Raw genomic sequence first — 49,719 nt, forward strand, 5'->3', positions numbered from 1 at the left:
ATGGCACCATCCCAATTACGAATTGCTGACCAAATCTATCAATATGAAAAAGAAGAGCAAATAGATTCAGAGATGGATGTAGCTTTTATTGATGAGAACGAAGAAAGTATTGTGTTAGATAAAGTTCAAAAGCTTTTCCGTTTTCGACCTCAATTACAAAGAAATGAGCACCAAATTATAGAATAGGTCACCTTGTAAAAATAGGTAACTTAAGTTCCGTTAAATCTTAGATGATTCTTGGATAGAAAGGGGTAATGAGCGTGGGAGAGGCAATAGTTGTAACTAGCGGAAAAGGTGGGGTAGGTAAGACGACTACTTCTGCTAACATCGGTACGGCTCTTTCGCTTGCTGGTAAAAAGGTTTGTTTAATTGATACTGATATTGGCTTAAGAAATCTTGACGTGGTTATGGGTCTTGAAAATCGAATTATTTATGATTTAGTCGATGTTGTTGAGGGCATTTGTAAAGTGAATCAAGCCTTGATAAAAGACAAGCGTTTTGATCATTTGTTTCTTTTGCCAGCAGCACAAACGAAAGATAAATCGGCGGTAGAACCTGAGCAAATGAAAGTATTAATTGAAGAATTAAAACAAGATTTTGATTATATCGTAATCGATTGTCCTGCCGGAATTGAGCAAGGTTTTAAAAATGCGATTGCCGGTGCTGATCAAGCAATTGTTGTCACAACACCGGAAGTATCTGCTGTGCGTGATGCCGATCGAATTATCGGGTTATTAGAGAAGCAGGAGCATATTTCGCCACCTCGATTAATTGTTAACCGAATTCGTGGTCATATGATGAAGAATGGTGAAATGTTAGATGTTGATGAAATTGTTTCGATTTTAGGCATTGATTTATTAGGAATTGTTGTTGATGATGATGAGGTTATCAAATGTGCAAATGTTGGTGAACCAATTGCCTTACATAGTACGAGTAAAGCATCGATTGCTTACCGGAATATTTCTAGAAGAATTTTAGGTGAAAGTGTACCGCTTATGTCTCTAAATGAAAAAGCAGGTATGTTCACAAAAATTAAAGAGTTTTTTAAGGTGCGATAATAATAGATAAAAGACAGGCAATCACATGAGGTGATGTCTGTCTTTTTTTTGTATATGTTAAAAAATGCTTCTTTTCCTGGTTTTTATGTTTAATCGTAAAAATGTAAGGGAAGAGTACAAATAAGTTCAGTTAAAGGAGTGTTTTGAAATGGCAAAAGTAGCAGTCGTTGTAACCAATTTATTTGAGGACTCAGAATATACGGAGCCTGTCAATGCTTTTAAAGAGGCTGGGCATGAGATTGTGAATATAGAAAAAGAAGCAGGTACAGTTGTTGAAGGAAAAAGTGAAGGAGAAAAGGTGACTATTGATAAAGGAATTGATGAAATTGCGTCAAAAGACTTTGATGCTTTACTCATTCCGGGAGGATTTTCACCAGATATCTTGCGAGGAGACGAGCGGTTTGTCGCATTTACGAAAGAATTTATGGATGATAAAAAACCAGTGATGGCGATTTGTCACGGACCACAGCTATTAATTACAGCAGAAGTATTAAAGGATCGTGATGTTACGGGTTATAAATCGATTCATGTTGATATCAAAAACGCAGGTGCTAAATTGCATGATAAAGAAGTAGTTGTTTGCGGTGGACAACTTGTAACGAGTAGAACACCAGATGACATTCCAGCGTTCATTCGCGAGTCATTACAATTATTGAAATAAAGATAGAAAGCGGTCGAGGTTGGAATTTCCATCTTGACCGCTTTTTTAATTCGAGCGATATTTACGCTTTTAATACAGTTAAAAACTTTTTGAAGCTAATTAAATCTTTAAAAACACCGGCATCCTCAAGAATTCTAACAAATCGACTGCCTAGCTCGGTTTGAAGGATCATACTTACTTGCTCTTTACTTGAAATCTCTCCGTATTTTGTCTTTAACTCATGGGCCCATTCGACATGGTGTGGATCTATGCTTGTCGTTTCGTCTAATAAATATAATCGAATTTTTTCTAATTCATCTTTTAAACGAGGGGGAAGAACGGCTAATCCCATAACTTCAATAAGCCCGATATTCTCTTTTTTTATATGATGGACGTCTTCATGCGGATGAAAAATCCCGTATGGAAATTCATCCGTTGTCCGGTTATTCCTTAAGACAAGGTCTAACTCATACTTGCCATCTCGGTATCGGCTAATCGGTGTAATCGTATTGTGAGGGATACCATTTGTTTTTGCGTAAATATGAATCGCCGGATCGCTATATGTTTTCCACTCGTTCAAAATAAACTCAGCGCAAGCGACTAGTTCGTCGATGTTCTCCGCTTTCATTCGAATGACAGATAATGGCCAATGCAAGATAGCCGCATCAACATTTGGATAACTCGTGATGTTAAATGTATAGGTTGATTTTGCATCTGTCATCGCAAATTGATAATTACCTGCTTGATAATGATCGTGACTTAAAATCGAACCACCTACAATCGGTAAATCGGCATTAGAACCGATAAAGTAATGTGGAAACTGTTCTACGAAACGAAGCAACCGTAAAAAGGTATTTCGATCAATCTTCATGTCACGATGTTCTCCTGAAAGGAGGATGCTGTGTTCTTGATAATAAAGATACGGTGAATATTGGAAAAACCACTGCTCATCCTTTAATGAAATCGGGATGATGCGATGATTCGAGCGGGCCGGGTGTCCGATTCGTCCTGCATACCCTTCATTTTCTTTACATAATAAGCATTTTGGATAACCATTCTTGGTTTGTAATAATCGTTCACGCTTAATTTGCTCTGGGTCTTTTTCAGGTTTTGATAAATTAATGGTGATATCCATTTCACCATAAGGAGTGGCTGCTTTAAATTCAATATTTTGTTTGAGTCTTTGAGTCTGAATATAATTGCTATTTTTACTAAATTGATAAAAATAGTCCGTAGCTTGACGTGGCGATTGGGCATATTTTTGGACAAATGCTGCTCGGACGACAGAAGGTTTATCGGTAAATATATCCATCAATCGACCTGCAAAAACCTCTTTTTCATCCAGTACTTGTTCAATGACGCCACGATTCACTGCTTCTTCTGTAATAGACTCAACTAAATGAGGAATTGAATGATCGCTAGGTTGAATGTGCTCATCTGGAAGCCTATCTAACTGAAGTAGAAATAAAGTTTGATTTAACGCATAAATACGGTCTGCCTCAGTTATTAATTGGAGCTGAATCGCTTTTTGAACTAACCCTAAAATATCGTTATAAATCATAAGTGGCTACAACCTTTCATTACTTGTTTGAGGAGTAACGTCATTGATTTCTTTAGCACCATCACCGATTGTAGGCGTATAAAAGGTAGGTTCATAGCCTATTTTTTCTGTATATGTGTGATGGATCTTTTGCTTAAAGTTGTTAACTTGCTCGTTTGCCACAAGAGCAAGAGCACAGCCTCCAAAACCAGCACCAGTCATTCTGGCACCAATTACACCTTGGATGTTCCATGCCTCTTCTACAATCGTATCAAGCTCTAGGCAACTGACCTCATAATCATCTCGTAAAGATTGATGAGATTCGTTCATTAATTGACCAAAACCAATTAAATCATACTGTTGTAGCTTTTCTAAAGCTATTTGTGTACGAGCGTTCTCATAGATAACGTGCTTGGCCCGTTTCTTATTAATTGAGTTCGTAATTAAGTGCTCGTATTTCTCAAAGAGCTGAGGTGATAATTCACATAAAAATTGAATGGACATATCTTTTTGTAAATCTACAAGGGCTGACTCACATTCGTGTCGTCTTTCATTATATTTCGAACCAGCTAATGTTCTTTGTTTATTCGTATCAATAATGATTAATGTATAATCCTGCAATTGGAAAGGGCTATAACTGAATTCAAGTGTTTCACAGTTTAGTAAGATTGCGTGGTTTTCCTTACCCATACCGACTGCAAATTGGTCCATAATTCCACTGTTAACACCTATAAAATCATTCTCTACTTTTTGACCGATTTTGACTAATTCGAGCTTTTCAATGTCTAAATCGTATAGAGCTTTGGCCATGACACCTGTAACGATTTCAATGGAGGCAGAAGAAGATAGTCCCGCTCCGTTAGGAATATTTCCATAGAATAAAAGGTCAATCCCATGATTGATTGAATAGCCAGCTTTTTGTAAGAAGAGCAGGACACCTTTTGGATAATCCGTCCAATCGTGTGAGCGTTGACTAAGATCGCGGATATCAAATTCAATAAAAGCGTCTGTAGGAAAATTAACTGAATAGAGTCGTAGCTTTTTGTCTTCTCGCTTCCCTGCTAGAGCATAGGTTCCATAAGAGATCGAGGCGGGAAATACATGGCCGCCGTTATAGTCGGTGTGTTCACCGATCAGATTAATTCTACCTGGTGCAAAAAACAATTGCGGGTATGTATTCGTTTCGAAAACTGACTGAAATTGACTAACTAAATGTTCAAAGTTATTCATAGGTATGCTCCAATCATTATTTTTATATGGAAGTTGGTGCGAACATAGTGCTCTACTCGTCGCTACCGAAAATTATGCTCCGCGTCCTGCGGGTGGCGCTGAGCTAATCGGCTACGCCGCTGGATCTCAGCCTGCCACTATGCCCCGCGGGAGTCTCCGCATATTTTCGTCCGCTGGGAACTGCTAATTCTCAGGTTCAAAAAACATTCTTACAACATTCTAAAAAACAAAACTAAATTGAATGAAAAGTAGCAAGATAAAAGTAAACTCTACTTTCATCTTTGTTGGTGGCGAAGTGAATTGAATGGGGCTTCGCGTATGTGTTTTGTGTATAAGTTACTTAAGAGCGAATTAGCTGGTCATTGCTTCTATGTGTGCGACTGTTCGTGGTGATTTTGAGCTAGCAAGCCCGCGAATTAGTGTTTGCCCGGGGAACCTGCCTCTTTTCCAGCTCGTAACCGCGTGATTCCGTTTTTGATTTGATAATGTTTATGACGCCTCGTTGTAGGTTTGAACTGTGGTGAATTTAAATCTGGACCCACTATGGGTTAAACATAGATTCATAGCGAACTAGACTGACTTTATTAATTAATTAAATTAAGTTTAATCGAAGTGTACACCGGATACTTGATAAATGCAAGTATTAGGGAGAAAACTCCTTGAACTGCTATCTTGTTGTTATAGCAGGAATCATTAAAGTGAATAATAAATTTGTATACATTTCGAATCATTTATATTTATGGTATTCTTAGTTTGGATAGTTAACTATACATATGTTGGTAGAGAATTAATCAGTACGGTATTTGTAAAGCTTATATCCGTCAGGGAATATCAAGCTCATGAAGACTCGGAATGTTAATAACATGAATAATGGAGTGAATGAGAAAGATTCTAGATGTTATTATCGACGCTATCCATGGAGCGAAGTGGGAGGTGAATGGCGCAAATGGCAAAGATTAAAGACATTGCCGAACAGTCGGGGTTTTCAATTTCGACAATATCACGTGTTCTTAATAATGATGCAAGCTTATCGGTCTCTGATGAAACACGTGAGACTATTTATGAGATTGCCGACAAGTTAAATTATCGAAAGAAGATGGTAAGACCACGTGTTAAAAATATTGCCTTGTTGTATTGGTTATCGGATATTGAAGAATTAGAAGATGTCTATTTTAAAACGATGCGACTTGAAGTGGAAGAGTTGGCCAAACAGTTTAATGTGGAATTAAGTATTTATAAAAAAACAGGCGGTATCGAGCAAATTCCTTCAACGATTGAAGGGTTTATTGCCATTGGAACATTCTCTAATGATGAAGTTGAGGTTTTAAGAAGTATAACGTTAAAAGGCGTTTTTATTGACGCGATTGAAGAAGTGCGGGGATATGACTTTGTAAGAGCAGACCTTGAACAAATTACGATACAAGCCGTTGATTATTTTTTAGAACAAGGTCATCGCTCTATTGGATTTATAGGGGGTACCTACTATAATCCGAATAATAAGAGGGATGAAATGGACATTCGTGAAAAGGCCTTTAGACGGTATTTGAAGGAAAAAGAGATTCTTGATGAGAACATGATTTACCAAAATCGTGGCTTCTCCGTCTCGAATGGCTATCAGCTAATGCTAAATGCGATTGAGCAATTAGGGGAGCAATTACCAAGTGCCTTTTTTATTGCAGCTGACCCGATTGCGGTTGGATGTTTACAAGCCCTTAATGAAAAAGGCGTGCAAATTCCAAATAGAGTGAGCATTATCAGTGTCAATAATATCAGTGTTTCAAAATATGTATCGCCACCATTATCGACATTTCATATTGACTTAAAAGAAATTTGTAGAAATGCATTAGAGATGCTTTTAGAGCAATTGCTAAACAAGCGTCAAATCACCAAAAAAGTATATATCGGTTCAGAATTAATTAAAAGAAGAAGTACTACGTAATTAAATCGGGAAAAAGACTTGGAAAGCGTCGCTTTTCAAGTCTTTTTTAGTTTAATGAAGGTAAAAAAATAATATAATAAAGGAAAAAAATTTACTCTTTTAAGTAAAATTGTTGTTTACAATTGAAATTATCATGCGCTATATTGGTTTTATTAAAACGCTTTCAGGTTTTGGAGGCATTTAAATAAAAGGGGGAGAGCAATATAATGGAAAAATCAATCAAGTGGTTAAGTTTCGCTAGTAGTGCCATTTTAGCCTTTACACTGGTAGCTTGTGGACCTCAGGAAAGTAGTAATGATGGAACGGAAGGTTCAAACAGTGATAGTTCTAGAGAATTATTAATATGGGAGGACCAAGACAAGGCTGAAGGTATAGCAGCTGCCGTTTCTGAATTTGAAGAACTTCATGATGTAACGATTACGGTCGTCGAAAAAACATACGCACAGCAAATTGAAGACCTACGTCTCGATGGGCCTGCTGGTACTGGCCCTGACGTTTTTACGATGCCAGCTGATCAAATAGGAACGGCTGTAACCGAAGGATTGTTAAAAGATTTGGACGTTGCTGAAGATTTGCAAGCACAATACACAGATGCAGCCATGCTGTCTCAAATCGTTGATGGTAAAGTGTATGGTTTACCTAAAGCTGTTGAAACGACATTACTTTATTACAATAAAGATTTAATAAATGAAGAAGAGTTGCCGCAAACATTAGATGAGTGGTATGAGTATTCAAAAGAAGTGACGGGTGACGGTAACTTTGGGTTTTTAGCTCTATTTGATCAAATTTATTATGCTCAGAGCGTATTAGGTGGTCATGGTGCTTACGTATTTGGGCAAGACGAAAATGGAAACTATGACGCGAGTGATATCGGCTTAGCGACAGATGAGGCATTTGAAGGTGCCAAGCAAATACAACGTTTTTATGAAGAAGGCTTATTTCCGTCAGGGATTATTGGAGAGCAAGGAATTAGTGTATTAGATTCTCTGTTTTCTGAAGGGAAAGCGGCAGCGGTTATCTCTGGGCCTTGGAATCTAGAGCCATTCTCAAGAGCAGGAATAGATTATGGTGTTAAGAAATTACCTGAACTCAATGATGGGGAAAATATGAGTGCTTTTATGGGGGTAAAAAGCTATAACGTCAGTTCTTATTCTAAAAATACAGAATTGGCTGAGGAGTTAGTGAAGTTCCTGGCGAATGAAGAAAATTCAAGGACAAGATATGAAGAAACACTTGAAGTTCCTGCTGTTCAGAGCTTAGCCTCAGACCCAGTAGTGACAGAAAGCGAAGCGGCAAAAGCAGTTGCAGAACAATCTCAATTTTCGGAATTAACACCTAATATTCCAGAAATGAATGAAGTATGGGAACCTATTGATGCAGCTCTTCAAACAATTGCAACGGGAAGAGCTAGCCCAGAGGATGCATTAACACAAGCGGTTGAGACGATTCAAAGACAAATCGAAGCAAATCATAGTCGCTAATAAAACATGATGGTGTTGAATGAACGTGTTCAGCACCATTCCTGTTTATTTTGAATATGGTTGTTTGGGAACTAAAGAGGTGAAAAGTGTGCAACATCGTAAAGTCGCATTATTGCTGTCTATCATTCCAGGAGTAGGTCAATTTTATAATCAACAATGGGTAAAGGGTATCATTTACCTCGCTTTAGGGATTTCCTTTTTCTTCGTCTTTGGAGATTTATTAAATATGGGCTTTTGGGGCATTTTTACTTTAGGAACAGAAGTTCCAAGGGATCATTCTATCTTTTTGCTTGCAGAAGGTATTCTCGCCATCATTGTCACTTTTTTTGGGTTCATTATATATTACCTAAATTTAAAAGATGCATATAAAACGGGACAATTACGTGATGAGAGTAAGAGAATGTACTCATTAAGGGACCAATATCGAAATTTAATAGAGCAGGGTTATCCATATGTAGTGGCTGGGCCATCTTTATTTATCTTAATTTTTGCTGTGATTTTTCCGATTTTATTCAGTTTTGCGTTAGCTTTTACTAATTATAATTTATATACTTCACCACCTGCTAATCTAGTAGATTGGGTGGGGTTAGATACTTTTAAATCTATTTTTACTGTAGATATATGGCGTTCAACGTTTTTTGATGTATTATCATGGACGATAATTTGGACATTGTTGGCGTCCACTTTACAGGTTAGCTTAGGGATTTTTATGGCTGTACTAGTCAACCAGAAGGAAATTAAGTTTAAGCGGTTTTTTAGAACAATTTTAATATTACCATGGGCAGTACCAGGCTTTGTAACGATTTTAATTTTTGCCGGTTTGTTTAATGATAGCTTTGGGGCGATAAATAATGATATTTTGGCATTCTTTGGTATTGATGCAGTTCCTTGGATGACAGACCCGACTTATACGAGAGTGGCGTTAATACTCATTCAAGGCTGGTTAGGTTTTCCTTATATTTTCCTAGTAACAACAGGAATTTTGCAGTCAATTCCAAATGATCTGTATGAAGCAGCTACCGTTGATGGGGCCTCGATTTTTGCTAAATTCAGACATATTACATTGCCAATGATATTAATTGCAATGGCTCCTATTATTATTACTCAATTTACATTTAACTTTAATAACTTTAATATTATCTATTTATTTAATGGTGGAGGTCCTGCTGTTCCTGGTTCGAATGCAGGTGGTACGGATATTTTAGTTTCTTGGATTTATAAACTAACGATGCAATCAAGTCAATATGCTTTAGCTGCTGCATTAACAATTCTACTATCTGTTTTTGTTATAGGCATTGCATTATGGCAATTTAGAAGAACGAAATCGTTTAAGGAGGAGTGATCAAGATGCAATCAAATATAAAGCAGGAAAAATGGATACGTTTGTTTGTATCTTATCTGATATTGGTGTCGATGGTCATTATAATCGTTTATCCTCTTCTTTGGACAATTGGTGCTAGTTTTAATCCGGGTAATAGTTTAATAAGTACTTCGATTATTCCGCAAAACCCTACTTTGGATCATTATCGGAATCTATTTGCTGGAAGTTCAAGTTTGCATTACACGCAATGGTATGCGAATTCGATAAAAATTAGTATTTTAACGATGATCGGTACAGTTGTTTCGGTATCTTTTACCGCGTATGCTTTTTCTAGATTTCGTTTTAAAGGTAGGAAGCGTGGTTTAACTTTGTTTTTGCTATTGCAAATGATCCCACAATTCTCCGCGTTAATCGCCCTTTTTGTCTTAGCTCAAATGTTAGGAATGATGAATAGCCATGGTCTTTTAATCCTTCTTTATATTGGTGGATTAATTCCAATGAATACCTATTTAATGAAAGGTTATATGGATTCTATTCCGAGAGAGCTCGATGAGAGTGCAAAGATTGATGGAGCGAGCAATACGCGTATATTTATACAAATTATTATGCCGCTGTCCAAGCCGATGTTAGCTGTCGTAGCCATTAATGGCTTTGTGGGTCCTCTTGGCGATTTTATTTTAGCGTCGATGATTTTACGTAGCCCTGATGCCTATACGCTTCCAATCGGTTTATATAATCTTGTGAATGATGTGATGGGGGCTAGTTATACAACGTTTGCAGCTGGTGCGATTTTAATTAGTATTCCGGTTGCCCTTATATTTGTATTTTTACAGAAGAATTTTGTTTCGGGTTTAACAGCTGGAGGAACAAAAGGATAAGTTTGAGTGAGCCTATAATAAGTAGGCTGAATCGATAACTCACAAAGGTTTAAAAGAGGAGAATGATTAGAGTAATGAATAAAAAAACGCAAGTAACAAGTGCTAATTTTATGCTTCATGGTGGTGATTATAACCCTGATCAATGGTTAGATTATCCGGAGATTTTAGCTGATGATATCCGCTTAATGAAGGTAGCGAACACCAATACATTTTCAATTGGAATCTTTGCTTGGAGTGCTTTAGAACCGACAGAAGGTCATTATCAGTTCGAATGGTTGGATCAAATCTTTGAAAATATAACAAGTATTGGTGGCAGAGTTATTTTAGCAACCCCAAGTGGGGCACGACCTGCTTGGATGTCAGAGAAATACCCGGAAGTGTTAAGGGTCGATGCTTATAGACGCAAGCAATTACATGGTGGACGACATAATCATTGTTTCAGTTCAGCCATCTACCGTGAAAAAACACAACAAATGAACCGACTGTTAGTAGAGCGTTATGGGAATCATCCGTCGCTATTGATGTGGCATATTTCCAATGAATATGGAGGGGAATGTCATTGTGACCATTGTCAAGAGGCATTTCGTGAATGGCTAAGAGTCAAATATCTAGATAATTTGAAAGCTTTAAATCATGCTTGGTGGGGCCCCTTTTGGAGTCATACGATTAGTGATTGGTCACAAATTGAATCTCCTTCACCAATTGGAGAAAGTATGGTGCATGGTCTTAACTTAGATTGGCGTCGTTTTGTGACGGATCAGACGATAGGTTTCTATGAAAATGAGATTGTTCCACTGAGGGAATTAACGCCAGATATTCCGATAACTACGAACTTTATGGCAGATACCTTTGATTTAATTCCATTTCAAAGCTTAGACTATAGTAAATTTTCTAAACATCTAGATGTCATTAGCTGGGATGCTTATCCTGCCTGGCATAATGATTGGGAAAGTACAGCAAATCTTGCAATGAAAGTCGGTTTTATCAACGACTTATACCGTAGTTTGAAGCAACAACCGTTTTTATTAATGGAATCGACACCAAGTGGTGTGAATTGGCATCCTGTTAACAAAGCAAAACGTCCTGGTATGCATCTACTTTCTGCGATGCAAATGGTTGCACATGGTTCAGATAGTATTTTATATTTCCAGTGGAGAAAATCACGTGGTTCTTCGGAAAAGTTTCATGGTGCTGTTGTTGATCATGATAATAACTCTAATAATCGTGTATTCCAAGATGTGGCACGGGTTGGAGATACATTAGAAAATCTCTCAGAGGTTGTAGGGACAAACCGTCAAGCAGATGTTGCGATTTTATATGATTGGGAAAGTAACTGGGCGCTAAATGATGCACAAGGGTTTGGCATGGAGACAAAGCAGTATCCGCAAACGCTTCAAGAGCATTATCGTTATTTTTGGGAGCAGGATATTCCTGTCGATGTGATTACAAAGGAAGAAAAATTTGATTCATATCGATTGTTGATTGTGCCGATGCTTTATTTAATGAGTGAAGAAACGATAGAGCGCTTGAAGTCATATGTAGCAAATGGCGGTCATTTGGTTATGAGTTATTTGAGTGGAATTGTTAATGAACATGATTTAACGTATTTAGGTGGTTGGCATCAATCATTACAAGATATTTTCGGATTAGAGCCAAAGGAAACCGATACATACTATCCGACTGACGAAAATGTCGTGATATTTCAAGGACATGCTTATACAGTAAAAGACTATGCAACGGTTATTTCTGCAAAAGGCGCCAAGGTGGAAGCGATTTATCAAAAGGATTTTTATGCAGAAACAGCCGCAGTAACAAGTCACTCTTATCAAGAAGGAAAAGCTTATTACATTGGTGCTAGGATAGAGGCGTCGTTTCAACGTGACTTTTATAGCCAACTGGTGAGTGACCTTCAATTAGAGCCTGTATGGAAAGTGAAACATGAAGAAGGGGTCTCTGTTCAAGCGAGAGAAGATTTAACGAATTATTATATGTTTGTGATGAATTTCACCGAACAAAAGCAATCAATTGAGTTTGAAAGCACGGTCTATGATATGAAGTCAAATGAAGAACTGAATCGTCAACAAGAATTGACACCATATGAAGTATTGATTGTCAGGCGGCCTAAATAAAATAAGCGAATGAGAAGACACCCTAGAATGAAGAAGGAACCGAGGTGTCTTCTCTTTTAAATGATAAGGGGTATGAAAATGAATCAAAGGAAATTTAATAAATGTGTCATGTTTCTCTTTCCAATGTTAACTCTTTTTATCGGTGGTTTTTATTTTAGTCAAGTTATATCGGCCGCAGAAGAAACGAATGATGAGGAAGATACGTTACCTGATCCTATTCAATCAGATATATTCGTCGAGAGAGTGGACGGTTTGTCGGAAGATTTTATTCGTGGTGTAGATATTTCAAGTATCGTTGCTTTGGAGAATAGTGGTGTTACTTTCTATAATGAAGCGGGTGAAGAACAAGATATTTTTCAAACCTTAAGTGAAGCGGGTGTCAATTATATCCGTGCCCGTATTTGGAATGATCCCTTTGATTTGGATGGAAATGGATATGGTGGCGGTAACAATGATTTAGAGACGGCCATTGAGATTGGCCAAAGAGCGACTGAACATGGTATGTCATTGTTGGTGAACTTTCATTATTCAGATTTTTGGGCAGATCCAGCTAAGCAAGATCCACCGAAAGCATGGGAGCAGCTCGATTTTAATGAAAAGAAAACGGCTGTCTATCATTTTACAAAAGATAGCTTAGTAGCCTTACGTGACGAAGGAATTCACGTTGGTATGGTACAAGTAGGAAATGAAACGACAGGTGCATTTATTGGTGAACATGATTGGGGAAGGATGAGTACATTATTTAATGAAGGCAGTCAGGCTGTGCGTGACGTGGACCCTAGTATATTAGTGGCCCTTCATTTTACAAACCCAGAAACAGCTGGTAGGTATGAAACGATCGCTCGTACATTAGCTGAACATCATGTAGACTATGATGTGTTTGCGAGTTCTTATTATCCATTTTGGCATGGGACGTTAGAAAATTTAACTCATGTATTATCAGAGGTAGCGACTACTTATGATAAAGAAGTACTCGTTGTAGAGACCTCATATACATACACGGAGGCAGATGGTGATGGGCATGCCAATACAGCCCCACAAGAAACGGGACAAGTCTTAAACTATCCAATCACCGTTCAAGGTCAAGCAAATGCTATTCGAGATGTGATTGAGGCTATAGCAAATATTGGAGAAAAGGGGATAGGTATATTTTATTGGGAGCCTGCATGGTTACCGGTAGGACCACCTGAGCAACTTGAACAAAATAAGCAATTATGGGAGCGCTTTGGCTCAGGCTGGGCATCGAGTTATGCAAGTAGTTATGATCCGGAGGATGCTGGTGCTTGGTATGGTGGGAGTGCTGTTGATAATCAAGCCTTATTTGATTTTAATGGTTACCCTTTATCGTCCTTACAAGTATTCAACTATGTATATACAGGTGCAGTGGCAGTAAAAAAAATAGATGAAGTGGAACGGATCAACGTAATTGTCAATGTCGGAATGGATATTAGCCTGCCGATGGATGTGTTAGTTACGTATAATGATGGAAGTTCGGAAAGAGTTCCTGTTTCTTGGAAAGAAGATATGATAACTGAAGCATTAGAAGGTGGACTAGGACGTTATGTCATTGATGGTCATCTTGAAGCGGGCCAAATGATTCAAGCATCTGTTAATATTGTCCCAGAGAATCTCATTCTAAATCCGAGCTTTGAGTATGATGAGCGCTCTATGTGGGCGGTGAGGTATCCTCAAAATGTACGTGCACATACGCAGTTTTTGTATAACCGTGCCGATGCAAGGACTGGTGACTATTCTTTGCATTTTTATTCGGAAAATTTAATTGATTTTGAAGTGTACCAAACACTAACGGGGATCGAACCAGGCTATTATCATTACTCGGCATTTTTTCAGGGGGGAGATGCGAAAAATAGCGACATGACTCTATTTTTGGAAACGGGTGGTGAAAGGTTTTCTGAAGAAATGGAGGTTCACGGATGGAATAATTGGCAAAATCCAACGCTTGAGCGAATTCTTATCTTAGATGGAACAGTAACAGTAGGAGCAAAAGTTCAAGCAGAAGGTGGAGCTTGGGGAACGCTAGACGATTTCCAACTTTATTTAATTGAAAGTGTGGAAGTGGATGATGAAACGGAAGAGCTACCTCCAACCAAGGAAGAAGAAGAAGAATTTTCGGGTCCGGACGTGAGCGAAGATAACGAAGAAGAATTACCAAAAGAGGAATCTATAGAATCGGATCATACGGATTCTTCCTCAGGGCATGATGACGACAAATCTAGTAAAAGTGATAAGACTCAGCAGCTTCCAAACACAGCAACGAATGCCTATAACTTTTTATTATTAGCCTTGCTATTTATCGGAATAGCAGCTGTGCTGTATCGAATAAAACAACTACGATGAAAGATAAAACTATAGTTTTCCGCCTCCACATAAACATATAATAAACTTGGTTATACGGTGGCTTTTCATTCAATTCGCTTTGCTCTTTGAATTGTGATATTTGTTTTTAATTGGATTTAGCTTGTTTATTAGACTGCTCTTGATTACTTTTTATTTATTTTATATGAAAGTTAGTGTGAACATAGAGCGTTCTCGTTGCTACAGAAATGCTCGCTCCGCGTCTTGCGGGGTGGCTCCGAACTAACCGGCTTCGCCGGTGGATTTCGGCTCTGCCACTATTTCCCGCGAGAGTCTCCGCGGCATTTCTTCCGCTGGGTATTGGTGCGTCTTATACACTTTCATTCTTGTTTGTCGGAGCTAAAATCAGCTCCGACACTAACAAAAATGAAAGTCATCTATCGCCACCATAAGATATCAAGGATTTGTGCAGATACTGAGGCAAAACCTTGGAGTATAAATGAAAGTGAGGATTAGTCCTTTCCAACTCAGCTCTTGATTCAATTTGGTTTTGCTTCTTTATCTATTGGTAGTACATTATTGTTTAAATCATTTTTTTGTATGAGAAGATCACTAACCAAGAAGCCTGCATCAACCGGAGCGATCTTCGAAGAAGAGCACATCGCTTCTAGGGTAACTTTCATACAAAACGCCCATGTCGGAGCAAAAATGACTCCGACACCAACAAAGATGAAAGTGGTGTCTGGCTCTTTAACTGGTGGAACTTCATTTAATTTGATTTTGTCTTTTTCATTTAAAAGAATGGTGTTAGATTTTTTTATTTGAGATTTAGCAGTAAACCAGCGGGCGAGTCATGCGGAGACTCCCGTGAGACGTAGTGGCAGAGCTGAGATCCAGCGGAGTAGCCGATTAGCTCCGCACCACTTGATTGTTCTCGGAGCATGATTTTCGGTAGCGATGAGCAACGCTTCGTGTTCGCACTAACTTCCATACAAAACCCACATGGCGAAGCCCCAGTCACTTCGCCACCAACAAAGATGAAAGTAGTGGCGACTTTTTAAACATTTGGCACGTTTACAACTCGATCACCATCAGGAGTTAGCCGCACAAACAGGGAGCACTGTCCTGCTAAGGTCATCTATCGCGAGATGGATGACGAGCTAACTTCACGGCACAAACTATCGTCCCTAAGTGCACTTTCATACAAAAAGCTGCCCCATCTATAAATGAGGCAGCTTTTCCAATAAAAACTCAGAAGTCTAATGTGCTGAGCTTAGAAGTAAACCCGATTCAAAAATCGGTTCCAAACAATCCCGAAATTCCTGAATCGTAAATGGCTTATGAATAAAAATAAGCTGATGAACATCCGAATGATAAGCAGGCTGATGTTCTGTCGTCATGATGACAATCACTTTTCTCTCGTCTATTTTATCTATCTCTGTTAAGACGTCTGTGATAGGGATATCATCTAATTGGTCACTTATCATGTAAACATCACTTTCCAAAGAAGAAACTGTATGTAGAAAAGAATGACCACCGTCAAATGCATGAACATGAATCCCCATCTTATGTAAGTGGTACTCAATCAATGTTGCATGAGCTGGTTCACTTTCAAGTAAAGCTATAACATGATGACTCATGAAGCTCCTCCACCCCTAATAATGATTTCTATACTTCTATCTTAAAAGCTATACTCGTACAATTCAATGATTAATTTTATCCTTTAATTGGCTAAATATAATAGGACTTTTTACCGTTTATATTCCCCGCTTTTGCCCCCCGTTTTTCTGGATAAAAAGGTTTGTCCAATGATCATCCCTTTATCGATTGCTTTACACATATCATAAATCGTTAAGGCTGTTGCACTAGCTGCGGTTAAAGCTTCCATCTCTACACCTGTTTTGCCTTCGGTTTTAACCTCAACCGTTATATGAAGGATGGATTCTGATTGATGATTTTCCCATTCGAATTCAATATTAACCCCATTAAGCGAGAGGGGATGACACATTGGTATCCACTGTGATGTATTTTTGGCGGCCATCACACCAGCAATTTGCGCTACCGCCAATACATCGCCTTTACCAATCTTTCCTTGTTCCATTTTTTCATAAATCTCGTTCGAAACTTGAATGCTTGATTTTGCAATGGCTGTTCGTACGGTTACATCTTTGCTCGAAATATCGACCATTTTTGCTCTACCTTGTTCATTAAAATGTGTAAGTTTATCCATCATTTTTCCTCCAGATCTTATCGTCTTGGTTTAGTATAAGCTAAATGCTTAGATTTTGAAAATAAGAATGGAAGTTTCGAGCCCGCTCCGTGACAGGGTGAAATATCTGAATAATACTACTCTTTTTAAGAAAGTCTGAACTTGTGCTAAAATAAGCATACAATGAATCGTGAAGAAAGGGGTTTTGGCTATGTCAGTTTCTGAGCATAAAGCAGCCGCAAAGCAAGCTATTCGCTGTACGGTCATAACCGTTTCAGATACAAGAACAGAAGAAACAGACTCAGGCGGTGCTCTATTAATGCAAATGTTAAAAGACGCTGGTCATATCGTTGAACATTATTTCATTATTCAAGATGAAACGTTGATGATTCAAGAAAAGATAAAAACCATTGCGTCATTAAAGAGTTCAGATGCCATTTTATTAACGGGTGGTACAGGTATAGCAAAAAGAGACCATACATATGAAGCGGTACAAGTATTGTTAAATAAAGAAATGACGGGGTTTGGTGAGTTATTTCGTTATTTAAGTTTTGTGGAGGACATCGGTTCCGCCGCCATATTAAGCCGAGCTGTTGCCGGTGTTTATCAAGATACGGCAGTGTTTTCTATGCCTGGGTCTAGGGGAGCTATTAGGCTTGCGATGCAGCGTTTAATTTTACCAGAACTCGGACATGTCGTTCGTGAAATAAAAAAAGATTTATAATGGATGTAGGGAAGGTGATTGTATGGTGGAAAAAAGAAAACCAATTCAAGTTGCAGAGGCTGTCTCAGCTGTTTTAGAATTTGCCAAAACGAGTGAAACAGAACTTGTCTCTATTGATGATTGCGATGGACGTTATTTAGCATCTGATTTGGTAGCTGATCATGATGTACCGCCTTTTGACCGTTCACCACTTGATGGTTTTGCGATTAGAGCTACAGATACAGAAGGGGTATCAGAATCAGAACCGAAAAAGTTTAAAGTCATTGAGGAAATTGGAGCAGGGAGTGTGGCAACACAGATTCCGGGTGCAGGTGAAGCCATTCGTATTATGACAGGTGCTCAAATCCCTCAAGGAACAGATACGATTGTGATGTTTGAATTAGTTTCTGAATATAAAGAAGATGAACAAGCTTTCTTTACTCTAAAACAGAGCTTTCAACCGGGTGATAACATTTCTTTTCAAGGTGAGGATGTAAAAAAGGGGCAAAGCCTGACACCGAGAGGTACAAAAATAACACCGGGTATTAAAGCGTTACTTGCGACATTTGGTTATGCAAAGGTGGTTGTTTTTAAAAAGCCTCGAATAGGTATTATTGCAACAGGCAGTGAGCTGCTTGGTGTCGATGAACAGCTTCAGCCTGGGAAAATTCGAAATAGTAATGCCTACATGGTCGCTTCTCAAATTAAGAAGGCAGGAGCTGTGCCGGTTTATCTTGGACAACTTGTTGATGATCTCGAAGAAAGCTTTTGTAAAATAGATACAGAACTACAAAATGTTGATATGCTTATTACAACTGGTGGCGTATCAGTCGGGGATTTTGATTTATTACCAGCCATATATCAGCGTTTAGGTGCGAACGTATTATTTAATAAAATTGCGATGAGACCAGGAAGTGTAACGACGGTGGCAGAAGTAGAGGGTAAGCTATTATTCGGGCTATCAGGAAATCCGTCCGCTTGTTTTGTCGGGTTTGAATTACTTGTCCGTCCGATTATCTTAACAAGTTTTCTTTCTACAAAACCGCATTTACAAAAAGTAAAAGCGACATTAACGGTCGGGCAATCAAAAGCAAATCCCTTCACTCGTTTTATACGAAGCTCTGCCGAGTTTAAAGAAGGTCAGTTAGAGGTAAAGCCTACAGGACTAGATAAATCAGGAGTAGTTGGCTCGTTAGCCAATGCCAATGCTTTGACAATGCTACCTGGAGGAACCGATCCTTTTCCACAGCACTCAACGGTGGATGTTTTATTATTAGAAGGAGAAGGAAGCGAATGGCCATGGTAGTTGAGCCAATCATTTGGCAAATAAGTGGTTATAGTAATCGAGGTAAAACAACTCTCGTAGAAGCACTTATAAAAAAAATAACAGCTCATTCATTAAAAGTAGCGACCATTAAACATCACGGACACGGGAAAAAATTGGCTGCTTTAGATACGGGTAAGGATTCGTGGAAGCACAGACAGGCTGGAGCAATGGGCAGCGCAGTTTTTGCAGCCGAAACTTTGCAAATTCAATTAATGAATGACGTTGAGTGGGAGCTTGAGGATTTACTACCTTTATACAAAAAAGCTCGATTAGATATTATCCTGATTGAAGGATTCAAAAATAAACATTATCCCAAGTTAGTGATTATTAAAGAGGAATCGGATTGGGTGTTATTGCAGGAATTACATAACATTGAAGCCGTGCTTGTTTGGGATAAGCAGCTCATAAAAAATAGACAAGAAACGATACCATATTTTTTGATTGATGATATTGACCAAATCAGCAAATGGTTATTTGGAAAATGGGGAGTGTAAGATGGAAACTAAACAGTTCTTACTAACAGATAGCGAGATTCATATCCAAGATGTTGTAGCGAAGGTCGAGGATCGCAATGCGGGTGCCATTAATTGTTTCATTGGTACGGTGCGTGAATTAACACACGGGAAGAAAACGTTGTATTTAGCTTATGAGGCGTATATCCCAATGGCCGAGAAAAAGCTTGCTCAGATTGGTTCTGAAATTCAGGAGCGTTGGCAGAATACGAAGGTAGCGATTACTCATCGGATTGGTGAATTACAAATTAGTGATGTTGCCGTTGTTATCGCAGTTTCGACTCCTCACCGGAACGATTCATATGAAGCAAGTCGATATGCGATTGAACGAATTAAAGAGATTGTACCTATTTGGAAAAAAGAGCACTGGGAAGATGGTCAAAAGTGGATTGGTGACCAATTAGAGAAAAAGGCATACCCGGAAGGGGCCCCAGGAACGGAGGATTTAAATGATTAAAGTATTATTATTTGCAGAACTTAGTGAGCAAGCAAATGCATCTGAGCTAGAGTTAGATGTTGTAGGTCAAACCATTGCTCAGCTCAAGGAGATTTTAGCTCATGATTTTCCAAACATGTCTATTTCAAATGGAACGATGATAGCTGTAAATGAAGAGTATGCTTTAGATGAGCAGGTAATTAATAAAGGTGATGTCATCGCATTAATTCCCCCTGTAAGTGGTGGTTAACGGTTGAACACACGTTGTATGTATTCTGAATAAGCTATCTATATAAGAAGTTATGGTGGTGAGGACATGGAGGGCAAATACGGTGATTAGCAGGAGCGTGGGTTCAAGCATTAGGAAACTTATATGCAGCACTGGGTTCATCTTTGCCTGAAAGTCAGGAAGTACGATCACATCAATTGAATGTTTATGGAAATGAACTTCAAGCTTTTGGTGGAGGGGTTCAATATGTTAGTGCCTTACAAGTTCAGAGAGAAGATGAGATAAGTGGTAAGACAGAAGACGAGCAGCAGGGCCATCGCTCAGCTGCTTTAACTTTGTTTTTTGGCCCTTTTGGATTTCCTGATGTCGGGCGGGTGGATGGATGGGAAGATGCTGGAGGTATCATTGGTGTTTCAGGGAATATATTCTCGTTATTTGGTTTAACGGATATTGTCACATCGGTTAAAGCAGAGCAAGAGATATTGGGGGTTGGTGGTAATTTCCTACAATCTTTAGGAGCGTTTATTTCTACCCTCGCTTCAAGTGACGAGCCTTATACTTTAGCTTATCTTGGTGGAGTGTGGCAGTTTGTAGGAGCTGGCTTACAAGGAATTGCCGGATTAATAAAAGGGGTAGATTGGTTGAATATATTTGGGTCATGGGTCCAGTTTCTTGGTGCTCTTTTTGTCGCTATTGCTATCATGGTAGAATTAGAAATAGAAGTCACTCAAAGTAGGGGAGCTTATGAAGGATTTTTTAATCAAATATGTTGATAATGGTGGTTTTATACTAGCGTTGTGGGTAGCTACTGGTATCGGGGCATCGGTTATACGTTGGAACACTTTAGGTTTAGATGGCTTTCATTTAGCTGTAATCGATCGGTTCCATGATAATCAAATTCTTTTCTCACCGATTATTATGGCTTTGTTTATTTTAATGGGTGCTTTTTTTATTCATATTGCTAGTGAAGGTTTACATGCATTGAGGAACTATCGGGGGAGATGGAAGATACCTCTAGTTATTGTCACTTTTGTCACCTTGCTGATTGTTGTTTATTTACTCGTTTCTTCAATGGTGGGACAAGCAATGGCAGGCTTTTACTTATCTGCTGGTCAAACCGTCATTTTACTTGTATATATAGGCTTTCAATATGGATTCCATCATCATAAAGTAGTTGCCAAATCAATTCGTCCTTATGTATCTAGATTTTTAGAGAATAAGGAGAACTAATCGATAAAATGGCTTTAAAAAGACATGGTCCTTTGGGTTGTGTTTTTTTGTTGTTTTGTTAGTTTTCGCTAGTTGTGCAGTGAATTGAACCATTCCGTTTCATGATGAATAAGCTACTGTATGATTGATTCGTACGGTGGTGAAGAGTATGTTCGATGCAATAATGGCGGAGCGAATTGGAGCTTGGGTTCAGACTATTGGTGCTTTTTTTACTTCATTAGCAGTCAGTTTACCTGAGGATGGAAGCAAAGAAGCTATAAGGAACACCAGTATGTATGGGAATCTTTTACAAGCTTTCGGTGTAGGTCTAGAAGCACTTGGTGTGGAAGAAGAGGAATTAGAGGCTAATGGTCAATCACCATTGTTCCCCAATCAATTGTGGAACAATTCAACTATTAATAATGAGGTGGCTGAGGAGTTTATTGATGGCGGAATCATTGAGATGGCGGGGCTTGTATTCATTGCATTTAGTCTAGATGAGACTTTGTCTGATGATGAGGACTTTAATAACTCTTTAGCTGTTGGAGGAGGTGTCCTTCAAGCGATTGGAGCCTATTTAACCTTGATTGCGGCAGAAGAAGAGCCATATGAAATGATTATGATTGGACGATTTCTTCTTTTTATAGGAGCCTCAGCATCGGCTGTAGGCGGTTTATTGGGTGACGTGAGGGCTTTAGACATATGGGGAGAATATCTTCAATTTATAGGAGCTTTACTTGTCGCAATTGCCCTCTCACCTCCATTTGATGAGAGGTTCGTGTAAAGGTACAGGAGTGAGTTAAAGGCTGAGGTATTATTGGTGAATATTGATGTAAGGAAAGACTTATCTAAATCGTAGGTTATTTATTATAGCGTTAATAGATATATTTATGGTTCTTTAATACGATTTCATTCATTTTGGAAGAGTATAGGTTTATGGATATATCAAAAATATAAGCGAGGAAATAACAACACAACAGCACTATAATCTCTGTTGTGTTGTGAGTCCCCCTCCAAAATGTAGACCGCTAGACTAGAGTAAACTTGTAAGTGGCTCCATTCCAAGGCGTCTCATTATAAAAAATCATTCAGTTATGAGACAGGGTAGAACTCTAAGTAGTCTAATAAAAAGACAATGCCACAAACGAATAAGGCGGCAAGGATGAACGTAAAGATAGTCGTTTTAAAGCTACGAGAACTTACCGCCACAAATGCTGTACATATTAGAACGAAGATGAGACCAAAAAATAATGAAGCTTCTGGACTAGTAGGTGTAATAAAGTCATGCCAACTTAAAAAATCCATGTGCTTTTCTCCTCTCATGGTTATCAAATCAAAGTGCCTTGCTGCTTAAATGTCATTGAATTATTTGAAACGAAATGATTCTTTCACTCGGTCGTGCCGCCATTCTTTTAAACTCGCAGATAAGGTCTTCTCTTCCTGTAACACTCGTATACGCCAATAAAGAGGTGGGTGTGGCATAAATTGAAATTCTAAAAATCGCCAGAGCCAGCCGGGGCGCTCTAAGGAAGGATAGGGAGTTGTCTCGGCTTCTTTTTTTCTTTTTTCATCAGCTTCCTCTAAATAGTCTAATGACTGCTCGATTGCTTCATCTTGAGCTTTACCTAAAGTTTCTAAACTAAGAGCCATTTGTATATGTTGATTTGGCATAATGTTACTAGCTAGTCGATCAGCTCGTACTTCCATCCATTGAGAGTAAAACGACTGGTAGATAGGGAAGAGCCAAATAATCATGAAAATTCCAATGGTAATGGGGATTGGGTACTCCTTTGCCCAATTTGTCCATTCAACGACGGGGTAAACAATGGCGATAATTAATAAAATATAAGGAATTCGTAACAATTGCCCCCAGAGCACATCTCTTTTTTTGACATGTATCGCTTCATGAGCGAGGATGCCTATGATCACATCATAAGGAAGCTTAAGTGTTTCAGATGTCAACGTAATCATGGAACGACCAATGCCCATACCAGAAGCAAAGCCATTATACGTTTTGGTGTCTGTGACATATAATTTTATAGAAGGTAAGTTCAATCGTTGGAATAATACATCAGCTTGGTCTAGAAGCTTTTGATCGTCCATTTCCTCAGCATCTGTCGCTACTTTTAAAATCAGGTCAGAGAAATATAGATTAAACACCCAAACGAGTAGAATAACAGCAACGATGATAGCTGAATGAATCTCAAGGAAAAATAATCCTACAAATATAGCCATATAAACAGATATCCCTTTTATTGCACCAGCAAAATAGAGCTTACCAATAAGTCGTTTCAGGTTACGAGGATGATAGAAAGGGAGAACTTCACTCTCGCTGATTCCATTTCCTTGTTCGAAAGGTGGGATATAAGCTCTCATTTTTTCAAGGGTAAACCTGTTGATATAAAGTGATTCCCCAGGGAAGTCTAAGCGAGCGACAGGCCCGCTAGCGGTGATAAAATCAGTTCCTTTCGTAAATAAAGTGAATAAAGGGTGGAGCTTTAATAAATCAACACCACTAAACGTCGAGATCGTTTCTATTTTGGAAAGTGGGTACTTACGTGCATCAAATGTAGCAATCATATAAAGCTCCTGCTCATCAGTGATATAAAAACGAGAACTCATTGTGACACTTAGAGCTTTAATGGTTTCAACGATACTATGAATAATGAGTAGTAGTGCTAAGAAAGAAAGTGTTCCGATTTCTGGACCAAACCAATATAAGATAATCGCTCCACTCATGACAATGATCGTGAGAATCGTTTCATATGCGAATTTTCGGTAATTACGTTCGATGCTACATTCTTGATAGTTTTTACTTCTAAGCTCCTTGGTCCATTTGCGTGCTTTCCTTTGACCTTCAAAAATGGTTGAAAGGCTCGAATAAGAGACGGCGGCAACAGCAAAAGGAATAAAAACATCAGGGAAACCTAAGTCGATATACAAAACGACAATCAAAGCAAGGGCCGCCATTCCAAGAAAGATATTGGCCCCCTTGTTACTTTTTTCACGAATTAAAGCCTCTATTAAAGCGATAAGAATCGTTAGGCCAAGGTAAGTCAGAATAGTAGTAGTTGTAGGTAACATGTTGGGATCACTCTTTCTGTAAATTGTTTAGAATAAAATCGTTTTCTAACTTGATTAAATCGTCCGTGCTAACGTAGGGGTTCATCGAAACTAAGGAATAACGTAAATCATTCTCATCCCAGGTTATACTTTGAAACTGCTCTGAGGAAAAATGAGCGGCCACTGTATGACGGAATTCAATCGTTTCTTCATGGAAAAATGAGCCTTCTAAGCTACTATCATCTGGTACTTCAAAAATAGTAAGAGTTACATATTCAATATCATCTCGTGTATAAATGAATGAAATTTCATTATGATACACACTATCAAAGACCTCAATGTCAGCGATGGAGATTCCTTCTTTATCTAAAATAAGAAAGTCAGTGCCTAGTAAATGCTGGGCTTCTTCTAAAGAAATACTTCTTTGTGGTAGTAATTCTTCCATATCTTTTAATTCGATGTGTTCAGGGATGGATAAGATAAAATCCTGATCTTGGAATTGGACATTAAAATCAAGTTCCTCATAAGAAGAGGTAATCGTTGAGTCGCTTGTTTTTCCTTCATATTTCAAAATGAATTTCGATTCTTGGTCAATCCAGACGGTAATTTCCTCAAATAAATTTTGTGAGGATAAGTTTTTCGCTTGTAATTGGTCGGTCGTTCGATTGATCAACGTTTCCTCTCCCATTTTTGTGAAAAAGACTTCATCAGTTTGAAGAGAGTTAAGTAATTGTTGGAGCATGTCTAGCTGTGTTTGGACGTCCTGAATCGGTAAATCGGCTTCTAAAGGGATTTGGAAAGCAAATTCAGAAATCTCATCATAAAAGGTCGTTAAGGAATCGATGTGAGATACATAACTTTTCTGACCTGTCTCTAAATCGGTTGATTCAATGTATGTTCGATTTCCTTCTCTTTTTTCCTCGACGATGATATTAGTGGTTTCATCATCGATGGTTTCGGTATATCGAACTTTGGCGTAGTAGTCTTGTTTCGTTTCAGCACTCACTAAATCATGTAAAATCTCTTCGGGTGTTATCGCTGCTTGTGCTTGGCAACCTAGTAATGTCATCACAAATATAAGGAGTGGGAATAGTGTTTTTTTCAAATTAATCTTTCCTTTCTGGGATGCGGCAGGCGATAAGCGTGCCAAAATTGTGCTCGGACCAAATCTTTAATTGACCTGCTTGTTTTTCAATTAGTAGTTTGGCAATACTTAAGCCAAGCCCTGAACTGCCTTTTGTTCTGGCTTGTTCGACCTGGTAGAAAGGTTTTTGAATAAGCTCTAAATGCTCAGAAGGGATATAGGAACCCTCGTTTTGAACGAGCAAGAGTGTATCAGCACCTCTAAATGCTTGTATGTCTGATTGAAAGGGTGGAAATACCGCTTTAGGTAATGGGCATGATGAGTCAATAAGTGTAAGATGAATCGTTTGTCCTCGTACGGTATGTCTGACGGCATTATCTACAAGGTTATCGACTATGCGACTCATTTGTTTTGGATCTAAATCATAATGTTGCTCCGTGTTGATTAACGTTTTAATATGTAGTTGTTTTTCAAGTCCTAATTCCTCATAACTTGTTAACAACATCTCGAAAAATTCTTCACCATCAACCTCAACTAAATTCGTTTGATAATGGCTTGATTGAATCGTTGAGTATGTAGACAAATCATTAATGAGTTGTTCTGTGTAATCAAGCTTATTAAGGACGATCTCTTTATACTCACTTGTTTCCCTTTTAGTTAAATATTGTTGTTTCCACAAAGCTTCCGAGTAAGTTCGAATGACGGTTAATGGTGTTTTTAGGTCATGCGAAAGCGAACGGACGATCCACTCTTTTTCCTTCTGCTCCTGCTGTAATTGCTTCTTTTGTTCGGTTAATGTCTTTTTCATCTCTTCAAAGTGTTGGTGCAACTGTTTTATCTCTTTAACGGCATTGCGAGGCGGTTGATTGCTTGATTCACCGTTTGCGAACTTTGTCATTTGTGCTTCAAGTTGCTTAATGGGATGGTTCAGTTTTTTATGTAAGAAATAAAGAATCGTGAAATAAATGATTAAAAAGACGATTGAAAACAAACTGAAGTAGAGAAAGCTATATTTCTCGTAAGCTACACGCCATTCTGAGTGATTGGAGCTAATCTCATAAATACCAACAGGCTCGCCTTGACTTAGAACAATATTTTTATAAATAAAGCCGTGAGGTCGAGTTTGTATAGCACCTAATTGTTCATAAATGTCCGTTGTTTGTTTAAAGGTGTAGTAGTTCCTTCCGTGATTTTCATGTGATTGGAATAAAATTAAGCCGTCATATCGATAAAGTTGAACCTGTAATGCCTCATTTGTTTTTTCTTGGAGGGGCTGATAATAATCAAGCTCATGAATTTGATACAACGTTGGGTCTTGTAACAAGGTTTCTAAATCATTAAAAGAAGCACGGGCACTGGCTTCTACCTGCTGACTCTCTTGGTGCCAATATTGTTGTAAGCCGGTATAGATGAGATAGAGCGCCAATAATGGCAAAATCATTACAACTAAATAACTCAGCATTAAATAAGAACGCAATTTCATTCCACTTCTACTCCTATAAATTGATAACCTATTCCCCAAACGGTTTGAATAAACAAGGGAGAACGTGATGACTCTTTTAGCTTAGCTCGCAAACTTTTCATATGGACAGTGACGGTTTTGCCATCATCGAGTTCTTCTTCAAACCAAACCTGCTCATAGATTTTACTTTTTGAGAAGGTGCTGAGCGGGTTTTTAGCGAGAAGAAAAAAGATCCCTTTTTCCTTGGCGGTTAAAACGACTTTTCCTCCATGTAATAAAATATTCTCATGTTCGAAATCGACTTGTAAGCCACCTTCATAGTTAATGATAGTAGGTGTGTGGCTAGATTGCTGATAACGATTATATCTACGTAAATGTGAATAAATACGTGCGGTCAACTCATCTAAACTAAAGGGCTTTGTTATATAATCGTCTGCACCGATATGAAAACCTTGTATTTTCTGATGATCCTCTGAATGAGCACTGATCATAAGTAAAGGTATATCTGAATGATTTCGAATCGACTGGATGAGTGTATAACCGTCTAATCCGGGTAACATTAAATCAATTAAAGCTAAGTTGAATTCGTGTTTATGAAAGTCCTCAAGACCTTCATGTCCAGTTGTCGACCAAGTAACATCAAAGCCATTTTTCCTTAAATGATCGCAAATGATTCGAGCAATTTCCTGGTCATCTTCTACTAATAGAATCGCATTGTTCTGCATCCAAATTCCCTCCTAAAACTAACACCATTATACTAGTTTTCGACAAAAGCGTTTTTAATTTTATAATTTCTTTAGAATTAAGGATGCATGGGGCTACGTGAAGTAGAAGAGGGTGCAACTTTGAGGGAATTAGAATCGCGGTATTGGTCGGGCTGTAGAAGTGGAAAGCCCGAGCAAACGCCGAATCGTGGGGTTGCGAGCTGGAAAAGCGGGAGTAACCCCGAGCAAACGCGGAATCGCGGGGTTGGGGGAGGGAAAAGGTGGAGTAACCCCGAGCAAACGCGGAATCGCGTGGTTGCGAGCTGGAAAAGCGGGAGTAACCCCGAGCAAACGCGGAATCGCGGGGTTGCGAGCTGGAGAAGCGGGAGTAACCCCGAGCAAACGCAGAATCGCGTGGTTTCAAGCCATACTTAGATTAACGATGTGAGGTGTATACATCTCTTCGTGTGAGATCAATCAGTTCTTTAAAGAAAGATTCAGGTAGCAACTTTTGCGATGCCTCGATGTTATCAATTAGTTGTTGCATCGTGCTTGCTCCTGCAACAACAGAGGCAACAACGGGATGGAACAAACAATATGTTAAAGCTAATTCATTTAACGTATGCTGTTCTTTTAGATTGTTTAGAGCAATGACTGTCTCTCTTAATTCTCGAGCAGGGTAGGAGAGGTAGCCTTCTTGTTTTACTTTTGTAGGCAGCTTATCAAAAGGTTTTTCTGTGAGTATGCCTTTTGCAACAGGACCTCTAGCTAACACACTAACTTGGTGTTCTTCTAGATAAGGAAATAACTCTTCAGGTCGACGGTCGAGTAAACTATATTGCATCATCACACTGACAATAGAAGACCGTTCAACAAACTGTTTAATGACATTCGGACGTATAGATGAGATGCCATATTCACGAATGAGCCCCTCTTTTTTAAGTTCATCAAAGGCTTCAATGGTTTCATCAATGGGATCGTCCGTTGTTCCGCCATGTAATTGATAAAGGTCAATATAATCCGTTTGAAGTCGATGAAGACTGTCTTTCACTGCCTCTTTTATATAGGCTTTAGATGGGTCCCAATGCCAGCCGTCTTCACCACGAGTAAAACGATTGCCGACTTTGGATGCGAGGATGACCTCTTCACGTCTCCCTTTGAGAGCTTTACCAACAAATTCTTCATTAAGACCTTGGTCGTAAAGGTCTGCTGTATCTAAATAATTTATACCGCGGTCAAGAGCTGCATCTAAAATCGCAATCGCCTCTTGCTCATTCGTACCAAGTGACATACAACCTAATCCAATTGTACTCACTTCAAGACTAGAATGACCGAGTTTCCTTTTTTGAATGTTCATGTCACATTAACTCCTTTTTATTAACGTTTGCCTATAAAAATTATACCTTTTTTCGAGTAGAACTAAACTAATTTATATGAAAGTGTATTTAGGGGCGATAGGTTGTGCCTTGAAGTTAGCTGGTCATCCATCTTGCGATGGACGACCTTAGCAGGACAGTGCACCCTGTTTGTTCAGCTGACTCCTAATGAATATCGAGTTGTAAACGTGCCAACTGTTTAAAAGGTCGCCACTACTTTATCATTGTTAAAGGCGAAGTGAATCAGGCTTCGCCACGAGCGTTTTATATGAAAGAAGGAAGTAGAACGAAAGTAAGTCGATGTGAATAAGCTTACTCTTTAGAGGTGACTGTAGTTCGAAAAAACGACCGCATGTAATGGGACCGTTCTTTCAATGGTCTAATTAATATAATCCGCAATACCATCCGCTATTGATTTAGCGACTTGATCTTGGTATTGTTCGGTAACGATGATTTGGGCATCGTGTTGGTTGCTTACAAAACCTAATTCTAATAGGATAGCAGGCGCCATACTCTCTCTGATTACTTTAAAAGGCACTTGTTTAATACCTCGATCGTGTAGTGGAAGTCCTGAGCGATTGGATGCATGAATCGATTCTGCTAATGGTAATGAAGGAGTGGAGTAATAATAAGTAGTAAACCCATTAGCTGCAGGCTCTAATGAAGAGTCATAATGGATACTGATGACAGCATCGGATTGCTGTTTATTTGCAATGGCAACTCTCTCATCTAATGTAACGGTCACATCACTGTTTCTTGTTGCGACAACATGGGCTCCACGTTGTTCAAGTTCAGCTACCACTTTATTCGCTGTTTGTAACACGATGGTTTTCTCGAAAATATGTTTGAATCCTATTGCTCCGGGGTCTCGACCGCCATGTCCAGGGTCAATCACGATCGTATAACCATTCAAGTTATTTGAATGACCTGTTTGTGTTCGATTTGGTTCCTGTGATGCTGGTTTTTCTGTTAACCAAGAGGCAATCCAGCCAGTTTCAGCATCATTTACTCGAATTTGTAGCCAATCATTTTCTTTATGTAACACTTGAAATTCGTTACCTATATTTGCTGAACCTATTACTTGGCTGTTAATGGAAGGCGCAGAACGAATGATGCTATTTTCACGCTGTATGGTCACAACGTCTTTATGAGTGTTATCGTTTAAGTCTAAACTTCCTTGTACGGGTGCTAAATAATAACTTGCAACCCAGGCAACCTCTCCCTGGTAATAGGTTTGTATCCAACCGAACTGTTCGTTAAAAGAAACTAGTTGATCCCCCTTTTTTAATTGTCCAACTATGTCACTTGTCCCAGAAGGTTCACTGCGCAGATTGAGAGTTTGAGAGATTACTTCATATTTTTCTGAGGCGTTGGCTACTACCGATTCGTTTAAAGAAAAGACAAAGAATAAGAAAAGGGCTCCCGCACAAATCAAAAAATGAGACATAATGTGTCTATTAAACATGATCAATCCTCCTAGTCTATGATTTATTAGGAGCTTACCCGTTCCAAACCTTCGTGTAACAGTTTAAGTAGAATAACCCCTTCATTACCTAGAAAGTTAAGTCTCACTCTAGGTCTTAAACATGTAAAAGTGATAGAGTGAAAAAGTCATTCCTTTTGCCTAGTAAAAAGTCGATGTGCATACCCGAAGCTAAATTTGACACAATTTTTATATTGAAAATTGGGCATTTACTAGGTATATTTAATGTATGCGGTTACAAGTAACTCTTTGTCTATTAATTTAAACGTTTCAATTATAAGGAGGCGATTTCAAAACAAATGATGGAGGGTGTCCGTTGAATAAAAAGCTAGTTGTTGTTTTAGTCGGTATGATCGGGATCGTAGGATTTTTGTTTTATTGGTTGTATCAGCAAGAGCAAAAAGAAGAGGCTAATCAAGTAGATTCTAGTATAAGTGGCTATGATGAGCTTATGGAGTTGGCTCGAGATACGTATGCTTTTTTTGTGGAATTTACAGATGAGCGGACTGGATTAACAGCAGATCGTGTTGATTTATTTGATGGGGAAGATGTATATGAACAAACATCCCCGACGAATATAGCGATGTATGCTTTAAGTCTGGTTGGCGCTGTTGAGTTAGGTTTTGAAACGAAGGGCCAAGCAAGTGAGAAGATAGCGATTCTGCTGAACACATTGGATGAAATGAAAACGTGGAACGGCTTATATTATAATTGGTACTATACACATAATGGAGAATTGATGAATGATTGGGGTCAGTTCATTTCAACGGTGGATAACGGGTGGTTAACGGCAGCCTTAATGGTGGTAAGTGAGTATTTTCCTGAGCATGATGGGCAAGCGGAACAGCTCGTCTCCAATATGGATTACTCGAAACTTTACAGCAAGTCAGTTGGACAATTTCATGGTGGTTATGATGTCGCTGAAGGCAAACTAACCGATCACCATTACGGCCTTCTTTATTCAGAAACGAGAATTACGAGCTATGTAGCGATAGGGAAAGAGGATGTACCACAGGAACATTGGTGGAAGTTATATCGTACATTCTTACCTGAGGATACGTGGCAAGCACAAGTTCCTACAGGTGACTATGTGAAATACGATGGCCATTCTATTTATCAAGGTCATTACGAGTATGAAGGGATTCAGTATGTACCAAGTTGGGGAGGAAGTATGTTTGAGGCCTTAATGCCAGCCTTACTTATTGATGAAAAATCACTTGCTCCTCAAGGGTTAGGGTACAATAATGAACAGCATGTAAAAGCTCAAATTAAATATGCTGAGCTTAATGACTGGGACATTTGGGGGTTTTCACCCGCAGCTATTGAAGGAAATTACTTAGAATTTGGTGTACCCGTTCTAGGTGCAGGTGAAGGTTATCCTGACAACGGAACCGTTACTTCACACGCATCCTTGCTTGCGTTAGAATATGCATTCGAAGAAGTTTTAAGCAATGTAGCGACATTGAAAGAGTACGGTGCATATGGTGAATTTGGTTTATACGATACGGTAAGTATCCAATCAGGCAAGGTTCACCAAACATACTTAGCACTTGATCAAGGGATGATCCTAGCATCAATTGTCAATTATTTAACGGATGGTAGGTTACGTCACTACTTTCATCAACATGATGCTGGCGAAAAACCGATGCATTTATTAAAGGAAGAACAATTTATCCTCGAATAAAAGTAATTTTTGAAAACGCTATTGTATTCGTTTTCACCATCGTATATAATTTAATTGAAACGTTTCAATAGATTGAAATGGTTTAGATTATGACAAAGAGGTTAGAGCATTGCCAACATTAAAAGATGTCGCAAAAAAAGCCAGTGTAAGTATCGCAACAGCTTCATATGCGATCAATGGAAGCAAGCTAATTACAGAAGAGACTAGAAAAAAAGTGTTACAAGCTGCAAAGGAGATCGGTTATCGGCCTAATGGTGTTGCCAAAAATCTTAAGAAAAACCGCAGTGAGATAATTGGCCTCTTTCTTAGTGGCTTTACCGGACCGTTCTTTAATGAGCTTCTAGAAGGAATTCAAGATGTTGTGATACAACGAGGATATGAAATGGTCGTTTGTGCAACAGTTGACAAACATCGCTTACTGATTGAAAAGCATGTCGATGGTGCGATTATCTTAAACTATCATATTTCCGACCAATTGGTAGAGGATATTGCCCAAACGGGACTCCCTATGATCTTATTAGATAGGGAAATTTCTTCTGAGAATACGCAAAATGTAATTTTACCGAATGAAGAAGGGATTACGTATTCAGTAGAACATCTTGTTCAAAAAGGGCATAAACGCATTGGTTTTATCGCGGGTGCGGATGATTCTTATGATGGTGAAACGCGTCTAAAAGGTTTTAGGAAAGCGATGAAAACCCATGGCCTCATATTTCATGAAGAGGATTTAATTCGTGCAGATTTTACCGAAATAAGTGGCTTATTAAGTATGAAGCACTATTTACACAGTTATCAAGATTATCCAACTGCTTTTATTTCAGCCAATGATGAAATGGCGATGGGAGCCATCAAGGCGGCCAAGGAACATGGCATGAGTATCCCTGATGATATGGCTTTTATTGGCTTTGATGATATTGCTTTGGCTTCATACTTTCAACCGCCTTTAACGACTGTTCGAGTGCAAAAGAAGCAGTGGGGTATGGAAGCAGCTAATCGCTTATTTGACATGTTGGAAGGTAAAAAGGCAAGTGTTAGCCATTCTGTTCCAATCGAGTTTATTGAGCGTCAAACTACTTAGTTCATAAAGAACAACTCATACAGAAAGATAAAATATCTTCTGTATTGCCTTTAATTGAAACGTTTCAATTATTTGAACTTTTTTACATTTTTATGTTAAATTTTCTGACATTAAACGCAAACAATAGAATGAAATGTCATTCAAACGACCATAACACAAACGTATGACTGTAAAGCATCATATATGGTAGGAGCGAGATTGATTGTATGTTCGCATCTCATCGCAGCAATTTCAATTAAAACGATATGAAAAGGAGCAAAAACAATGAAGAAAAAAGCACTTGCTTTATTAACAGCAACAGCAATGCTAGCATTAGCTGCTTGTGGTAACGACGATAGTAATGATACAAACAATGACAGCACGTCCCCTGATGGAGGAGATGAGCAAGTAACACTTTCTGTTGCAAGCTGGACGTTCGGTACAGAACAAGATTACAACCTTGAAAGAGCGATGATTGACGCTTTTGAAGAAGAATATCCACATATCACGGTTGAAATTGATGAATCTATTGATGGTGCAGATTGGAATGGTTCATTATCAACTGCGGCAAGTGCAGGGAATATGCCAGATTTATTCATGCTTGCACAAGTACCAACAGGATTATCGAACGATTGGTTATTACCATTAAATGAAGTGACTGAAGGCGACGCGGATTTTGATAATATTCCAGAAGCGGTTAGACAAGCGGTAACGTATGATGAGCAAGCTTACGCAATTCCAGCAGCTCAACATTTCTTAGGATATTTTGTAAACAAAGATTTATTTGAAGAAGCGAATTTAGACGCACCAAGTTTAGGTATGAGTCTTGATGATTTTACTGATGCCGTTCGTTCTATTACAAACATTAACAGTGGAACGGTAGGACTGAATCATCCACATACGATTTTAGACTGGTATCCAGCTGCGGCAAATGAAGATTTAAGTTGGTACACATACAGTGATGAATCAGGATTTAATATCAGTTCAAATGAGTTTATTGCGGGTGTGAATTTAGCCAATTCGTTTATGTCAAATGATTATAATTATGAGACTTTATCAGAAGATCAGAAAGCAAGCTTTAATGGTGAAGATGAAAATGAAGTTTGGTTTAACGGTGGAATCGCCTTCAAATGGGATGGTTCTTATGCAGCAGGAATCTTTGGTGAAACAGCAACGTTTGATTGGGACTTCGTTGGTATTCCTGGTGACCGTGTCGTAATGACAAATGACTTCTTTGGTATCGCACAAAGCACTGATCACCCAGAAGAAGCTTATCTTTTAGCAAAATGGTTATCATTTGGTGAAGATGGATTCATGAAGCGTATGGAATTAGTAGATGGTGAAGAAGGTTATAGCTTAAGTTCATTACCGATGACAACGAATCAAACGGTTTTAGATTCTTACTTTGAAAGAGTTCCTGTAGAAGGAATTAAACAAGCTTATGAAAATATAGACCAAGCTGTAGTGGAACCTGTTAAAACTGTGCCTGGTTATGTACAAGCTCGTTGGGAAGCACCAACTGGTATTTCAGTAGGTGAAGAAGCGAATGCAAGTATTGCAGCTTTATTAGATGCAGCTGTTCGTGGAGAAATCAATATTGAAGATTACGCAAGTCAAATTAATGAATTAGCAAATCAAAAGTATGAAGAAGGACTTCAAGCTATTAGTGAATAGGTTATACGATACCCAGGGGCTAGAGCCCCTGAGTTTTATATATCTATTTAGGCCATAACGAGCATTCAAACGGTTGATGTTCGCTCGGAAAAATCTGAATACTCCTATAACCAACTAGGAGTAGCTTTTAGAAATTAGGAGGTATAACGATGAAATCTAAGATATTGTTGTGGTCGTTCATCTTATTATTCTTTTCACCACATTTTGTGGCTGTTGCAGATGAGGCAGATGGGGCCGTTGAAACGACTGCACAAGTCATAGAACAAAACTACCACCTAACCCTTGAAGAATGGAAGAATCAAGGGATTGATAGCACAGAACCATTTTTTCAGGCTATCAACCCTTCTTCTTTTATAATGGAAGATCGTCAGCAGTTAGTTGAGTCTTCGGATAGTGAAGGCTATGGAGATCGTGTTTTCTATTGGCATAATCAAGAGTCCGTGGTTGTTGAAGTAGAAGTTGAGGAAGAAGGTTTATACGAGTTAAGTTTTGATTATTATCCTTTAGGAGATTTAATTGTGCCGATAGAAGGTGCGATCGAAGTGAACGGAGAGTACCCGTTTTTTGAGAGTAGGAGAATTGTCTTTCCGGTTAACTGGCAAAATGAAAGTAATGACTTTGATATAGACCGTTTTGGTAATGAAATTATCCCGAAACAAGTTCCACAGGAAGAATGGCATCACATTAAAGCATTAGATTCTAGCCATATGCAAAGCCGTCCTTTGAAGTTTCATTTAGAAGCAGGCAGCAATGAAATTCAACTTGAAAATTTACGTGGGGAACTATTGTTAGGGGATGTTTTTGTTACATCAGTAACAGATACTCCTACATATGAACAATATTTACAAGATGGAAAAGGATTAGCTTTTGAAGGCGATTATCTTACTTTTGAAGCAGAATATCCTTTTTATAAGAATAGCTCTTATGTTCGTCCAACATCTGTCCAAGATCCTTCTGTTGTCCCGTACGAAAGTGATCGTCAGTTATTAAATACGTTTGGTGGCGATTCGTGGATGAAGCCGGGGCAAAAAGCAACGTGGGAAGTGGAAGTACCTGAAGCCGGCTATTATCAATTAACATTGAAGGTGAAACAGAACATCGGAACGAGTGCGATTAGCTATCGTACATTATCAATCAATGGGGACATTCCATTTTTAGAGGTTGAGCAATACCCTTTTAGTAATCGAAGTGAGTGGTATAACGAAACATTTAGTCATGAAAACGGAGAACCATTTTATTTCTTTTTTGAAGAAGGAAAAAATGAAATTACGTTAGAGGCAGATGCAACTCCTAACGCCCGAGTATTACGAACGATAGACGAAGTAATGGCTGGTATTGAAGAATTATCACTCGATATACGTAAGCTAACGGGGAATCAGCAAGACCGTTCAAGAGATTGGGTTATCAGTGATTATATCCCTGGAATCGATGTAAGATTAACAGAATGGGCCAAAATGTTAGAGGTAGAAGTGAGCTATTTAGAAGAGATGAATGATGGAAATGAGACAACATCGATTACGTCGATGCGTATGGCGATTGATAAGCTCTTAACGTTAGCAAAAGAGCCGGATCGTATTCCTAGTCAAATGTCTCAACTTTCAGAAGGATCAAATTCATCGGCCCAGCTTTTAGGAAATATTATTCAAACGCTGCAAGCCCAGCCGTTAACAATTGACCGCTTTTACCTCCATACGAGTGATGACTTACCAAAAGCGGAAGCAGGTTGGTGGACAAAATCGAAGGAGTCAGTTGTTCGTTTCATTAACTCATTTAGGCAGGATAATTTAGCGATGGGTAATGTTTCGGATCAGACTGTTGAGATTTGGGTGAATCGACCTCGACAATATGTTGAGCTTTTACAAAATATGGCCGACCAAAACTTCACACCTGAAACAGGAATTGAAGTGAAATTTTCACTTATGCCAGATGAAGGAAAGTTAATCTTGGCTAGTGCTGCAGATACTCAACCTGACTTAGCAATCGGAATAAGTAATTGGTTACCGTATGAATTGGCTATTCGTGGGGCGGCGGTTGATTTAAGGCAATTTGAAGAGTTCAAAGAGCTTGGTCAGGAGTTTTCCCCTGGAGCATTCTTGCCCTATATCGTAGAAGATGGCTTATACGCATTACCAGAAACACAAGATTTTAATGTTCAATTCTATCGTCGCGATATTATGGAAGCTCTCGATATTCCTATACCCGATACATGGGATGATGTAACCTCTATTTTGCCTGAATTACAGAGGTATGGGTTTAATTATTACACACCTATTGCTGGTGCTGTTGCTTTTAAGCCATTCCAAACGACCGCTCCGTTTATTTATCAGCATGGTGGCGACTTATACGAGTCGGACGGAATCGGAACAACGATTGATAGTGAAGAATCGTTACAAGGTATTCAATTTATGTCGGAATTAAATACGTTATATAGTACACCATTACAAGTTCCTAACTTTTATAACCATTTCCGTTATTCAACTTTGCCAATTGGTATCGCTAACTTTGAAACGTATGTGCAACTTACTGCAGCTGCACCTGAAATTTCAGGATGGTGGGAGCTATCACCTCATCCGGGTGTGGAGCAAGAAGATGGCAATGTCGCGAGATGGGCGATGGGTTCTGGACAGTCAGCGATGATTTTTGAAGGTAGTGATTTGCAGGACGAAGCTTGGCAAGTTTTAAAATGGTGGATGTCAAGTGAAGTTCAAACAGAGTTTGCAACTAGTTTACAGACATTATATGGCCCTGAATATATGTGGAATACAGCCAATATCGTTTCTTTTGGACAATTACCATTACCACAGGAGCATAAAGATGTTGTGTTGGAACAATGGGAGTATTTAAAAGAGGTGCCAAAAACTCCTTATGCTTATATGGTTGAGCGTGAAATTAGTAATGTGTGGAATACGATCGTTTTTGATGGTGAAACGACACGTTCAGCTGTTGATGATGCCGTCGTTAATATTGATAGAGAAATGCGTAGAAAGTTAGAGGAATTTGGATATATCGAAAATGGGCGTGTTGTAAAGCCATATCCAATCCCAACAATTGAACTGGTAGAAGGGTGGTTAGAAATAGATGAAGACAATTAGAAATCATAGTAGTACAGCGATATTTCTAGCCCCTTACTTATTACTATTTCTTATTTTTATCGTTTTGCCGGTTGTAGCGGCGATTGGATTATCGTTCACGTATTTTAATGCTATCGAGACGCCTAGCTGGGTAGGTTTGAGTAACTATGTCAACCTGATGACTCAAGATGGGGTGTTTATGGAATACATCATTCCTAATACCCTCATCTTTGCTTTAATTGTTGGGCCTGGTGGATACGTGCTTTCCTTTATCTTAGCGTGGATGCTCGCACAAATTTCCAAAATACCTAGAATGATATTAGCACTGATAATTTACTCTCCATCGATGACTGCCGGTGTTGCGATGGGTGTTGTGTGGAGAATTATCTTTAGTGGTGATGAGACGGGTTATTTAAATAGTATGTTAATATCCATCGGGGCTGTCTTAGAGCCTGTTCAGTGGCTTCAATCACCTGAGCATTTGATGATGATTATGATTATTGTCACGATTTGGGGCAGTATGGGTGTCGGGTTCTTAGCGATGTTATCAGGAGTTTTAAATATTAATAAAGAAATCTATGAAGCAGCTTATATTGATGGAATAAAAAATAGATTCCAAGAAATCATTTATATTACGATTCCTTCTATGAAACCACAAATGTTGTTCGGTGCTGTAATGGCCGTAGTTGGTACATTTTCTGCAGGGGCGATTGGTGTTGAGTTATCTGGTGCTAATCCGACACCACAATATGCCGGGCAATTAATGGTTAACCACCTAGAGGATTATGGATTTATCCGTTATGAGATGGGATATGCCGCAGCCATTTCTGTTTGTTTACTTATCTTTATCTACTTATTTTCCAAAGTGGCATGGCGTTTATTTGGAGAAAAGGATTAGAGTAGTGGAATTTACGTATTAGGGGTGTATACAATGTCATCTTTTCAAGGTACAAAAATCAATCCTAGTAAGTTTCACCGTAGCCAAATTAAGTTCTATCTATTTTTATTACCATTAGCTGTGTTTATGGCGCTGCCAATCATTTATATCTTTATGCACGCATTTAAACCACTTGATGAGTTATTTGCTTATCCACCCAGGTTTTTTGTTGAAAAACCAACGATGCAAAATTTTGTGGATTTGTTTAGCATAACAAGCGCTACAGGTGTTCCTGTTTCTAGGTATTTATTTAACAGTTTAATTATCACAACAGCCGTCGTTATATTAACGGTCTTAATTAGTACAATGGCTGGTTATGCGTTATCAAAAAAACGTTTTAAACTCAAGAAAACCATTTTTGAAATTAATACGTTAGCGTTAATGTTTGTACCAGCTGCTGTAACGATTCCAAGATATTTATTAATGGATGAGATTGGTCTATTAGATAATTTCTTTGCTCATATTTTTCCTCTTTTAGCGATGCCGGTCGGGCTGTTTTTGGTAAAACAATTTATTGACCAAATTCCAAATGAGCTCATTGAGGCGGCACAAATGGATGGAGCAACGGATTATCGGATTTTTTGGCAAATCGTTATGCCACTTGTAAAACCAGCAGTAGCCACTATTGCTATTCTTTCCTTCCAACTTGTTTGGAATAGTGTAGAGACTTCCGTTTTATATGTGAATGATGAAAATTTAAAAACGTTCAGTTTCTTTATGACAACACTTGCTTCCGATACAGGTAATACGGTTGCGGGACAAGGAATGGCGGCAGCGGCGTCACTAGTGATGTTTGTTCCAAACTTAGTCATCTTTATTATTTTACAGAGTCAAGTCATGAATACGATGGCTCACTCAGGTATCAAATAACCAATAGGAGGTAGGGGACATGAAACAGTTAATTGCATCCATTTTTAGCCTACTGCTTGTCTTATTGTTACCCATACAAACCTTTGCCTCTGATTCTGTTGCTTATAAAACAGAAACCTTATCAGGTGAAGGTGAAGTGATTGAGACACAGACGGCCTATATTCCTATTGGATTATTTGGACAAGGAATGGATTTAATGAATCCTGAGGATCTTTATATTACATCTAATAATGAGGTTTATATTGCTGATTCAGGGAATCAGGTCGTCTTTCGATTAGCAGATAATGGGGACCTTCTCCAATCGTATGGAGAAGGTATCCTACAGCAACCTTTAGGGGTATTTGTAGATAGTGAAAATCATGTGTATGTCGCCGATTATGGACATGAGACGGTGTTTAAATTTAGTGAGACGGGAGAGCTGTTGTTTGAATATACTCACCCGGAATCCCCGTTATTTGGGACTAACTCTCCTTATAAGCCACAGAAGCTTTCGGTCGATAATCGAGGCAATCTCTACATTATTGGAGAAGGGTCAACAAATGGAATCATTCAATTAAATCAAGACGGTGAGTTCCTTGGGTTTTTTGGTGTTAATACAACAAGGCCAACGATTGGAACATTCCTGACCGATTTGTTAACGACTGAAAGACAAAGAGCTAGTATGTTTATGCGTGTGCCACCTGCTCCCAATAACATTACGATAGATGAACGTGGTTTATTATACACAATAACTTCAGGCACAGAGTGGGAAGCGATTCGTCAGCTCAATATAGCTGGATTAAATATGCTGCCAACGGATATCACTGACGCGACCAATTTACGTGATATTGCGATTGGACCAATTGGGAATATTTATACCGTTGCAAATAATGGTGTCATTTATGAATATGATCGAGCTGGAGATTTGTTATTTCAATTTGGAGGCCGAGAAGATGGCAGTAATCGCTTAGGATTATCGATGGATCCTTCAAGTTTAGAAGTAGATGAGGTAGGTCGCCTTTATTTAGCAGATAAAGAGCAAGGGATTATTCAAGTCTTTGAACCTACCAATTTCACAACAGTCCTTCATCAAGGGCTAGCCCTCTATGCAGAAGGGCATTATATTGAGAGTGAAGAGTATTGGCATGAAATCTTACGCTTGAATTCATCGTTTGGTCTTGCTCATAAGGCATTAGGTCAAGCTTTATACAAACAACAAGAATATGATGAGGCAGCTGCAGAATTTCAATTAGCACATGATAGAGAGAATTACTCCGATGCTTTTTGGGAAATTCGCTATGTATGGCTACAAGAAAATCTCAGCAAAGTCTTTACAGTCCTCTTCATTTATTTAGGACTACGGACTGTTATAAGAGTGGTAGATAAACGCTCAAATAAATTAGAACCACTTAAAAAGAGAAAAGAAGCTTTTAAAGCAAAGAAATTAATTAGTGAGTTATTGTTTTTGTTTAGGTTCTTAAAGAAACCGATTGATAGCTTATATTATTTAAGAGTGAATGAACAGGCATCGATACTATCGGCTACGATTTTATATTTTGTATTAATCGTTGAATATATTTTAACGTTATATTGGACAGGTTTTTTATTTAGTACAAAGTCATCAGAGAATATTCATCTGTTTTTTGAACTAGGGACTATTCTAATTCCACTTACTTTATTTATCGTAACGAATTATTTGGTAAGTACGATAACGAGTGGAGAGGCAAGCTTCAAGCAAGTATATATCGGGACGATCTATGCGCTTGCACCGATTGTGATTTTTATTATCCCGATAACGTTAGTATCCAATGTATTAACGTATAATGAAGCATTTATATATTATTTCCCTTTACAAATCGTCATGGTTTGGTCACTCATTAATCTATTCTTAATGCTAAAAGAACTACATGATTTCTCAGGGATGGGAACAGTCAAAAATTTATTACTCACGATATTTGGAATGCTCATTCTCGTATTGATTTTCTTTGTTTTATATGTATTAATCGACCAACTCGTTCAATTTATTTGGTCACTTGTTTCGGAGGTGATTCTTCGTGTTTAGAAAGTATAAATGGAGTGCTATCTTACTTGTTGTCTTGCTATTACCATTTCCTATTTTGGCAGCAATCTCTGATGTGGATCCGGATACTGAGGTTTCAGAACTTCAAGAGGAGCTTCAAGATGAGGCATTACGTTACGCATCGAATCAGTTTACATTACCTGAGGATGACGTAGAGTGGGAGCAAGAGGAAGTTCAATTGGATGGTTACGAACAAATAGCAGAAAATGGAAACCTGATTTTATATGTGGAAGAAGAATCACTAGCAATGGTTGTAGAGGACAAGAGAAACGGTTACTACTGGACCTCTGGCGTTGCTGCTGAACATGATTATCAGTTAAATACAACGTGGACGAATTTAGCCCGGTCGGCTGCGACGATTCAATATTTAGATGCAGGTGGTAGCACCCAATCTGAAAGTATTTTAACCAATGAAATTGATGTGCAACTTACTGCAAATGAGCATGGTTTCCTGGCCCGTATTCCTTTTGATGCTGGAATTACGATTACATTAGAAGTGATGTTAACACCTGAGGGTTTAGACATAACGGTCCCTCATAGTGAAATCGTAGAAGATGAGACAAACCAGTTAATTTCATTAAGGCTATATCCATTTTTAGGAGCTGTTCATAAAGATGAAGTTGCTGGCTATATGTTCATTCCTGATGGAAGCGGAGCATTAATTCGTTTTGAAGATGGCAATGTGGGGGCCTTAAGTACTTATCAAGGGTTTGTGTATGGAAAAGACTTGGCATTTACACGTACAACACAAAATAATGATGCACGTACGAATCCAGAACATACGATTACTATGCCTGTTTACGGAATGGTTCATGGAGCCAACGAGCAGGGCTTTGTAACCGTATTAAAGGATGGACGTGAGTTTAGTGAAATTATCGCGTACCCATCTGGGGTCTCGACTGACTTTAATTGGGTGACTTCACAATATCATTATCGCTATGAATATTATCAACCAACTAGTCAAAGTATGAGTGGATTTAACACGTATCAAATAGAAATGAATGAGTTTGATATCGTCCAATCAATTACGCTACTTGACAATGAGCAAGCCAATTATGTGGGAATGGCCCACGTATATCAACAAGATTTACTTGAGTCTGGCACTTTAGAAGAAAAACAGGATGTTGTTGATATTCGCTTAGATGTTCTTGGTGGAGAAGTAAAGACGGGTTTATTATGGGACTCTATTCATCCTATGACTGAAATTAATCAACTAGCAAACTATGTTGAACGCCTGCAGCAACAAGGTATTGAAGATATGCATCTTGTTTATCATGGATGGACAAAGGGTGGTTTAACAGGAACGTTACCTAATAGATTCCCTGTAGATAATCGTTTAGGTGGGAAGTCAGAGATGCAAGATGTAACGTCCACTATGGCAGAAAAGGAAGTTCCCTTTTACTTAGGAACAGATTTTTCAACAGCACATGCCGACGGTAAAGGATATTCAGGTAGAACAGATGTGGCAAGAAGGTTTAACGCGGAGACAATGGTTGTCCAACAAGGAGAACAACAGTCCTTTTTATTAAACCCTAGCAAGTCATATGAACTAGCCATAGCAGACATCGAACCATTTCAAGAGCATGGAGTAGAGCGGTTAGCGATTAATAACAGTGGCCATCTTTTGTTTTCTAATTTTGCGGGACACACGCCGATGACAAGGATGGATACGAAATCAGTCTATGAGCAAATGTTTGTTGAACTCAGTGAGAATATCGGCCCATTAGCCTTATCTGAACCATTTGATTATTTATGGAAATATGCGGATAAGTATTTAGATATTCCGATGTATTCTTCTGGATATCGCTATGCATCTGATACAGTACCGTTTTTGCAAATTGTGCTGAAGGGCTATATTCCTTATTACGCTCCACATTCCAATTTCCACTTTAATGCGAATGAAGAGCTACTGAGAATGATTGAATTTGGGGCTTATCCGTCTTTCTATTTAACCGAGCAGCCTTCACACTTACTGATGAATACACCATCAAGTTCTCTTTATACATCTCAGTTTGATGACTGGGAGGCAGATATTGTTCATCAATACGAACGAGTAAAGGATAGTCTTGGTGAAGTCGAAGGTGCTTCCATTACCTCTAGAATTGTTCATGATGTCGGTGTGGTTGAGATTGGGTATTCAAACGAAAAATCAATTTTTGTTAATTATACGAATAAGCCTTTTCCTCTTGATGGTGGACAAGTAGAAGCTGGAGATTTTGTTGTCGTGGATCGGGGGGATGCATCATGAAGCAACTATCATTAAAAACGAAAAAAAGCTTAATCGGGTATGCATTTATCCTACCTTGGATTATTGGCTTTCTCGTTTTTACATCGATTCCTTTATTCTATTCGTTGTTTTTAAGCTTTCAAGATGTCACGATTACGACGGCAGGAATTCAAACGAAATTTGTTCAATTTGAGAACTATGAATATGCTTTTGCGGTTGACGCTCAATTTACACAGATATTTTTAGTTTTCTTACGTGAATTAGCTTTATCTGTACCAATCATTATCGTATTTTCATTAATTATTGCTTTGTTATTAAATCAACAAATTCGTTTTAAAAACTTCTTTAGAACGGTGTTCTTTTTGCCTGTTATTATCTCTAGTGGACCTGTAATTAGCAAGTTAACGGAGCAAGGAGTTACTTCAATCCCCTCTATTGAAGACTATGCGATTTTTGCAACCTTAATGGCAGGAACGGATGGTTTTATCAATACGGTAATCATCTATTTAATGGACAATTTAATTATGATTTTATGGTATTCAGGAGTTCAGATTCTTATTTTCCTTGCTGCTTTGCAGAAGTTAGACAAGCAAATCTATGAGTCAGCTAAAATTGACGGTGCTTCGAATTGGGAAAGCTTTTGGTTAGTTACACTACCTAGTATTTTTCCGATGATTATTGTTAATACGATCTTTACCATCGTGATGTATTCAATTTTTGCTGTTAATCCAGTCATTACCCACATTCAAAGTAATATGTTCAGAATCGACACAGGATTTGGTTATGCATCGGCTTTATCATGGATATATTTTCTCGTGATTACAGTTGTCATAGCAGTAAGTGTAGGAATTCTGTCAATTCGAACAAGAAAAAAGTACACATAAAGGGTGGATTCAAATGATTAAAAATGGAACCTCTCAAACAGACAAAAAGAATACAAATAAATATGACTGGCTGAAGGTGAAACGCTTTTTTCTTGGTATGCAAGGAAAGGATGGATTCCTTTTAAAGTTTATTGTATATGGTTTATTAATTACGATCGGTTTTGTCTATTTATACCCACTTATCTACATGGGCTCTTATAGCTTAAAATCACTGGATGATTTGTTAAACCCACTTGTTAATTGGGTACCAACCGGATGGTATATTGAAAACTATACTCGTGCCATGCAAGTGCTCGATTTTTGGCCAACGCTGTTACAAACCTTGTATGTGACGGTTTTACCTGCACTTGTTCAAACAGCCGTTGCTGGAGTAATCGGTTATGGTTTTGCAAGATTCCAATTCCCATTAAAGAAGACATTATTTGTTTTAGTACTCGCGACCTTTATTATACCGCCTCAAGTGCTGATGATTCCTCGTTATGTATTTTTTAATGAATTAGGAATCCTAGGGAATATTCAATCATTCCTGTTACCAGCTTTATTTGGGCAAGGGTTAAATAGTGCGATTTTTATCTTGATTTTCTATCAATTCTTTAAGATGATACCTCAATCATTAGAGGAGGCCGCACAACTTGATGGTGCTGGATACTTAAGAATTTTCGCTACGATTGCGATTCCTATGGCTGGTCCGGCCATCATCATTTCATTTCTCTTTTCATTTGTATGGTATTGGAATGAAACGTCACTTGCGGCCATTTATTTCGGTAACTCATTAACAACATTACCGTTAGAGCTCAATCGTTTCGTCGCCACATACGAGCAAATGTATGCTGGAAATTTAGGTACGTCTGAATCAACGATTAACGAAGGAATTAATATGGCAGGAACGATGCTATCTATCATTCCATTACTCATTGTCTATTTCTTAACACAAAGATGGTTCGTAGAAGGCGTCGACCGTTCCGGAATTACCGGGGAATAACCAGAGACTACTGAGGGACAAAGTGGCAGAGCTGAATGCCGCAGGACGCGCAACATGATTTTCGGGAGCGACGGGTAACACTTTATGTTCGCACTTTCCTACAAAACGTATATGCCGGTGCCAAAATCAGAGCCGTTAACTTCACGGCACAAACTATCGCACATAAGTAACTTTCATATAAAAGGAGTGGAGTCATATGACAACATTTAATTTATTAGACGAAGAAGCAAGAAGAAGTTTTGATTTCTTTTGGAAGGAAGCAAACACAGATAAAAACAGCCCCGGCTATGGCTTGATTTTAGACAAAACGGGTAGCGACAGCACAGAGGTTGCGAGCATTGCATCAGTAGGCTTTGGTTTATCAGCTATCGTAATTGGAGTAGAACGTGGTTGGATTACATTTGATGAAGGCTTCGAGCGAACGAAGGGTACGTTGGAGACATTTTTAAATAATGTTGAGCATGTAGGAGGATTCTTCTATCATTTTCTTAACATGAAAACAGCAAAACGCTTTGAAGAATATCATGATTGTGCATCGATCATTGATACATCGCTATTTTTAAATGGTGCAGTAACTTCGGCTGAATATTTCGGTGGAGAGGTTAAAGAACTTTTTGAAAAGATTTATCAAAGAGTAGATTGGTCCCTTTATTATGATGAGAGCCGTAACCTTTTCTTTATGGGGTATCATGAAGAGACAGGCGGATTTGGCCAATGGGATATGTATGCAGAGCAATTAATGCAGTATATTTTAGGAGTAGGTTCGCCTACACATCCAGTTCCTGCTGAAATTTATAATGGGTTTGAACGTCGCTTGGCAGAATATGATGGTTATGAGTACTATAATTCACCAGGTGGAGCCCTATTTACACACCAGTTTTCTCATGCATGGTTTAACTTTAAAGATATGGAAGACAAAGATGGTATTAACTGGTTTGATAATTCAATTAAAGCAACATTAGCTAGTCGAAAGTTCAGTATTAACAATCCAGAGAATAAAAAAACGTATCATAAAAATGCTTGGGGCTTAACGGCGTGTGAAGGTCCTACAGGTTATATCGTACCAGGTACACCACCATTTTATGAGGAAGTAAAGGTCCAGTTTGATGGTACAGTTCCACCGTGTGGCCCGGCAGGATCCATTGTTTTTACACCAAAAGAATCGATTGAGGCATTAGAATATATGTATGAGAATCACCCGAAGCTTTGGGGCGAGTATGGTTTCTTAGATTCATATAATGAAGATATTGAGCCAACTTGGTATGCGGAGCGTGTAATCGGGATTGATAAAGGAATTACTTTATTAATGCTAGAAAATTATCGCTCAGGCCTTATTTGGGACTTATACATGAGAAACGAATATGTTCAAAAGGCTCAAAAGCTAATTGGTTGGAAAAAAGTAAAATAAAGCGTGTAGAAAACAATAAGGCTATCCCCATATATGGTGGGGAAGCCTACTATTTAAATGTTCAATTGAAACGTTTCAATTAAGAGAAATGTATGAAATTTTCGGAGGTGCCTTGTGGATATTCAAGCATTATTAAAAGAAATGACATTAGATGAGAAAGTAGACCAGCTCCTTCAGCTTGCGACTTTTTTCTATGAGGGTTCATATATAGATGGAGAAATAACTGGACCGATGGAAGACCTAGGTATAAATCAACAAACGATTCATAACAGTGGCTCGGTATTAGGTGGTTCAGGTGCAAGTGAAGTCAAATCCATTCAAGATGCTCACTTAAAAACGAATCGATTAAACATTCCCTTACTCATTATGGCCGACATTGTTCACGGATTTAAAACAATTTTTCCAGTTCCGTTAGCCATTGGCTCATCCTTTGATTTGGATTTAGCAAAAAAGAGTGCTGAGATAGCTGCTTTAGAAGCGTCCGTTTCGGGTGTCCATGTTACATTTGCACCGATGGTTGATTTGGTACGTGACCCACGTTGGGGAAGAGTAATGGAATCAACGGGAGAAGATCCGTTTTTAAATGCTGAGTTTGCAAAAGTATTTGTACAAGGATTTCAAGGAGACGATTTAACCGCTGATAAGCATCGAGTTGCGGCATGTGTCAAACATTTTGCGGCCTACGGAGCTCCAGAGGGTGGACGAGATTATAATACGGTTGACATGTCCGAAAGGCAATTACGTGAAATGTATCTACCTGCATATAAAGCTGCATTAGAAGTTGGGTGTGAAATGGTCATGACCGCTTTTAATACTGTAGACGGTGTGCCTGCAACAGGTAATAAAAAATTGATGCGTGATTTGCTTCGTGATGAGTGGGGATTTAATGGCGTTATCATTTCTGACTGGGGAGCAGTGAAAGAGCTAATTCCTCATGGTATCGCTAAGGACAAAAAGGAAGCGGCTAAAAAAGCGTTAGAAGCAGGTGTTGACATTGAAATGATGACATCTTGTTATAGTGGTCATTTAGTTGAACTTGTTGAAGAAGGACAAGTGGATGTGGCTTTAATTGACGAAGCTGTATTGCGTATTTTGGAATTAAAGCAAAAGCTAGGCCTGTTTGAAAATCCGTATCGTGGTGCAAATGAACAGTTGGAAAAAGACGTCATTTATAGTGAAGAGCATTTACAAGTAGCCTATGAGCTTGCGACAAAATCGACTGTTTTATTAAAAAATGAGCAAGTATTGCCATTGCAAAAAGACCAGAAAGTAGCCCTTGTAGGTCCGTTTGCCAATAACACCGATATTCTTGGACCTTGGTCGTGGCAGGGAAGTCGTGAGAAGGCAATTAACTTGCAGCAAGGATTAGAAACGAAGCTAGCAGCTTCTGAGTTGAGCGTAGCACCTATCGCTGAAATTGAAAAAGTAACAGCGGAAGAGTTAGCTCAAGCCATTGAAATCAGTAAAGAAGCAGATGTCATTATTGTGGCCCTTGGTGAGGCATCAGAGATGAGTGGAGAAGCTGGAAGTCTCGCCAATATTCAATTACCTCAAGCACAACTTGAATTAGTAAGTTTTTTAAAGAAATTAAATAAACCAATGGTTACTGTGTTATTTAACGGTCGTCCGCTTGATTTACATGGTGTCATTGATGAGGCAGATGCCGTTCTTGAAGCATGGTTCCCAGGTTCACAAGGTGGGTTAGCTATTGCAGATTTACTGTATGGTGTGAAAAACCCTTCTGGAAAGCTGTCGATGTCATTCCCTTATCATGTCGGTCAAGTGCCTGTTTATTATAACCATTTTAATACAGGTAGGCCACAAGGTGCTCCAGATGCACAAGTAAGGTATGTGTCACAATACCTTGATATTCCAAATGAGCCACTTTTCCCATTTGGATATGGCTTAAGCTATACAAATTTTGATTATAGTAACGTAAAGCTTTCTTCTCCAGAGTTAGATGTAAATGGTCATTTAACGGTTAACGTGACTGTTACAAATAGTGGACAAGTCGAAGGTGAAGAAGTCGTGCAATTATATATTCGTGACCTTGTTGGTGAAACGGTACGCCCAATGAAGGAATTAAAAGCTTTTGAAAGAATCAACCTTATGCCTAATGAGTCCAAAACCGTTTCGTTTAAAATCGATGAAAAGATGCTCCGCTATCACCATACAGACTTATCGTTCACAAGTGATGCAGGAGAGTTTGAAGTATTCGTCGGAACGAATAGCCAGCAAGTGGTAAGCCACATTTTTACATTGAAGAAGTGATGGGAGAAATAGAGTAAAAACGAGTAAGGTGGTATTTGTCGAGTGGGGAAACCCCGAGCAAACGTGGAATCACGGGGTTGCGAGTGAAAAAAGGGAGAGAAAGCCCGAGCAAACGCTGAATCGCGGGGTTACGAGCGGAAAAAGGGAGAGAAAGCCCGAGCAAACGCTGAATCGCGGGGTTACGAGCGGAAAAAGGGAGAGAAAGCCCGAGCAAACGCTGAATCGCGGGGTTACGAGCGGAAAAAGGGAGAGAAAGCCCGAGCAAA

General features: G+C 38.7%; 41 protein-coding genes and 1 pseudogene (1 of these 42 only partly in view). 29 read left to right on the top strand and 13 right to left on the bottom strand.

The window, feature by feature from the left end; translation table 11 throughout:
• From minC to PQ479_RS10900, 3 genes are all read left to right on the top strand, one after another.
• A protein-coding gene (gene minC / locus PQ479_RS10890) for a septum site-determining protein MinC (protein ID WP_047990358.1) crosses the window boundary here: on the top strand, positions 1 to 186 show its 3' portion. Its footprint begins 501 nt before the window's first position; the window shows 186 of its 687 coding nt (coding positions 502-687); its start codon lies beyond the left edge, outside the window; its stop codon occupies positions 184 to 186.
• 74 nt (positions 187 to 260) lie between these two features.
• Complete coding sequence (minD, locus tag PQ479_RS10895) at positions 261 to 1,058, top strand: septum site-determining protein MinD (protein WP_047990359.1); 798 nt, start codon at positions 261 to 263, stop codon at positions 1,056 to 1,058.
• Between the two features lie 148 nt (positions 1,059 to 1,206).
• On the top strand, positions 1,207 to 1,719 hold the full coding sequence (locus PQ479_RS10900) for a type 1 glutamine amidotransferase domain-containing protein (RefSeq protein WP_047990360.1): 513 nt from the start codon (positions 1,207 to 1,209) through the stop codon (positions 1,717 to 1,719).
• A 61-nt stretch (positions 1,720 to 1,780) separates the two neighbouring features.
• Here PQ479_RS10900 and PQ479_RS10905 read toward each other — a convergent pair whose 3' ends face one another.
• Both PQ479_RS10905 and PQ479_RS10910 read right to left on the bottom strand, forming a co-directional pair.
• Positions 1,781 to 3,259 (bottom strand): UDP-glucose--hexose-1-phosphate uridylyltransferase, encoded by a 1,479-nt coding sequence (locus PQ479_RS10905; RefSeq protein ID WP_047990361.1) that lies wholly within the window; start codon positions 3,257 to 3,259, stop codon positions 1,781 to 1,783.
• Positions 3,260 to 3,265: 6 nt separating this feature from the next.
• The gene (locus PQ479_RS10910; RefSeq protein ID WP_047990362.1) at positions 3,266 to 4,468 is read right to left on the bottom strand and encodes a galactokinase; all 1,203 of its coding nucleotides are present in this window, start codon (positions 4,466 to 4,468) and stop codon (positions 3,266 to 3,268) included.
• A gap of 946 nt (positions 4,469 to 5,414) precedes the next feature.
• Between PQ479_RS10910 and PQ479_RS10915 the strand changes: the two genes are divergently transcribed.
• The 6 genes from PQ479_RS10915 to PQ479_RS10940 all read left to right on the top strand — a co-directional run bounded on the left by PQ479_RS10915 (position 5,415) and on the right by PQ479_RS10940 (position 14,574).
• Positions 5,415 to 6,407: a LacI family DNA-binding transcriptional regulator gene (locus PQ479_RS10915; protein WP_047990509.1), complete on the top strand. Its 993-nt coding sequence runs from the start codon at positions 5,415 to 5,417 to the stop codon at positions 6,405 to 6,407.
• Between the two features lie 206 nt (positions 6,408 to 6,613).
• A complete protein-coding gene (locus PQ479_RS10920) occupies positions 6,614 to 7,888 on the top strand; it encodes a galactooligosaccharide ABC transporter substrate-binding protein GanS (protein WP_047990363.1) in 1,275 nt (424 codons plus the stop codon).
• Between the two features lie 88 nt (positions 7,889 to 7,976).
• Positions 7,977 to 9,230 (top strand): galactooligosaccharide ABC transporter permease GanP, encoded by a 1,254-nt coding sequence (locus PQ479_RS10925; protein WP_047990364.1) that lies wholly within the window; start codon positions 7,977 to 7,979, stop codon positions 9,228 to 9,230.
• A 5-nt stretch (positions 9,231 to 9,235) separates the two neighbouring features.
• Positions 9,236 to 10,087 carry a galactooligosaccharide ABC transporter permease GanQ gene (locus PQ479_RS10930; RefSeq protein WP_047990365.1) on the top strand — a complete coding sequence of 284 codons (852 nt, stop codon included), beginning with the start codon at positions 9,236 to 9,238 and terminating at the stop codon, positions 10,085 to 10,087.
• Positions 10,088 to 10,161: 74 nt separating this feature from the next.
• Positions 10,162 to 12,216, top strand: a complete 2,055-nt coding sequence (locus PQ479_RS10935; RefSeq protein WP_047990366.1) for a beta-galactosidase — start codon at positions 10,162 to 10,164, stop codon at positions 12,214 to 12,216.
• A 78-nt stretch (positions 12,217 to 12,294) separates the two neighbouring features.
• Complete coding sequence (locus PQ479_RS10940; protein ID WP_053070513.1) at positions 12,295 to 14,574, top strand: glycosyl hydrolase 53 family protein; 2,280 nt, start codon at positions 12,295 to 12,297, stop codon at positions 14,572 to 14,574.
• A gap of 1,217 nt (positions 14,575 to 15,791) precedes the next feature.
• Here PQ479_RS10940 and PQ479_RS10945 read toward each other — a convergent pair.
• The gene (locus tag PQ479_RS10945) at positions 15,792 to 16,172 is read right to left on the bottom strand and encodes a DNA-binding transcriptional response regulator (RefSeq protein WP_047990368.1); all 381 of its coding nucleotides are present in this window, start codon (positions 16,170 to 16,172) and stop codon (positions 15,792 to 15,794) included.
• A gap of 110 nt (positions 16,173 to 16,282) precedes the next feature.
• Complete coding sequence (moaC, locus tag PQ479_RS10950; RefSeq protein WP_047990369.1) at positions 16,283 to 16,762, bottom strand: cyclic pyranopterin monophosphate synthase MoaC; 480 nt, start codon at positions 16,760 to 16,762, stop codon at positions 16,283 to 16,285.
• 190 nt (positions 16,763 to 16,952) lie between these two features.
• Here moaC and PQ479_RS10955 point away from each other — a divergent pair, with 190 nt between their 5' ends.
• The 8 genes and pseudogenes from PQ479_RS10955 (at position 16,953) to PQ479_RS10990 (ending at position 21,941) form a co-directional block, all read left to right on the top strand.
• Positions 16,953 to 17,465, top strand: a complete 513-nt coding sequence (locus PQ479_RS10955; protein WP_047990370.1) for a MogA/MoaB family molybdenum cofactor biosynthesis protein — start codon at positions 16,953 to 16,955, stop codon at positions 17,463 to 17,465.
• 22 nt (positions 17,466 to 17,487) lie between these two features.
• The gene (locus PQ479_RS10960) at positions 17,488 to 18,750 is read left to right on the top strand and encodes a molybdopterin molybdotransferase MoeA (RefSeq protein ID WP_047990371.1); all 1,263 of its coding nucleotides are present in this window, start codon (positions 17,488 to 17,490) and stop codon (positions 18,748 to 18,750) included.
• The gene (gene mobB, locus PQ479_RS10965; protein WP_047990372.1) at positions 18,738 to 19,265 is read left to right on the top strand and encodes a molybdopterin-guanine dinucleotide biosynthesis protein B; all 528 of its coding nucleotides are present in this window, start codon (positions 18,738 to 18,740) and stop codon (positions 19,263 to 19,265) included. Before PQ479_RS10960 ends, mobB begins: the two co-directional genes overlap by 13 nt.
• A gap of 1 nt (position 19,266) precedes the next feature.
• On the top strand, positions 19,267 to 19,740 hold the full coding sequence (locus PQ479_RS10970; RefSeq protein WP_047990373.1) for a molybdenum cofactor biosynthesis protein MoaE: 474 nt from the start codon (positions 19,267 to 19,269) through the stop codon (positions 19,738 to 19,740).
• Positions 19,733 to 19,969 carry a molybdopterin converting factor subunit 1 gene (gene moaD, locus PQ479_RS10975; RefSeq protein ID WP_047990374.1) on the top strand — a complete coding sequence of 79 codons (237 nt, stop codon included), beginning with the start codon at positions 19,733 to 19,735 and terminating at the stop codon, positions 19,967 to 19,969. Before PQ479_RS10970 ends, moaD begins: the two co-directional genes overlap by 8 nt.
• 101 nt (positions 19,970 to 20,070) lie before the next feature.
• Positions 20,071 to 20,721 (top strand): annotated as a pseudogene (locus PQ479_RS10980) (DUF6944 family repetitive protein); the annotation flags it as partial.
• The gene (locus tag PQ479_RS10985) at positions 20,693 to 21,178 is read left to right on the top strand and encodes a hypothetical protein (RefSeq protein WP_047990376.1); all 486 of its coding nucleotides are present in this window, start codon (positions 20,693 to 20,695) and stop codon (positions 21,176 to 21,178) included. The pseudogene PQ479_RS10980 and the gene PQ479_RS10985, both read left to right, overlap by 29 nt.
• A 148-nt stretch (positions 21,179 to 21,326) precedes the next feature.
• The gene (locus PQ479_RS10990; protein WP_047990377.1) at positions 21,327 to 21,941 is read left to right on the top strand and encodes a DUF6944 family repetitive protein; all 615 of its coding nucleotides are present in this window, start codon (positions 21,327 to 21,329) and stop codon (positions 21,939 to 21,941) included.
• A gap of 308 nt (positions 21,942 to 22,249) precedes the next feature.
• Here the strand turns inward: PQ479_RS10990 and PQ479_RS10995 are convergent, their stop codons facing one another.
• The 8 genes from PQ479_RS10995 to PQ479_RS11030 all read right to left on the bottom strand — a co-directional run bounded on the left by PQ479_RS10995 (position 22,250) and on the right by PQ479_RS11030 (position 30,311).
• The gene (locus PQ479_RS10995; protein WP_047990378.1) at positions 22,250 to 22,462 is read right to left on the bottom strand and encodes a hypothetical protein; all 213 of its coding nucleotides are present in this window, start codon (positions 22,460 to 22,462) and stop codon (positions 22,250 to 22,252) included.
• A gap of 60 nt (positions 22,463 to 22,522) precedes the next feature.
• The gene (locus PQ479_RS11000) at positions 22,523 to 24,241 is read right to left on the bottom strand and encodes a M56 family metallopeptidase (RefSeq protein ID WP_047990379.1); all 1,719 of its coding nucleotides are present in this window, start codon (positions 24,239 to 24,241) and stop codon (positions 22,523 to 22,525) included.
• A gap of 7 nt (positions 24,242 to 24,248) precedes the next feature.
• On the bottom strand, positions 24,249 to 25,325 hold the full coding sequence (locus PQ479_RS11005; protein ID WP_047990380.1) for a LolA family protein: 1,077 nt from the start codon (positions 25,323 to 25,325) through the stop codon (positions 24,249 to 24,251).
• Position 25,326: 1 nt separating this feature from the next.
• On the bottom strand, positions 25,327 to 26,787 hold the full coding sequence (locus tag PQ479_RS11010) for a sensor histidine kinase (protein WP_047990381.1): 1,461 nt from the start codon (positions 26,785 to 26,787) through the stop codon (positions 25,327 to 25,329).
• Positions 26,784 to 27,491: a response regulator transcription factor gene (locus tag PQ479_RS11015; protein ID WP_047990382.1), complete on the bottom strand. Its 708-nt coding sequence runs from the start codon at positions 27,489 to 27,491 to the stop codon at positions 26,784 to 26,786. Before PQ479_RS11015 ends, PQ479_RS11010 begins: the two co-directional genes overlap by 4 nt.
• Before the next feature lie 129 nt (positions 27,492 to 27,620).
• Positions 27,621 to 27,872 carry a hypothetical protein gene (locus PQ479_RS11020; protein ID WP_273716979.1) on the bottom strand — a complete coding sequence of 84 codons (252 nt, stop codon included), beginning with the start codon at positions 27,870 to 27,872 and terminating at the stop codon, positions 27,621 to 27,623.
• 34 nt (positions 27,873 to 27,906) lie between these two features.
• Complete coding sequence (locus PQ479_RS11025; protein ID WP_047990511.1) at positions 27,907 to 28,821, bottom strand: aldo/keto reductase; 915 nt, start codon at positions 28,819 to 28,821, stop codon at positions 27,907 to 27,909.
• 404 nt (positions 28,822 to 29,225) lie between these two features.
• Positions 29,226 to 30,311 carry an N-acetylmuramoyl-L-alanine amidase family protein gene (locus PQ479_RS11030; protein ID WP_053070514.1) on the bottom strand — a complete coding sequence of 362 codons (1,086 nt, stop codon included), beginning with the start codon at positions 30,309 to 30,311 and terminating at the stop codon, positions 29,226 to 29,228.
• Between the two features lie 334 nt (positions 30,312 to 30,645).
• On the opposite strand from PQ479_RS11030, the gene PQ479_RS11035 reads away from it, so the two are divergent.
• The 12 genes from PQ479_RS11035 to PQ479_RS11090 all read left to right on the top strand — a co-directional run bounded on the left by PQ479_RS11035 (position 30,646) and on the right by PQ479_RS11090 (position 49,453).
• Complete coding sequence (locus PQ479_RS11035; RefSeq protein WP_273716980.1) at positions 30,646 to 32,013, top strand: glucoamylase family protein; 1,368 nt, start codon at positions 30,646 to 30,648, stop codon at positions 32,011 to 32,013.
• Between the two features lie 109 nt (positions 32,014 to 32,122).
• Entirely contained in the window at positions 32,123 to 33,091 is a 969-nt protein-coding gene (locus tag PQ479_RS11040; protein ID WP_047990384.1) for a LacI family DNA-binding transcriptional regulator, read from the top strand.
• A 264-nt stretch (positions 33,092 to 33,355) separates the two neighbouring features.
• Entirely contained in the window at positions 33,356 to 34,744 is a 1,389-nt protein-coding gene (locus PQ479_RS11045; protein WP_047990385.1) for an ABC transporter substrate-binding protein, read from the top strand.
• A gap of 149 nt (positions 34,745 to 34,893) precedes the next feature.
• A complete protein-coding gene (locus PQ479_RS11050; RefSeq protein WP_047990386.1) occupies positions 34,894 to 37,836 on the top strand; it encodes an extracellular solute-binding protein in 2,943 nt (980 codons plus the stop codon).
• A complete protein-coding gene (locus tag PQ479_RS11055; protein ID WP_047990387.1) occupies positions 37,823 to 38,713 on the top strand; it encodes a carbohydrate ABC transporter permease in 891 nt (296 codons plus the stop codon). The genes PQ479_RS11050 and PQ479_RS11055 overlap by 14 nt, the downstream gene beginning before the upstream one ends.
• A gap of 33 nt (positions 38,714 to 38,746) precedes the next feature.
• The gene (locus PQ479_RS11060; protein WP_047990388.1) at positions 38,747 to 39,622 is read left to right on the top strand and encodes a carbohydrate ABC transporter permease; all 876 of its coding nucleotides are present in this window, start codon (positions 38,747 to 38,749) and stop codon (positions 39,620 to 39,622) included.
• 19 nt (positions 39,623 to 39,641) lie between these two features.
• Positions 39,642 to 41,663 (top strand): hypothetical protein, encoded by a 2,022-nt coding sequence (locus PQ479_RS11065; RefSeq protein WP_053070515.1) that lies wholly within the window; start codon positions 39,642 to 39,644, stop codon positions 41,661 to 41,663.
• Complete coding sequence (locus tag PQ479_RS11070; protein ID WP_047990389.1) at positions 41,656 to 43,929, top strand: DUF5696 domain-containing protein; 2,274 nt, start codon at positions 41,656 to 41,658, stop codon at positions 43,927 to 43,929. Before PQ479_RS11065 ends, PQ479_RS11070 begins: the two co-directional genes overlap by 8 nt.
• Positions 43,926 to 44,792 carry a carbohydrate ABC transporter permease gene (locus tag PQ479_RS11075; protein WP_047990390.1) on the top strand — a complete coding sequence of 289 codons (867 nt, stop codon included), beginning with the start codon at positions 43,926 to 43,928 and terminating at the stop codon, positions 44,790 to 44,792. Before PQ479_RS11070 ends, PQ479_RS11075 begins: the two co-directional genes overlap by 4 nt.
• A gap of 13 nt (positions 44,793 to 44,805) precedes the next feature.
• The gene (locus PQ479_RS11080; protein ID WP_053070516.1) at positions 44,806 to 45,774 is read left to right on the top strand and encodes a carbohydrate ABC transporter permease; all 969 of its coding nucleotides are present in this window, start codon (positions 44,806 to 44,808) and stop codon (positions 45,772 to 45,774) included.
• 196 nt (positions 45,775 to 45,970) lie between these two features.
• Positions 45,971 to 47,182 (top strand): glucoamylase family protein, encoded by a 1,212-nt coding sequence (locus PQ479_RS11085; protein ID WP_047990391.1) that lies wholly within the window; start codon positions 45,971 to 45,973, stop codon positions 47,180 to 47,182.
• A gap of 141 nt (positions 47,183 to 47,323) precedes the next feature.
• Entirely contained in the window at positions 47,324 to 49,453 is a 2,130-nt protein-coding gene (locus PQ479_RS11090) for a glycoside hydrolase family 3 N-terminal domain-containing protein (RefSeq protein ID WP_047990516.1), read from the top strand.
• Here the strand turns inward: PQ479_RS11090 and PQ479_RS11095 are convergent.
• Positions 49,437 to 49,719 (bottom strand): hypothetical protein (locus tag PQ479_RS11095; RefSeq protein ID WP_273716981.1); only part of this gene is annotated, 283 nt, incomplete at its 5' end. The two genes, PQ479_RS11090 and PQ479_RS11095, sit on opposite strands and share 17 nt — an antisense overlap.

This window comes from Alkalihalobacillus pseudalcaliphilus, assembly GCF_028610675.1.
Taxonomy (GTDB): domain Bacteria; phylum Bacillota; class Bacilli; order Bacillales; family Bacillaceae_D; genus Alkalihalobacillus; species Alkalihalobacillus pseudalcaliphilus.

Bases quoted from the DNA above. Each gene is read 5' to 3' on its own strand.
- PQ479_RS10900 (WP_047990360.1), top strand. From the start codon at position 1,207: ATGGCAAAAGTAGCAGTCGTTGTAACCAATTTATTTGAGGACTCAGAA.
- PQ479_RS10990 (WP_047990377.1), top strand. From the start codon at position 21,327: ATGTTCGATGCAATAATGGCGGAGCGAATTGGAGCTTGGGTTCAGACT.
- PQ479_RS10955 (WP_047990370.1), top strand. From the start codon at position 16,953: ATGTCAGTTTCTGAGCATAAAGCAGCCGCAAAGCAAGCTATTCGCTGT.
- PQ479_RS10945 (WP_047990368.1), bottom strand. From the start codon at position 16,172: ATGAGTCATCATGTTATAGCTTTACTTGAAAGTGAACCAGCTCATGCA.
- PQ479_RS11085 (WP_047990391.1), top strand. From the start codon at position 45,971: ATGACAACATTTAATTTATTAGACGAAGAAGCAAGAAGAAGTTTTGAT.
- PQ479_RS10910 (WP_047990362.1), bottom strand. From the start codon at position 4,468: ATGAATAACTTTGAACATTTAGTTAGTCAATTTCAGTCAGTTTTCGAA.
- PQ479_RS11000 (WP_047990379.1), bottom strand. From the start codon at position 24,241: ATGTTACCTACAACTACTACTATTCTGACTTACCTTGGCCTAACGATT.
- mobB (WP_047990372.1), top strand. From the start codon at position 18,738: ATGGCCATGGTAGTTGAGCCAATCATTTGGCAAATAAGTGGTTATAGT.
- PQ479_RS10935 (WP_047990366.1), top strand. From the start codon at position 10,162: ATGAATAAAAAAACGCAAGTAACAAGTGCTAATTTTATGCTTCATGGT.
- PQ479_RS10970 (WP_047990373.1), top strand. From the start codon at position 19,267: ATGGAAACTAAACAGTTCTTACTAACAGATAGCGAGATTCATATCCAA.
- PQ479_RS11010 (WP_047990381.1), bottom strand. From the start codon at position 26,787: ATGAAATTGCGTTCTTATTTAATGCTGAGTTATTTAGTTGTAATGATT.
- PQ479_RS11050 (WP_047990386.1), top strand. From the start codon at position 34,894: ATGAAATCTAAGATATTGTTGTGGTCGTTCATCTTATTATTCTTTTCA.
- PQ479_RS11030 (WP_053070514.1), bottom strand. From the start codon at position 30,311: ATGTTTAATAGACACATTATGTCTCATTTTTTGATTTGTGCGGGAGCC.
- PQ479_RS10920 (WP_047990363.1), top strand. From the start codon at position 6,614: ATGGAAAAATCAATCAAGTGGTTAAGTTTCGCTAGTAGTGCCATTTTA.
- moaC (WP_047990369.1), bottom strand. From the start codon at position 16,762: ATGGATAAACTTACACATTTTAATGAACAAGGTAGAGCAAAAATGGTC.
- PQ479_RS10995 (WP_047990378.1), bottom strand. From the start codon at position 22,462: ATGGATTTTTTAAGTTGGCATGACTTTATTACACCTACTAGTCCAGAA.
- PQ479_RS11060 (WP_047990388.1), top strand. From the start codon at position 38,747: ATGTCATCTTTTCAAGGTACAAAAATCAATCCTAGTAAGTTTCACCGT.
- PQ479_RS11045 (WP_047990385.1), top strand. From the start codon at position 33,356: ATGAAGAAAAAAGCACTTGCTTTATTAACAGCAACAGCAATGCTAGCA.
- PQ479_RS11055 (WP_047990387.1), top strand. From the start codon at position 37,823: ATGAAGACAATTAGAAATCATAGTAGTACAGCGATATTTCTAGCCCCT.
- PQ479_RS10915 (WP_047990509.1), top strand. From the start codon at position 5,415: ATGGCAAAGATTAAAGACATTGCCGAACAGTCGGGGTTTTCAATTTCG.
- PQ479_RS11075 (WP_047990390.1), top strand. From the start codon at position 43,926: ATGAAGCAACTATCATTAAAAACGAAAAAAAGCTTAATCGGGTATGCA.
- PQ479_RS10905 (WP_047990361.1), bottom strand. From the start codon at position 3,259: ATGATTTATAACGATATTTTAGGGTTAGTTCAAAAAGCGATTCAGCTC.
- PQ479_RS10940 (WP_053070513.1), top strand. From the start codon at position 12,295: ATGAATCAAAGGAAATTTAATAAATGTGTCATGTTTCTCTTTCCAATG.
- PQ479_RS10985 (WP_047990376.1), top strand. From the start codon at position 20,693: ATGAAGGATTTTTTAATCAAATATGTTGATAATGGTGGTTTTATACTA.
- PQ479_RS11080 (WP_053070516.1), top strand. From the start codon at position 44,806: ATGATTAAAAATGGAACCTCTCAAACAGACAAAAAGAATACAAATAAA.
- PQ479_RS11065 (WP_053070515.1), top strand. From the start codon at position 39,642: ATGAAACAGTTAATTGCATCCATTTTTAGCCTACTGCTTGTCTTATTG.
- PQ479_RS11015 (WP_047990382.1), bottom strand. From the start codon at position 27,491: ATGCAGAACAATGCGATTCTATTAGTAGAAGATGACCAGGAAATTGCT.
- PQ479_RS11090 (WP_047990516.1), top strand. From the start codon at position 47,324: ATGACATTAGATGAGAAAGTAGACCAGCTCCTTCAGCTTGCGACTTTT.
- PQ479_RS10930 (WP_047990365.1), top strand. From the start codon at position 9,236: ATGCAATCAAATATAAAGCAGGAAAAATGGATACGTTTGTTTGTATCT.
- PQ479_RS10960 (WP_047990371.1), top strand. From the start codon at position 17,488: ATGGTGGAAAAAAGAAAACCAATTCAAGTTGCAGAGGCTGTCTCAGCT.
- moaD (WP_047990374.1), top strand. From the start codon at position 19,733: ATGATTAAAGTATTATTATTTGCAGAACTTAGTGAGCAAGCAAATGCA.